The organism is Curtobacterium sp. MCBD17_008, assembly GCF_003234475.1.
Taxonomy (GTDB): domain Bacteria; phylum Actinomycetota; class Actinomycetes; order Actinomycetales; family Microbacteriaceae; genus Curtobacterium.
Map to the genome: position 1 here is coordinate 113,643 of NZ_QKTK01000005.1, position 56,438 is coordinate 170,080.

General features: G+C 72.1%; 57 protein-coding genes (2 of these 57 cut by a window edge). 44 read left to right on the forward strand and 13 right to left on the reverse strand.

Features of this window, described 5'->3' with window-relative positions:
* Window positions 1–165 carry the beginning of an MFS transporter gene (locus DEI95_RS06845; RefSeq protein WP_110890551.1) on the reverse strand. 1,155 nt of this gene lie to the left of the window's left edge, so the window shows 165 of its 1,320 coding nt (coding positions 1–165); it begins with the start codon at window positions 163–165; its stop codon lies beyond the left edge, outside the window.
* A 69-nt stretch (window positions 166–234) separates the two neighbouring features.
* On the opposite strand from DEI95_RS06845, the gene DEI95_RS06850 reads away from it, so the two are divergent.
* From DEI95_RS06850 to DEI95_RS06860, 3 genes are all read left to right on the forward strand, one after another.
* Window positions 235–606, forward strand: coding sequence for an FKBP-type peptidyl-prolyl cis-trans isomerase (locus DEI95_RS06850; RefSeq protein WP_110823860.1), 372 nt, complete (start codon window positions 235–237; stop codon window positions 604–606).
* Complete coding sequence (locus tag DEI95_RS06855) at window positions 606–1,448, forward strand: aldo/keto reductase (RefSeq protein ID WP_111059774.1); 843 nt, start codon at window positions 606–608, stop codon at window positions 1,446–1,448. The genes DEI95_RS06850 and DEI95_RS06855 overlap by 1 nt, the downstream gene beginning before the upstream one ends.
* A gap of 71 nt (window positions 1,449–1,519) precedes the next feature.
* A complete protein-coding gene (locus DEI95_RS06860; protein WP_111059775.1) occupies window positions 1,520–3,778 on the forward strand; it encodes an ATP-binding domain-containing protein in 2,259 nt (752 codons plus the stop codon).
* A gap of 70 nt (window positions 3,779–3,848) precedes the next feature.
* On the opposite strand, the gene DEI95_RS06865 is transcribed toward DEI95_RS06860, so the two are convergent.
* From DEI95_RS06865 to DEI95_RS06875, 3 genes are all read right to left on the reverse strand, one after another.
* Complete coding sequence (locus DEI95_RS06865) at window positions 3,849–4,181, reverse strand: protealysin inhibitor emfourin (protein WP_110890553.1); 333 nt, start codon at window positions 4,179–4,181, stop codon at window positions 3,849–3,851.
* A 63-nt stretch (window positions 4,182–4,244) separates the two neighbouring features.
* Window positions 4,245–5,297, reverse strand: a complete 1,053-nt coding sequence (locus tag DEI95_RS06870) for a M4 family metallopeptidase (RefSeq protein WP_111059776.1) — start codon at window positions 5,295–5,297, stop codon at window positions 4,245–4,247.
* A 68-nt stretch (window positions 5,298–5,365) separates the two neighbouring features.
* Window positions 5,366–6,388, reverse strand: a complete 1,023-nt coding sequence (locus tag DEI95_RS06875) for a glycoside hydrolase family 6 protein (protein ID WP_111059777.1) — start codon at window positions 6,386–6,388, stop codon at window positions 5,366–5,368.
* Window positions 6,389–6,518: 130 nt separating this feature from the next.
* Between DEI95_RS06875 and DEI95_RS06880 the strand changes: the two genes are divergently transcribed.
* From DEI95_RS06880 to DEI95_RS06890, 3 genes are all read left to right on the forward strand, one after another.
* Window positions 6,519–6,968 carry a VanZ family protein gene (locus DEI95_RS06880; protein WP_181436223.1) on the forward strand — a complete coding sequence of 150 codons (450 nt, stop codon included), beginning with the start codon at window positions 6,519–6,521 and terminating at the stop codon, window positions 6,966–6,968.
* A 141-nt stretch (window positions 6,969–7,109) separates the two neighbouring features.
* Complete coding sequence (gene rpsO / locus DEI95_RS06885; protein ID WP_110823867.1) at window positions 7,110–7,379, forward strand: 30S ribosomal protein S15; 270 nt, start codon at window positions 7,110–7,112, stop codon at window positions 7,377–7,379.
* Between the two features lie 184 nt (window positions 7,380–7,563).
* Window positions 7,564–8,184 carry a CE1759 family FMN reductase gene (locus DEI95_RS06890; RefSeq protein WP_111059779.1) on the forward strand — a complete coding sequence of 207 codons (621 nt, stop codon included), beginning with the start codon at window positions 7,564–7,566 and terminating at the stop codon, window positions 8,182–8,184.
* 22 nt (window positions 8,185–8,206) lie between these two features.
* Here DEI95_RS06890 and DEI95_RS06895 read toward each other — a convergent pair whose 3' ends face one another.
* Window positions 8,207–9,460, reverse strand: coding sequence for a hypothetical protein (locus tag DEI95_RS06895; protein ID WP_146243610.1), 1,254 nt, complete (start codon window positions 9,458–9,460; stop codon window positions 8,207–8,209).
* Window positions 9,461–9,738: 278 nt separating this feature from the next.
* On the opposite strand from DEI95_RS06895, the gene DEI95_RS06900 reads away from it, so the two are divergent.
* Window positions 9,739–12,027 (forward strand): polyribonucleotide nucleotidyltransferase, encoded by a 2,289-nt coding sequence (locus DEI95_RS06900; RefSeq protein WP_110823870.1) that lies wholly within the window; start codon window positions 9,739–9,741, stop codon window positions 12,025–12,027.
* Between the two features lie 115 nt (window positions 12,028–12,142).
* On the opposite strand, the gene DEI95_RS06905 is transcribed toward DEI95_RS06900, so the two are convergent.
* Together DEI95_RS06905 and DEI95_RS06910 are read right to left on the reverse strand one after the other, a co-directional pair.
* Entirely contained in the window at window positions 12,143–12,670 is a 528-nt protein-coding gene (locus DEI95_RS06905) for a YbhB/YbcL family Raf kinase inhibitor-like protein (protein WP_110890559.1), read from the reverse strand.
* Window positions 12,671–12,725: 55 nt separating this feature from the next.
* Window positions 12,726–13,397, reverse strand: coding sequence for a TetR/AcrR family transcriptional regulator (locus DEI95_RS06910; protein ID WP_110823872.1), 672 nt, complete (start codon window positions 13,395–13,397; stop codon window positions 12,726–12,728).
* A 246-nt stretch (window positions 13,398–13,643) separates the two neighbouring features.
* Here DEI95_RS06910 and DEI95_RS06915 point away from each other — a divergent pair, with 246 nt between their 5' ends.
* Both DEI95_RS06915 and DEI95_RS06920 read left to right on the forward strand, forming a co-directional pair.
* A complete protein-coding gene (locus DEI95_RS06915) occupies window positions 13,644–14,978 on the forward strand; it encodes a pitrilysin family protein (protein WP_110890607.1) in 1,335 nt (444 codons plus the stop codon).
* Between the two features lie 8 nt (window positions 14,979–14,986).
* Window positions 14,987–15,589, forward strand: coding sequence for a histidine phosphatase family protein (locus DEI95_RS06920; RefSeq protein WP_110823873.1), 603 nt, complete (start codon window positions 14,987–14,989; stop codon window positions 15,587–15,589).
* Here DEI95_RS06920 and DEI95_RS06925 read toward each other — a convergent pair.
* The gene (locus DEI95_RS06925; RefSeq protein WP_111059781.1) at window positions 15,586–16,083 is read right to left on the reverse strand and encodes a GNAT family N-acetyltransferase; all 498 of its coding nucleotides are present in this window, start codon (window positions 16,081–16,083) and stop codon (window positions 15,586–15,588) included. The genes DEI95_RS06920 and DEI95_RS06925 overlap by 4 nt on opposite strands.
* A gap of 22 nt (window positions 16,084–16,105) precedes the next feature.
* Here DEI95_RS06925 and DEI95_RS06930 point away from each other — a divergent pair, with 22 nt between their 5' ends.
* Together DEI95_RS06930 and DEI95_RS06935 are read left to right on the forward strand one after the other, a co-directional pair.
* Window positions 16,106–16,852, forward strand: a complete 747-nt coding sequence (locus tag DEI95_RS06930; protein WP_110823875.1) for a 4-hydroxy-tetrahydrodipicolinate reductase — start codon at window positions 16,106–16,108, stop codon at window positions 16,850–16,852.
* 9 nt (window positions 16,853–16,861) lie between these two features.
* Entirely contained in the window at window positions 16,862–17,308 is a 447-nt protein-coding gene (locus DEI95_RS06935) for a tetratricopeptide repeat protein (RefSeq protein ID WP_375342342.1), read from the forward strand.
* 16 nt (window positions 17,309–17,324) lie between these two features.
* On the opposite strand, the gene DEI95_RS06940 is transcribed toward DEI95_RS06935, so the two are convergent.
* Window positions 17,325–18,227 carry a TIGR01777 family oxidoreductase gene (locus DEI95_RS06940; protein WP_111059783.1) on the reverse strand — a complete coding sequence of 301 codons (903 nt, stop codon included), beginning with the start codon at window positions 18,225–18,227 and terminating at the stop codon, window positions 17,325–17,327.
* Window positions 18,228–18,339: 112 nt separating this feature from the next.
* On the opposite strand from DEI95_RS06940, the gene DEI95_RS06945 reads away from it, so the two are divergent.
* The 14 genes from DEI95_RS06945 to dapF all read left to right on the forward strand — a co-directional run bounded on the left by DEI95_RS06945 (window position 18,340) and on the right by dapF (window position 33,249).
* Window positions 18,340–19,143, forward strand: coding sequence for a thymidylate synthase (locus tag DEI95_RS06945; protein WP_220032700.1), 804 nt, complete (start codon window positions 18,340–18,342; stop codon window positions 19,141–19,143).
* A gap of 95 nt (window positions 19,144–19,238) precedes the next feature.
* Window positions 19,239–19,727: a dihydrofolate reductase gene (locus DEI95_RS06950; RefSeq protein WP_111059812.1), complete on the forward strand. Its 489-nt coding sequence runs from the start codon at window positions 19,239–19,241 to the stop codon at window positions 19,725–19,727.
* 91 nt (window positions 19,728–19,818) lie between these two features.
* The gene (gene dapA / locus DEI95_RS06955; RefSeq protein ID WP_110823877.1) at window positions 19,819–20,796 is read left to right on the forward strand and encodes a 4-hydroxy-tetrahydrodipicolinate synthase; all 978 of its coding nucleotides are present in this window, start codon (window positions 19,819–19,821) and stop codon (window positions 20,794–20,796) included.
* Window positions 20,797–20,844: 48 nt separating this feature from the next.
* Entirely contained in the window at window positions 20,845–22,521 is a 1,677-nt protein-coding gene (locus DEI95_RS06960; protein ID WP_110823878.1) for a ribonuclease J, read from the forward strand.
* 100 nt (window positions 22,522–22,621) lie between these two features.
* The gene (locus DEI95_RS06965) at window positions 22,622–25,573 is read left to right on the forward strand and encodes a DNA translocase FtsK (protein ID WP_110823879.1); all 2,952 of its coding nucleotides are present in this window, start codon (window positions 22,622–22,624) and stop codon (window positions 25,571–25,573) included.
* 4 nt (window positions 25,574–25,577) lie between these two features.
* Window positions 25,578–26,210, forward strand: a complete 633-nt coding sequence (pgsA, locus tag DEI95_RS06970; protein WP_111059784.1) for a CDP-diacylglycerol--glycerol-3-phosphate 3-phosphatidyltransferase — start codon at window positions 25,578–25,580, stop codon at window positions 26,208–26,210.
* On the forward strand, window positions 26,207–26,713 hold the full coding sequence (locus tag DEI95_RS06975; RefSeq protein ID WP_110890567.1) for a CinA family protein: 507 nt from the start codon (window positions 26,207–26,209) through the stop codon (window positions 26,711–26,713). The genes pgsA and DEI95_RS06975 overlap by 4 nt, the downstream gene beginning before the upstream one ends.
* Before the next feature lie 154 nt (window positions 26,714–26,867).
* Window positions 26,868–27,176, forward strand: a complete 309-nt coding sequence (locus DEI95_RS06980; RefSeq protein ID WP_110823882.1) for a helix-turn-helix domain-containing protein — start codon at window positions 26,868–26,870, stop codon at window positions 27,174–27,176.
* 66 nt (window positions 27,177–27,242) lie between these two features.
* Window positions 27,243–27,467, forward strand: a complete 225-nt coding sequence (locus DEI95_RS06985) for a DUF3046 domain-containing protein (RefSeq protein WP_110823883.1) — start codon at window positions 27,243–27,245, stop codon at window positions 27,465–27,467.
* Between the two features lie 261 nt (window positions 27,468–27,728).
* The gene (gene recA, locus DEI95_RS06990; protein ID WP_110823884.1) at window positions 27,729–28,787 is read left to right on the forward strand and encodes a recombinase RecA; all 1,059 of its coding nucleotides are present in this window, start codon (window positions 27,729–27,731) and stop codon (window positions 28,785–28,787) included.
* Complete coding sequence (locus DEI95_RS06995; RefSeq protein ID WP_111059785.1) at window positions 28,784–29,755, forward strand: regulatory protein RecX; 972 nt, start codon at window positions 28,784–28,786, stop codon at window positions 29,753–29,755. The genes recA and DEI95_RS06995 overlap by 4 nt, the downstream gene beginning before the upstream one ends.
* A gap of 62 nt (window positions 29,756–29,817) precedes the next feature.
* A complete protein-coding gene (gene miaB, locus DEI95_RS07000; protein ID WP_111059786.1) occupies window positions 29,818–31,311 on the forward strand; it encodes a tRNA (N6-isopentenyl adenosine(37)-C2)-methylthiotransferase MiaB in 1,494 nt (497 codons plus the stop codon).
* Window positions 31,312–31,417: 106 nt separating this feature from the next.
* Window positions 31,418–32,362 carry a tRNA (adenosine(37)-N6)-dimethylallyltransferase MiaA gene (gene miaA / locus DEI95_RS07005; RefSeq protein WP_111059813.1) on the forward strand — a complete coding sequence of 315 codons (945 nt, stop codon included), beginning with the start codon at window positions 31,418–31,420 and terminating at the stop codon, window positions 32,360–32,362.
* The gene (dapF, locus tag DEI95_RS07010; protein WP_111059787.1) at window positions 32,359–33,249 is read left to right on the forward strand and encodes a diaminopimelate epimerase; all 891 of its coding nucleotides are present in this window, start codon (window positions 32,359–32,361) and stop codon (window positions 33,247–33,249) included. The genes miaA and dapF overlap by 4 nt, the downstream gene beginning before the upstream one ends.
* A 121-nt stretch (window positions 33,250–33,370) precedes the next feature.
* Here the strand turns inward: dapF and DEI95_RS07015 are convergent, their stop codons facing one another.
* Entirely contained in the window at window positions 33,371–33,982 is a 612-nt protein-coding gene (locus tag DEI95_RS07015; protein WP_111059788.1) for a class I SAM-dependent methyltransferase, read from the reverse strand.
* 61 nt (window positions 33,983–34,043) lie between these two features.
* On the opposite strand from DEI95_RS07015, the gene hflX reads away from it, so the two are divergent.
* Complete coding sequence (hflX, locus tag DEI95_RS07020) at window positions 34,044–35,588, forward strand: GTPase HflX (RefSeq protein WP_111059814.1); 1,545 nt, start codon at window positions 34,044–34,046, stop codon at window positions 35,586–35,588.
* 142 nt (window positions 35,589–35,730) lie between these two features.
* Here hflX and lexA read toward each other — a convergent pair whose 3' ends face one another.
* Window positions 35,731–36,375 (reverse strand): transcriptional repressor LexA, encoded by a 645-nt coding sequence (gene lexA, locus DEI95_RS07025; RefSeq protein ID WP_110823889.1) that lies wholly within the window; start codon window positions 36,373–36,375, stop codon window positions 35,731–35,733.
* A 256-nt stretch (window positions 36,376–36,631) separates the two neighbouring features.
* On the opposite strand from lexA, the gene DEI95_RS07030 reads away from it, so the two are divergent.
* The 17 genes from DEI95_RS07030 to DEI95_RS07105 all read left to right on the forward strand — a co-directional run bounded on the left by DEI95_RS07030 (window position 36,632) and on the right by DEI95_RS07105 (window position 51,929).
* Window positions 36,632–36,994, forward strand: a complete 363-nt coding sequence (locus DEI95_RS07030) for a LysM peptidoglycan-binding domain-containing protein (protein ID WP_110900770.1) — start codon at window positions 36,632–36,634, stop codon at window positions 36,992–36,994.
* Window positions 36,995–37,089: 95 nt separating this feature from the next.
* Window positions 37,090–38,196, forward strand: coding sequence for a histidinol-phosphate transaminase (locus DEI95_RS07035; RefSeq protein WP_111059789.1), 1,107 nt, complete (start codon window positions 37,090–37,092; stop codon window positions 38,194–38,196).
* Window positions 38,193–38,795, forward strand: a complete 603-nt coding sequence (gene hisB, locus DEI95_RS07040; protein WP_110823891.1) for an imidazoleglycerol-phosphate dehydratase HisB — start codon at window positions 38,193–38,195, stop codon at window positions 38,793–38,795. Before DEI95_RS07035 ends, hisB begins: the two co-directional genes overlap by 4 nt.
* Complete coding sequence (gene hisH / locus DEI95_RS07045) at window positions 38,792–39,430, forward strand: imidazole glycerol phosphate synthase subunit HisH (protein ID WP_110823892.1); 639 nt, start codon at window positions 38,792–38,794, stop codon at window positions 39,428–39,430. Before hisB ends, hisH begins: the two co-directional genes overlap by 4 nt.
* A gap of 20 nt (window positions 39,431–39,450) precedes the next feature.
* The gene (priA, locus tag DEI95_RS07050) at window positions 39,451–40,197 is read left to right on the forward strand and encodes a bifunctional 1-(5-phosphoribosyl)-5-((5-phosphoribosylamino)methylideneamino)imidazole-4-carboxamide isomerase/phosphoribosylanthranilate isomerase PriA (protein ID WP_110890576.1); all 747 of its coding nucleotides are present in this window, start codon (window positions 39,451–39,453) and stop codon (window positions 40,195–40,197) included.
* A gap of 3 nt (window positions 40,198–40,200) precedes the next feature.
* Entirely contained in the window at window positions 40,201–41,031 is an 831-nt protein-coding gene (locus DEI95_RS07055) for an SseB family protein (protein ID WP_111059790.1), read from the forward strand.
* A gap of 106 nt (window positions 41,032–41,137) precedes the next feature.
* The gene (locus DEI95_RS07060) at window positions 41,138–42,016 is read left to right on the forward strand and encodes a ParA family protein (RefSeq protein ID WP_110824029.1); all 879 of its coding nucleotides are present in this window, start codon (window positions 41,138–41,140) and stop codon (window positions 42,014–42,016) included.
* On the forward strand, window positions 42,000–42,893 hold the full coding sequence (locus DEI95_RS07065; RefSeq protein ID WP_375342343.1) for a segregation and condensation protein A: 894 nt from the start codon (window positions 42,000–42,002) through the stop codon (window positions 42,891–42,893). The genes DEI95_RS07060 and DEI95_RS07065 overlap by 17 nt, the downstream gene beginning before the upstream one ends.
* The gene (gene scpB / locus DEI95_RS07070; protein WP_111059791.1) at window positions 42,883–43,617 is read left to right on the forward strand and encodes an SMC-Scp complex subunit ScpB; all 735 of its coding nucleotides are present in this window, start codon (window positions 42,883–42,885) and stop codon (window positions 43,615–43,617) included. Before DEI95_RS07065 ends, scpB begins: the two co-directional genes overlap by 11 nt.
* Complete coding sequence (locus tag DEI95_RS16935) at window positions 43,614–44,582, forward strand: hypothetical protein (RefSeq protein WP_258367511.1); 969 nt, start codon at window positions 43,614–43,616, stop codon at window positions 44,580–44,582. The genes scpB and DEI95_RS16935 overlap by 4 nt, the downstream gene beginning before the upstream one ends.
* 518 nt (window positions 44,583–45,100) lie before the next feature.
* Window positions 45,101–45,853 (forward strand): pseudouridine synthase, encoded by a 753-nt coding sequence (locus tag DEI95_RS16940; protein WP_258365797.1) that lies wholly within the window; start codon window positions 45,101–45,103, stop codon window positions 45,851–45,853.
* Window positions 45,854–45,947: 94 nt separating this feature from the next.
* Window positions 45,948–47,087, forward strand: coding sequence for a prephenate dehydrogenase (locus DEI95_RS07080; RefSeq protein WP_375342344.1), 1,140 nt, complete (start codon window positions 45,948–45,950; stop codon window positions 47,085–47,087).
* Between the two features lie 164 nt (window positions 47,088–47,251).
* Window positions 47,252–47,947, forward strand: coding sequence for a (d)CMP kinase (gene cmk, locus DEI95_RS07085; protein WP_111059816.1), 696 nt, complete (start codon window positions 47,252–47,254; stop codon window positions 47,945–47,947).
* A 72-nt stretch (window positions 47,948–48,019) separates the two neighbouring features.
* A complete protein-coding gene (gene der / locus DEI95_RS07090) occupies window positions 48,020–49,540 on the forward strand; it encodes a ribosome biogenesis GTPase Der (protein WP_110823898.1) in 1,521 nt (506 codons plus the stop codon).
* A 177-nt stretch (window positions 49,541–49,717) separates the two neighbouring features.
* Window positions 49,718–50,269, forward strand: coding sequence for a hypothetical protein (locus DEI95_RS07095; RefSeq protein ID WP_181436225.1), 552 nt, complete (start codon window positions 49,718–49,720; stop codon window positions 50,267–50,269).
* A gap of 175 nt (window positions 50,270–50,444) precedes the next feature.
* Window positions 50,445–50,975, forward strand: coding sequence for a hypothetical protein (locus DEI95_RS07100; RefSeq protein ID WP_181436226.1), 531 nt, complete (start codon window positions 50,445–50,447; stop codon window positions 50,973–50,975).
* A 78-nt stretch (window positions 50,976–51,053) separates the two neighbouring features.
* Window positions 51,054–51,929 carry an oxidoreductase gene (locus DEI95_RS07105; protein WP_110890583.1) on the forward strand — a complete coding sequence of 292 codons (876 nt, stop codon included), beginning with the start codon at window positions 51,054–51,056 and terminating at the stop codon, window positions 51,927–51,929.
* A gap of 85 nt (window positions 51,930–52,014) precedes the next feature.
* Here DEI95_RS07105 and DEI95_RS07110 read toward each other — a convergent pair whose 3' ends face one another.
* A complete protein-coding gene (locus tag DEI95_RS07110) occupies window positions 52,015–54,210 on the reverse strand; it encodes an ATP-dependent DNA helicase RecQ (RefSeq protein ID WP_258367512.1) in 2,196 nt (731 codons plus the stop codon).
* A 71-nt stretch (window positions 54,211–54,281) separates the two neighbouring features.
* A complete protein-coding gene (locus DEI95_RS16630) occupies window positions 54,282–55,745 on the reverse strand; it encodes a hypothetical protein (protein WP_181436227.1) in 1,464 nt (487 codons plus the stop codon).
* Window positions 55,746–55,814: 69 nt separating this feature from the next.
* Between DEI95_RS16630 and DEI95_RS07120 the strand changes: the two genes are divergently transcribed.
* On the forward strand, window positions 55,815–56,438 hold the 5' portion of the coding sequence (locus tag DEI95_RS07120) for an endonuclease/exonuclease/phosphatase family protein (RefSeq protein ID WP_111059794.1). 213 nt of this gene lie beyond the right edge of the window; 624 of the gene's 837 nt are visible here — the first part of the coding sequence; its start codon is at window positions 55,815–55,817; its stop codon lies beyond the right edge, outside the window.

Sequence of the window (56,438 nt, forward strand, 5' to 3'; positions counted from 1 at the left end):
CGTGATCTCGTACACCTCGAGCCCGACCGTGACGCTCGTCATCATGGTGCCGATGCCCGCGATCGAGCTGCCGATCCAGAGCCGCGCGAACGCGGGGGAGCGGCGGAGCGGGGTGAGGTCGGCGAGCAGGGAGCGGCGGGGCTTCGCGGGGGCGTCTGGTGTCACAGTGGAACCATTCTGTGGCCTGGAGGGCTCCTGCGGGGCACGTGCACGTCCTCTGGTTGACTGTCGGGCATGACTGACCTGAACAGCAAGCCCGAGTTCGACGCCCCCGAGGGCCCCGCCCCCACCGACCTCGTGGTCACCGACATCGTCGTGGGCGACGGCGACGTCGCCGAGGCGAGCTCGACCGTCAAGGTCCACTACGCCGGCGTCGAGTACGAGTCCGGCGAGGAGTTCGACAGCTCCTGGGGTCGTGGCGAGCCGATCGACTTCCCGCTCGCGGCGCTCGTCCGCGGCTGGCAGGAGGGCATCCCCGGCATGAAGGTCGGCGGTCGCCGCAAGCTCGTCGTCCCGCCGGAGCTCGCCTACGGCCCGGCCGGCGGCGGACACTTCCTCTCCGGCAAGACGCTCATCTTCGTCATCGACCTGCTCGGCGTCCGCTGATGGCGGGCGTCCCGGAGGTCCCGACCCTCGAACTGAACGACGGACACCGCATCCCGGCGCTCGGCCTCGGCACGTACTCGCTCGACGGGGACGAAGGGGTCGCGGCGGTCGGTGCGGCGATCACGAGCGGGTACCGCCTGCTCGACACCGCGTTGAACTACGGCAACGAGGACGCGGTGGGCCGTGCGGTCCGCGAGTCCGACGTGCCGCGCGACGAGTTCGTCGTGACGTCGAAGCTCCCGGGACGCCACCACGGCTACGACGAGGCACACCGCTCGGTGGACGAGACCCTGGCGAACCTGGGGCTCGACCACCTCGACCTGTACCTCATCCACTGGCCGAACCCGTCCGTCGGGAAGTTCGTCGAGACCTGGAAGGCGTTCGTCGACCTCCGGGACAGCGGCAAGGTCCGCTCGATCGGTGTCTCGAACTTCACCCCCGAGCACCTCGACCGCATCCTCGACGCCACCGGGGTCGCCCCGGCGGTGAACCAGGTCGAGCTGCACCCGTACTTCCCGCAGGCCGACCTCCGCGCCGTGCACCAGCGTCTCGGCATCGTCACCGAGAGCTGGAGCCCGCTGGCGAAGCAGTCCGAGCTCCTCACCGAGGGACCCGTGACCGCCGCGGCCGCAGCGCACGGTGTCTCGGCCGGCCAGGTCGTGCTGCGCTGGCACGTCCAGCTCGGCGCCGTGCCGGTCCCGAAGTCGGGCGACCCGGACCGCCAGCGCGAGAACCTCGACGTGTTCGGCTTCGCGCTGACCGACGACGAGGTCCGGGCCATCTCCGCGCTCGAGCGCGGGCGGCTCTGGGACGGCGACCCGGACACGCACGAGGAGATGTAGGCGGGCGCTCGCGTTCGGACCCGACCGGGGCAGGGGGATATCATCGGTACCCCTGTCCCGAAGGGTTGCGAGTGTCCGAACCGCGTGTTTCCGAACCGACCGAGATCGACCGTGAACGCGGCTACGTCGACGGTCTGTTCCACCGACTCGACGAACTGACCACCGAGGCCGAGCAGCGGCTCGTCGAGACCCGCCGGCAGGCAGTCGGTGGCAACCACCAGAGCCGGACCGAGCGCGACGCCTTCGCCCGGCTCTACGAGGACACCGTCGCCACCCTGCGGCGCGTGGGCGACCGCCTGGTGTTCGGGCGGCTCGAGGTCCAGGACCCGCCCGCCGATGAGGACGCCTTCCGGTACATCGGGCGCGTCGGGCTGCGGGACGCCGACCACCGGCCGCTGCTGCTCGACTGGCGTGTACCGGGTGCGAGCGCGTTCTACCAGGCCACCGCGGCGCATCCCATGGGCATGCGGGCCCGACGTCACCTGACGCTCGAGGGCCGCACGGTCGTCGGCGTCGAGGACGAGGTGTTCGACGCCACGCTCTACGACGACGAGCGCACGCACCTGCAGGGCGAGGGAGCCCTTCTCGCGGCCGTCACCGCCGAGCGCACCGGGCGGATGACCGACATCGTCGCGACGATCCAGGGCGAGCAGGACCGGATCATCCGCTCCCCGCTCGAGGGCGTCCTCATCGTGCAGGGCGGGCCGGGCACCGGCAAGACGGCCGTCGCACTGCACCGCGCGGCGTACCTGCTCTACTCCTACCGGGAGCGTCTTCGCGGCTCCGGCGTGCTCGTCGTCGGGCCGTCCCCGGCGTTCCTGACGTACATCGAGCAGGTGCTGCCGTCCCTCGGTGAGACCGGTGTCGTGATGGCGTCCCTCGGGTCGCTCCACCCGGGGCTCCACACCACCGTGCACGACCGTCGGGACGTCGCCGCCGTGAAGGGGTCCGGCGAGATGGCCGACCTGCTCCGCCGCGCGGTCCGGTCGCGGCAGGTCGTCCCGACCGAGTCCGTCACGCTCGACGTCGAGGGCGAACGGCTCGTCGTCCCGCCGCAGCTGGTCGCCGACGCCATGCGCCGTGCCCAGGACCGCGGCAAGCCGCACAACGTCGCCCGCGTCACGTTCAACAAGAACGCACTCGACGCCATGACGCGACTGCTCGCCGACCAGCTGCGGCACCGCGGGACGACGGTGGACGAGGCCGACGAGAAGGTGCTGCGCGAGGACATCCGCAGCTCGTACGACGCCCGGGTCCTGCTCAACACGGCGTGGCTGCCGCTGCCGGCCGAGAAGCTCCTCGAGGACCTGTACGCCCGGCCGAACTGGCTCGCGTCCCTCACACCGAACTGGTCGCCCGAGCGCCGTGCCCTGTTGCGGCGCGAGCGCGGGGCCGGCTTCACGGTCGAGGACGTGCCGCTCTTGGACGAGGCGGCCGAGCTGCTCGGGGTGTTCGACCCGACCGGTGGTGCGGCGAAGCGGCAGGCGAAGGCCACCCGGAACCGGGACATCGAGAACGCCCGGCAGGCCATCGAGAACATGGGCGTCGAGGGCATCGTCAGCGCCGAGCAGGTCGCCGGTGCCTTCGCGGAGGGCGGGGACCCGCGCTCCACCGCCGAGCGTGCCGCCGAGGACCGCGAGTGGACCTACGGGCACATCGTGGTCGACGAGGCGCAGGAGCTCTCACCGATGCAGTGGCGGGTCCTGGCACGTCGCAACCCGCTGCGGTCCTTCACGATCGTCGGTGACATGGCGCAGGGCTCGTCGCCGGGTGCCGCCCGCACGTGGGACGACGTCCGCGGTGCGCTCGCCCGTCGTCGTCGTGGTCGTGCCCCGCAGGTACCGCTGGACTCGCGCCTCGAGGAGCTCACCGTCAACTACCGCACCCCGCGCTCGATCGTCCAGGCGGCCGGGGCCTTCGCCGCGGCGGCCGGTCTCACGGTGACCGCGAACGAGGCGGTCCGTGACGGCGACCCCGTCGAGCGCTTGCGCGTCGACCGGGCGGACCTGCTCGACACGGTCGCGGACCGGGTCGACGGCGAGCGCGACCTGATCGGCTCTGGGACGATCGGCGTCATCGTGCCGGAGGCCGACGTGGCCGCCGTCCGCGAGCGCCTGGCCCGGACCGAGGCCGACGTCCGCGGGCTCGGGTCACCCCGGCCGGGGTCGGTCACGGTGCTCACCGGCGCGGACGCGAAGGGCCTGGAGTTCGACGGCGTGCTGCTCGTCGACCCGGACCGGGTCGGCTCCGACGCCGCTCGGGCCGCCGCGGCCGTCTACGTCGCGATGACCCGTCCCACCCGCCGGCTCACGGTCATCGAGGTCGCCTGACCGTCCCGCCGGTCGGGCCGGTGCCTCCTGCGGTGCGTCCGAACCGCCGGGAGGCTCGGGAGCGACCCCGTCAGGCCGGCTCGCCCTGGTCGCGTACCTGTTCCACGAGGGCCGCCCACGGGCCGTCCAGGCGACGACCCGGGATCGTCACCGTGGTCCGGGCGACGGTCACCGTCCACACGTAGTCGTCGCGGACGGCGCTGTCGTCACGATCGGCACCCTCCCCACCCACACCCTCCCCACCCGCACCGTCCGGAGCCGCCCCGGGTGCCACGGACCCGTCGCCGGGGAGTGCCCCGACGAGTTCCGTCCACCGGTCGGCGTCCGGACGGGCATCGGTGTCGACCCGCCATGCCCGCGGGAGGCCGGCGAACCCACCACTGCGGCGCACGACGATCTGCATGCCCCGGAACCTACGCCCTCCGCATCCGCTCCGGAGTGCCCGGTCGAGCAGCGCTGCTGCGGCTCAGACCGTCACCCCGACGCGCTGCCAGGCACCGGCGACGGCGGTGTGCTCGCGCGAGCCCGCTCCGAACCGCGCCGCCGCTGCTCGGACCGTGACGGCCGCGAAGCCGGCGAAGTCGATGGACGCCGACACCTCGGCCGAGGTGAGGGCGTCCCACCACACCTGTCCCGCGCCGACCCAGGCCGGTCCGCCGACCGTGGTCGCGGCGAGGAAGAACGCGTGGTTCGGGATGCCGGAGTTCAGGTGCACGCCGCCCTGGTCCTCGGCGGTCTCCACGTAGTCGGCCATGGTCGCGGGCTGTGGGTCCGCCCCGAGCACCGGGTCGTCATAGGCCGTGCCCGGCGCACGCATCGAGCGGAGGGCGACCCCGTGCACGGCGTCCGTGAACAGCCCTTCGCCGATCAGCCAGGACGCCTGTTCCGCGGTCTGCCGGGCGGCGTACTGGGCGACGAGCACGCCGAAGACGTCGCTCATCGACTCGTTGAGCGCTCCGGACTGCCCCTGGTAGACGAGGTCCGCGGTGTACTGCGTGACGCCGTGGGCCAGCTCGTGCCCGATGACGTCGACCGCGACGGTGAACCGCCGGAAGACCTCGCCGTCTCCGTCGCCGAACACCATCCGCTGCCCGTCCCAGTAGGCGTTGTCGTACTCCCGCCCGTAGTGCACGGTGGCGTCGAGGGGGAGTCCGGCGCCGTCGATCGACGCCCGTCCGAACACCTCGAGCCAGAACGCGTGCGTCGCGCCGAGGCCCGCGTACGCCTCGTCGACCGCGGGGTCCCCGGTGTCGCCGTCACGCTCCCGCCGCACCACCCTGCCCGGCAGCGTCGTCGTGCCGGCGGCGTCCGCGATCGTGCGCCGCGGAGCGACGTCCGGCGCCCCGGCGGTCCTGGCCGCGCGGAGGCCGGTCACGTGCTTCGGCTCCTGGACGCGGTCCATCGAGGCGAGGGCGGTCCGGGCTGCGGCGGCAGCGCGCGGGAACCGGTCCTCCGGTGCGTCGGCGACGGCGCGGAGGAGGTACGGCGGGACGACGGAGCGCGGCGAGCGGCTGGTCATGGCGACATGCAACCACCGGGGGCCGACAGCCGGTTCGGCGACCGGCCTCCCGGCTGTCGGTTCCGCCGTCAGTCGCGCTTGCGGTTCGCGACCAGGGCGAGTGCGTACGACTCCCACCACTCGCCGGCGGCCGGTCCGCCGTTGCACGCGCCGTCGCTCAGCCCGGGCGTCTTCACCCACAGCAGCGCGTCGAGCCGGGTGGTGCCGCGCGTGACGTGCGGGGTCTGGCCGAGGCCGGCGCCGTCGGGGTTGCACCAGTCACCCCGCCACCCCTGCCCGTTCCGTGAGACGTCGATGACGAAGTGCGGGTCGCCCCCGATCGCGTCGGCGAGCTCGTCGGCGTAGGCGCGCTCCTGGTCCACGCGGTAGAAGTTCGACACGTTCGTGGCGAAGCCCTGCACGCGGTCGACGCCCGCCCGGCGGAGCCACCCGGCCATCGTGTCCACCGGGACCCGGTTCTCGTTCCCGCCGTCCAGGTACACCGTCAGGCCGTGCCCGGTCAGGGCCCCGACCGCCTTCCGGAGGAGCGGCAGCCGGGTGTCCCGCAGCCGCTCGCACACGGCGATCTGCGCGATCGAGTCCGGCTCGACCAGGACCACCGCGTGCGAGCCCGCGAGCGCACGCACGACCGCGCGGACCCACGGCAGGTAGTCGTCCTCGGCGGTGCCGCCGCGCGACCAGTGGCCGCAGTCACGGTCCGGGATCGCGTAGAGCACGAACACCGGGGTCGCCTGCTGCGACCGGGCCGCGGCGAGGACGCTCCGGACGGTGTCGACGGTCTCCGGGACGGACGGGTCGGTGAGCCACGTCGCGAGGGGCTGGTCGGCGATCACGGCGAGGCGTTCGGCCGTGGTCACCCGGCCCGCGTCCCGCGCCGCGGTCACGTGCCAGCGTGGCTGGTTCGCGCTCGCCGGCTGACGGGCGAGGCCACCCGACCACGCCTCGGCGACGCTCTTGCGATGCACGACCTGGCGGTCGCCGGTGCCCGGGAAGACCACCGTGACCGCGACGACGACGGCCGTGACGAGCGCGGCGACGACCCCGATCCACACCCACTGTCGGCGGGTCGAGGTGCGCTGCGCTCCCGGCATGGGCCGTCCTCCCGCTCGGGCGCCGCCCCCGGTCGGCGTCGCTCTCGCCCGCCATGTTCCCACCCGATCGGCACCGGATGCCAGGGTGCCGCCCAGGGCCCGGCCAGCAGGGGTGCCCCAAACTGGCCCGATGCTCCGGAAACTGCTCCTCCTCGCCCTGACGGCGGGCTACGCCTGGGTGATCTGGCGCATGACGCTCACCCCGCACGTCTTCACCGAGGCCGAGAACTCCCTCGTGCTCCGCGCCGTCGCCTGGGTCCAGCAGCTGCCGCACGGGGCGTGGTTCACCTACGACCGGACCGAGTTCCTGGCGAACGTCGCCATGTTCGTGCCGGTCGGGCTGATCGCGGCGCTGTGGTTGCCCCGGCGCTGGTGGGTCCTCGGTGCCGTGGTGGCCGTCGCGCTCTCGGTCGGCATCGAGTTCGCGCAGGCCGTGTACCTGCCCTACCGGGTCGCCGACCCCCGCGACGTGCTGTCGAACGGCATGGGTGGTCTGCTCGGTGCGACGTTCGTCGGCTTCGTCCGGAGCCTGCTGCCGGAGCGCCGACGGCGGCGTCCCCTGCGGGCCCGGACCGTCTGACCGCCGCTCGTCGAGCGGGACGCGCTCTGGTATGCTCGTTCGGTTGCCGTCGAACGGCCGCGGATCAAGAGCGCTCACACAGCAGGTGTGGGCACCGCGCAACGGACACGCTCTCACGCAGAGCAGGAAAGGGGATCCTCCATGGCACTTGACGCGAAGATCAAGCAGGAGATCATCGAAGAGTACGCGACCCACCCGGGCGACACCGGATCCCCCGAGGTCCAGGTCGCCGTTCTGACGCGTCGTATCAACGACCTGAACGAGCACCTCAAGGAGCACAAGCACGACCACCACTCGCGTCGTGGTCTGCTGCTCATGGTCGGTCAGCGTCGCCGTCTCCTCGGCTACCTCTCCGACGTCGACATCGCCCGCTACCGTGCGCTCATCGAGCGCCTCGGCCTGCGCCGCTAGTCATCGTCAGGGTGCTGCCTCGTCGCAGCCCTGCTGGTCCGGAGCCCCGTCCCTCCTCGTGAGGGACGGGGCTCCTGTCGTTCCCCGGTGGGTGCGTCGGCTTCCGGCGCGGACGGGAATGCCTCCCCGTCCGCCGCGGTTCCGTGTACTGTTCATGCAAACGCATTGAAAGTCGGGAGTCTCCATGACCACCATCGCCGTCGTCTCCGCCGGGCTCTCCGAGCCCAGCTCGACTCGCCTCCTCGCCGACCGACTCGCAGCCGCAGCCGGTGCCGCGCTCGCGGGGGAGTCAGCGGGCCCGGTCGAGGTCCGGAACGTCGACCTCCGCCCGCTCGCCCACGAGATCACCGACGCGATGCTGACCCGCTTCTCCGCTCCGGCACTCGCGGCGGCGACGGCCACGGTCGTCGAGGCGGACGCGGTCGTGTTCGTCACGCCGGTCTTCACGGCGGGCATGAGCGGCCTGGCGAAGTCCTTCCTCGACGTGCTGGACAAGGACGCCCTCACCGACATGCCGGTGCTGCTCGGCGCGACGGGCGGGACCGCACGGCACTCGCTCGCCCTCGAGCACGGCATCCGACCGGTGTTCGCCTACCTCCGGGCCGCCGTCGTCCCCACCGCGGTCTTCGCCGCCACGGACGACTGGGGGAGCGACGACGCGGGCGTGCTCGACGCGCGCATCCGCCGCGGTGGAGCCGACCTGGCCTGGGCGGTCCGGGCCTCCCGGCGGCAGCCGCAGCAGGCGGACGCGCTCCCGGCGGTCACCGACTTCGCGTTGTTGCTCGGCGGTCTGCAGCACCGGTGACACCGGTGTCGCGCCCGCCGGGTCAGTACCAGTGCGGGTCGACGCTCATCTCGTGGTCCCACGCGCCGCACGGCGATCCGTAGCGGTCCGCGATGTACGCCAGACCCCAGTCGATCTGCGTCTCGGCGTTCGTCCGCCAGTCCGCGCCCGCGGCGGCGAGCTTCGACGCCGGCAGGGCCTGCGGGATGCCGTACGCGCCACTCGACGCGTTGAGCGCGTTCGCCCGCCACCCGGACTCCTGCGTCCAGAGCGAGACGAGGCAGCCGAACTGGTCGTCGCCCCAGCCGTGGGCACCCATGGCGCTGCGCGCGTAGGCCTGCGCGGCCGCCGGGTCGACGGTGACGCCCTCGGTGCTCGGGTAGGCGTTGTCCGCCGAGCTGGCAGCGCCGCCGGCGGCACGCGCGGTCTCGGCCGCGGCCCGTGCGGCGGCCGCCTGCGCCGCCGCCTGCGCAGCGACGGCCTGGCCCACCTCGTAGCGACGCTGCGTCTCGGCGGTGGAGTCCCGGAGCGCGGCGAGCTGCGCGTACAGCTCGTCGCTGTGCGACTCGGTCTCCGCGACCGCCGCGTCCGCCCGTCGCTGTGCCGCGCGGGCGGCGGTGGCGGTCGCCTCGGCCTGGTCCGCCAGCGACGCCCGCTCGTCCTCGGCCCGCTCCGCCTGGTCGTGCAGCGACGCCGCCGTCCTGGCGGCGACCGCGGCCTCGTCCATGACGCCGTCCCACGTCGTCGACAGCTGGTCGAGCGCGCCGAGCTGGTAGAGCAGCTGGTCGGGGTCGTCCGCCGTCGCGATCCGGGTGGTCATCTGGTCGGTCGAGCCGTCCCGGTACAGGTCGGCCGCGAGGCGCCCGGCCCGGGTCCGCGCGCGCTCGGCCGTCGCGGACGCCTCGTCGGCGTGGGCCTGGAGGCTCGTGGCGGTACGGGTGGCCTCGGCCAGGTCCGCCTCGGCGGCGGCTGCCGCGGCGGCGGTGTCGAGGGCGACCTGCGACTTCTCCGCGGCCTCGGCCTGCACCGACCGGAGCGCGGCCCGGACCTCCGCCACCTCGGCCTGCTTCGCCTGTTCGTCGCCCTCCGCCCGCTGGACGTCCTGCCACGTCGGGTAGTCGGTCGCCGAGGACGGGGCCGCCGAGGACGGGGCCGCCGTCACCGCGGGGACCACGAGGGCGCCGACCAGCACCCCGACGGTGAGGAGGGTGCTCCGGGCACGACCCAGCCGAGGTGCCCGCCGTGGTGCTGCTGCGACCCGTGGTCCGGCCGTCCGTCGTGCTGCTTCCCCGCGCATGGGAGCAGGCTACCGAGGACACGCCCGTTCGCCAGGGGCACCGCCGTCGGTCCACCTCGGAATGCTAAGGTCGGCTGGTCTGGGGACCGTTCCCCGCGACGACACACAACACCGCACGCAGACCGGCACGAAGCTGGTCATCGGTGGTGGCATCCGGGCCGAACCGCGTCCCGAGTGCTCCCACTGCTGGCCAGACATGCGTTCCGCGTCGTGGAGCGCACGTGCACGCGTGTGCCCGAGGCCGGGTCTGCTGCTCACACACGCAAGGAGGCATCCTCTTGGAGGGTCCCGAGATCAAGTTCGCTGAAGCGACCATCGACAACGGTCGCTTCGGCACCAGGACGGTCCGGTTCGAGACCGGTCGTCTCGCGCAGCAGGCACAGGGTGCCGTCGCCGCGTACCTGGACGAAGAGACCATGCTGCTGTCGGCCACCAGCGCCGGCAAGCACCCGCGCGAGGGCTTCGACTTCTTCCCCCTGACGGTCGACGTCGAGGAGCGCTCGTACGCCGCCGGCAAGATCCCCGGCTCGTTCTTCCGTCGTGAGGGCCGCCCCTCGACCGAGGCGATCCTGGTCTGCCGCCTCATCGACCGGCCGCTGCGCCCGTCGTTCGTCGACGGCCTCCGCAACGAGGTCCAGATCGTCATCACCGTCCTGAGCATCGCGCCGGACGAGTTCTACGACGCGCTGGCCATCAACGCCGCGTCCGCGTCGACGCAGATCTCCGGTCTGCCGTTCTCCGGCCCGATCGCCGGTGTGCGCCTGGCGCTCATCCCCGGCGCGAACGGCACCGACCAGTGGGTCGCGTTCCCGAAGGCGTCGCAGCTCGCCGACGCCGTCTTCGACCTCACCGTCGCCGGCCGCGTCGTCACCGACGAGGCGGGCAACGAGGACGTCGCGATCATGATGGTCGAGGCCGAGGCCACCGAGCACGCCTGGAACCTCATCGAGGGCGGCGCGACCAAGCCCGACGAGGCCATCGTCGCGCAGGGCCTCGAGGCGGCCAAGCCGTTCCTCAAGTCCCTCGTCGAGGCGCAGGCGAAGCTCGCCGCGCAGTCGGCCAAGGAGATCCAGGACTACCCGGTCTTCCCGCCGTACGCCGACGAGGTCTACGCCGCCGTCGAGTCCCTCGCCCTCTCCGAGCTCGGGGACGTGTACCAGATCGCCGGCAAGGCGGAGCGTCAGGACGCCGACGACGCGCTCAAGTCGCGCGTCAAGGCGGCCATCGCCGAGCAGGTCGCCGCGGGCACGCTGCCCGAGGTCGCCACCAGCCAGGTCAGCGCCGCGTACAAGTCGGTCACGAAGAAGGTCGTCCGCGGCCGCATCCTGACCGAGCAGGTCCGCATGGATGGTCGCGGCCTCGCCGACATCCGTCCGCTCGACGCCGAGGTCGCCGTGATCCCGCGTGTCCACGGCTCCGCGGTCTTCCAGCGCGGCGAGACGCAGATCCTCGGCGTCACCACGCTGAACATGCTCAAGATGGAGCAGCAGATCGACTCGCTGTCGCCCGTCACCAAGAAGCGCTACCTGCACCACTACAACTTCCCGCCGTACTCGACCGGTGAGACCGGCCGCGTGGGGTCGCCGAAGCGTCGCGAGATCGGGCACGGCTTCCTCGCCGAGCGCGCCCTCGTGCCGGTGCTGCCGTCGCGCGAGGAGTTCCCGTACGCCATCCGTCAGGTCTCCGAGGCGCTGAGCTCCAACGGCTCGACCTCGATGGGCTCGGTCTGCGCGTCGACCCTGTCGCTCCTCAACGCCGGTGTGCCGCTGCGCGCCCCGGTCGCGGGCATCGCGATGGGCCTCGTCTCCGACACCGTCGACGGCCAGACCCGCTACGCGGCGCTGACCGACATCCTCGGTGCCGAGGACGCCCTCGGCGACATGGACTTCAAGGTCGCCGGTACCTCGGACTTCGTCACGGCCATCCAGCTCGACACGAAGCTCGACGGCATCCCGTCGTCCGTCCTCGACGCCGCGCTGAAGCAGGCCAAGGAGGCCCGCTCGGCCATCCTCGGTGTGTTGAACGAGGCCATCGACGGTCCGGACGAGATGGCCGACACCGCGCCGCGCGTGATCTCGGTGAACATCCCGGTCGACAAGATCGGCGAGCTGATCGGCCCGAAGGGCAAGACGATCAACGGGATCCAGGACGAGACCGGCGCCGACATCTCCATCGAGGACGACGGCACGGTCTACATCGGCGCCGTCGACGGTCCGTCCGCCGAGGCCGCGCGTGCGCAGGTCAACGCGATCGCGAACCCGACGAACCCGGAGATCGGGGACCAGTTCCTCGGTACCGTCGTGAAGATCGCCACGTTCGGCGCCTTCGTGTCGCTGCTCCCGGGCCGTGACGGTCTGCTGCACGTCTCCGAGGTGCGCAAGCTCGCCGGTGGCAAGCGCGTGGAGAACGTCGAGGACGTCCTCGGCGTCGGTCAGAAGATCCTGGTCGAGGTCACCAAGGTGGACGACCGCGGCAAGCTGTCGCTCGCGCCGGTCGTGGCCGACGACGTGGACACCGAGGGTCGCGACGACCACGGCACCCACGCCGAGATGCCCGCCGAGGGCTGATCGACCCGCGTCCCGACGCACGGACGGCCGCCGACCCCGATGGGGTCGGCGGCCGTCCGCCGTCGCGGGCAACGCCGTCCGTCGGGACCGGGCTCGACGCGCGGTCCTGCCCGGGTCAGGAGGCGGGCGTCTCCTGGATGCCGACGAGCTGCGCGCGACCGAGCAGGTGCTCGCGGAGCATGAAACCGACGACGGCCGGCGTCGCGCCGGCGGGGACGTCGAGCGTCGGGACGTCGAGCGCGCTCACGGTGAAGAAGTACCGGTGCGGACCGTGGCCCGCGGGCGGAGCGGCCCCGAGGAACGTGTCGGTGCCGAACTCGTTGCGGCGGCGGGTGGCGCCGTCGGGCAGGAGCGAGTCGTCCGTGCCGGCGCCCTGCGGCAGCGACGTCACCGATGCCGGGATGTCCGAGACGGCCCAGTGCCAGAAGCCGGAACCGGTGGGGGCGTCCGGGTCGTAGGCCGTGAGCACGTAGCTCTGCGTGCCCTCGGGGGCACCGGACCATGCCAGGGCCGGGGAACGGTCCTCGCCACCGGCGTCGGAGCCGCGGGCCCAGTCGGGCAGCTGGCCGCCGTCCGTGAAGTCGGGGCTGGACAGGTCGAAGGAGGGGACGTCGGGCAGGTTCCAGTTCGGGTGGTTCGTCATGCTCCGAGCCAACACCCGTGCGCCCGGTGGATCCCGGGAGCGCTCCGGTCGGCGCTCAGGCGGCGAGGACCCGCTCGGCGACCCGGTTGAGTGCTGCCGTCGCCGCGATCGCGTCACCGGCGTAGGCACCGGACATCGCGCCGTCGCGGGCGAGCATGAGTTCGTCGGCACCGTCCCCGGGGAGCGGGTGTCCAGCGGCCTGCAGCAGGTCACCGAGGCGTTCCGTGTACCAGTCGCGGTGCACGGCGACGACCTGGCGCACCGGGTCCCGCGGGTCGTGGTACTCGGCGGCCGCGTTGAGGAACGCGCAGCCGCGGAAGTCCGGACGGTTCACGTCGGCGGCGAGGGCGTCGACCCACGCGCGGACGGCGGCCTGTGGGGACTCGGCGTCGCCGACGACGGACTCCATCCAGGCCTGCACGCGGGTGTGCTGCTCACGCACGTAAGCGAGGATCAGGTTGTCCTTCGAGCCGTAGTGCTTGTAGAACGTCGCCTTCGTGACGCTCGCCTCGGAGATCAGGCGGTCGACGCCGACACCGTGGATGCCCTCTTCGTAGAACAGGCGAGTGGCCGTCTCGAGGATGCGGACCTTCGCGCCGCCGGAGCGGGGAGCCGGGGGGACGCTCGACCCGTCCGGCGACGCGAGGTTCTGGTTGCTCGGGGCCCGTCCTTGCAGACGCTGACCCAGGAGACGCTGGACGGTCGGTTGGGGGGAATCGACCGTCACAGCGTGGCTCTCCTTGGGTCATCGGCTCCGCGGCGGAGCGGGGGGACTCGTGCCGCGCAGGACTGATGTCCCGAGCCACCGGATCGAGATCTAGGGGGGCTCCCGATCCGGTGACACCACTGTAGCACGATGAGGACAGACAGACGAGTCCGTCTGTCCTTCTTTTTTGTACCCCTCTTCGGGTGTCCTCTCCCGACGGCGGTCTGCCTGGGCGATCCCGGCCCGGCCTTCAGTAGAGTCATGACGATGAACCGCCCAGTGCCGCTGCCGCTCGAGGCTCCGGAAACGTCCTTCGTGACGTCCGGTGGAGCCCTCGTCCGGCGCACCGTTCTCGCCTCGGGCGTCCGTGTGCTCACCGAGTCCGTCCCCTCCGTCCACTCCACGAGCATCGGGTTCTGGGTGGGGGTCGGCTCCCGCGACGAACGTGCCGGGCAGTACGGCTCCACGCACTTCCTCGAGCACCTCCTGTTCAAGGGCACCGCGGAGCGCACCGCGCTCGACATCGCGGTCGCGTTCGACTCCGTCGGCGGTGAGCACAACGCCGCGACCGCGAAGGAGTACACCTGCTACTACGCCCGCGTCCGGGACACCGACGTCCCGATGGCGGTCGGCGTGATCGGCGACATGGTGACGAACTCCACCCTCGAGCCGGCCGCGTTCGACGTCGAGCGCGGGGTCATCCTCGAGGAACTCGCGATGGCGGCCGACGACCCGGCGGACGTGGCGGGGGAGGCGTTCTTCGCCGCGACCTTCGACGGGCACGCCCTCGGCCGCCCGATCGGTGGGACCCCGGAGTCCATCCGCGAGGTCCAGCGGGACGAGGTGATGGCGCACTACGCCGAGCACTACGAGCCGAACGGCATCGTCGTCACCGCTGCGGGCGCCGTCGACCACGACCGGTTCTGTGCGCTCGTCGAGGCCGTCTTCGCGGACGCCGGAGCCGCCGTGCCGCTCGCCCGTCGCACCGCGCAGCCCGTCGCCGACCCCGTCGAGTCCACCGTGCGGGTCGTGCACCGTCCGACCGAGCAGGTCAGCATGCTCCGCGGGTCCCAGGGGCTCGACCTCCGCGACGACCGCCGCCCGGTGCTGAGCATCCTCAACGCCGTGCTCGGCGGGGGCATGAGCTCCCGGCTCTTCCAGGAGGTCCGCGAACGCCGGGGCCTCGCGTACGCCGTGTCCTCGTTCGCACCCGCCTACCTCGACAACGGGGCGTTCGGTGTCTACGCCGGCTGCGCTCCCGACAACGTCGCCGGGGTCGTCGACATCATCGACGGGGAGTTCCGCCGCATGGTCGACCACGGCATCACCGAGGACGAGCTCCGTCGCGCCAAGGGGCAGATCGAGGGCGCGCTGACGCTCTCGCTCGAGGACTCCGACGCCCGGATGACCCGCCTCGGCCGTGCCGAGCTCGGGACCGGCGAGTTCACCGACCTCGCGACCGCCCTCGAGCGTGTCGACCGCGTCACCGCCGCCGACGTGCTCGACCTGTCCCGCGACCTCCTGACCCGACCGACGGTGACCGCCGTGGTCGGGGACGTGCAGCGCGACCGGCTGGCGGCCGCCCTCGGGATCGACGGTTGACCTCCACGATGTCGCACTACCTCTACCTCGTCCGGCACGGCGAACACCAGGACGCCGAGCACGGTCTGCGGGACGGCAAGCTCTCGGAACGCGGCAAGCGCCAGGCGATGCTCATCGCCGACCGTCTGGGCGGCGTGCCGTTCGACGGCGTGTGGCACTCCCCGCTCGACGCCCCGAGCGAGACCGCGTCCTTCCTGCAGCAGCGCCTCCCGGCCATCCAGCCCGAGCCGTCGACCCTGCTCTTCGACTGCATCCCCTCCGGACCGACACCCGACATGCCGCACGCCTACAAGGGCTGGTACGGGGGCGTCACGGAAGAGGAGATCGTCGCGGGACAGGCGCAGATGGAGGACGCCGTCGCGGAGTGGTTCACGCCCGCGATGGAGGACCGCCACGACCTGCTCATCACGCACAACGCCGTCATCGGCTGGTTCGTCCGCGAGGTCTTCCAGGCCCCGGAGTGGCGCTGGATGGGGACGAACGTGGCGCACAGTTCGCTGACGATCATCCGGATCCGGTCCGCGAAGCCCGCCGAGCTCGTCACGCTGAACGACCTCGCGCACCTGCCGGTCGAGCTCCGCACCGGGCTGCCCGTCCCGCAGCCGCTCTAGGGCCGGCGCACGGGCTTGCGGTACCAGGCGGTCGCGTTCGGGTTGTCGTTGAAGGCCGGCACCCGCTCGTAGCCCCGACCGCGGTACATCGCGCCCGCGGCGACGAGCGAGTCGTTCGTGTCGAGGACGATGCTCGTCGCGCCGAAGTCCGCGGCGGCGGTCTCGAGGACGTCCATCATCGCGGTCGCGACGCCGCGGCCCCGACCCTCCGGCGTCACGAACACGTGCTTGACCTCGAAGCGCACGTCGTCGCCGTCGTCGGCGATGCGGCGCAGCCCGCCACAGCCGACCGCGACGGGTCCGTCGGTCGCGACCACGAAGACGCCGTTCGGCGGCACGAACTCGGCGGCCGGTGTCCGCTTCCGCGAGTAGTTGCCCTGCGCGCTCGGGAACGTGGCCTCGCGCTCGTCCAGGTACCGGTCGAGCAGGGCGTCGACCTCGGGGAGGTCGGCGGGGACGACGCGGACGCTGACCTGGCTGCGATCGTCGGACATGCTCCGATCCTAGGATGGGGACATGGTCACTCCCGTCGCCGTCGTCGGCGCCTCCGGTCGGCTCGGGGGCCTCGTGGCCGCCGTCGTCGAGGAACTGCCCGAGTTCGAGCTCGTCGCGCGGTTGTCCTCGCGGGACAGCGCGCACGACGCCCCCGGCTCGGTGTTCGCGGGTGCGGAGCTCGTCGTCGACGTCACGGTGCCCGCGCTCAGCCCCGCCATCGTCGAGAACGCCCTGGCCAGCGGCGCGAACGTCCTGGTCGGTACCTCGGGGTGGTCGGGGGAGCGACTCGGGAGACTGCGGGCGTCGCTCGTCGACCGGCCCGAGCAGGGCGCCTTCGTCGTGCCGAACTTCTCGATCGGGTCGGTGATCGGCACGCACCTCGCGACGATCGCGGCCCCGTGGTTCCCCTCCGTCGAGATCGTCGAGAGCCACCACGCCGGCAAGATCGACTCGCCGTCCGGGACCGCCGTCCGCACCGCCGAGCTCATCGCCGAGGCCCGGCGCGACGTCGGGCCGGTCGAGGCCCCGCACGTCGACCAGCGTGCGCGCGGGCAGCAGGTCGCGAGCGTGCCGATCCACTCGCTCCGGCTTCCCGGGGTGAAGGCCGTGCAGGACGTCGTGCTGAGCGGTCCCGGCGAGACCCTGACCATCCGCCACGACACCGGGGACGACGCCGCCTACCTGCCGGGCATCCGCGCCGCGCTGCAGGCGGTCGGGTCGATGCGCGGGTTGACGGTCGGCCTCGGGTCCGTGCTCGGCATCGGGTAGGCGACGCTCGTGCGAGGCCTGCGGTCACCGCTCTGGGGCGTCCTGCTCATGACCGTCCTGCTCGTGGTGTACATCGTGCTCGTCGGGCAGCGGGCGGTGGCGTTCATCGCGACCGGCCTCCCGGTCGGCGTCGGCATCGGTGTCGCGCTGGTCGTCGTGGCCCTGGTGGGGGCACTGCTCCTCGTGCTGGAACTCCGGTTCGGACTGCGCATCACGCGCCTCGGCGCCCGGCTCGAACGGGACGGCGGCGCACCGTCGGACGTCGTCCCGGTGCGCCCCTCCAGGCGTCCGGACCGGGGCGCCGCCGACGAGCTGTTCCCGCGCTACCGCGCCGCGGTCGAGGCCGCCCCGGACGACTGGCGTGCCTGGTACCGCCTCGGGGTCGTCTACGACGCGGCGGGGGACCGGAAGCGCGCCCGCGCCGCGATGCGGACCGCCCTCGCGCACGCACGCTGACGGTGTGGGGCCCGGGTCAGAACGCCGCGTCGACCGCGTCCTCGGCCCGCGTGTACCGGAACGTGTAGCCCGAGTGGAGCAGCTTCGCCGGGACCATCCGCTGGTTGGACAGGAGCATCTCGTCCGCCGCGTCCCCGAGCAGCCTGCGGAGTGCGAAGGCCGGGACCCGGAACAGGTACGGGCGGTGCAGGTCCTCGGCGACGCGCTTGGTGATGCGGTCGGCCACGGCCGGCTCCGGGCCCGACAGGTTGACCGGACCGGACACGTCGTCGGCGGTCACGAGGTGCACGATCGCACCGACCTGGTCCTCGAGGGCGATCCACGGCCACCACTGGCCACCGGTGCCGAGACGACCGCCGCCACCCGCCTTCGTCAGCGGGACGAGCGGGGCGAGCGCGCCACCGCCCTGGCCGATGACGATGCCGGTGCGCAGCAGCACGACGCGCACGCCGTCGGGCGCGCGGCGGGCCGCTGCCTCCCACGCGGTGCAGATGTCGGCGAGGAACCCGCTGCCGGACGCCGCGTCGTCGTCGAGGACGTCCGCCGGCCGGTCGCCGTACACGCCCGAGGCGGACCCGGACAGGAAGACGCGGGGCGGTGTCGTCGCGGCACGCATCGCCTCGACCAGGGTCGTCGTGGCGTCGACCCGGGAGGACCGGATCGCGTGTCGGTAGGAGTCCGTCCAGGGCAGCTTGCCGAGGTTCGCGCCGGACAGGTTGACGACGACGTCGGCGCCGTCCAGGACGGCCGGGTCGAGCGGACGCTCCCCGGGTGCCCACCGGAACTCGGTCGGCGTCCGCGGCTCGCGCCGCACCAGCGTCGAGACGTGGTGCCCCGCCTCGCGCAGGGCACGGACGAGTGGCGTGCCGATGAAGCCGGATGCGCCGGCCACCAGGACCGAGAGGGGCTGTGACGTCATGCCGCCACGGTACTCACGCACCTGACGGCCCGCCGCGGCGCTGCCGGGAGGCCCGACACCCCACCGGTCGCCCGGCTCGCCTCCACCGCGGTGCACGCTTAGGCTCGACGTCGTGACCGAGATCCCCACGCCGTACGAAGACCTGCTGCGCCGAGTGCTCGAGGAGGGCTCCCCGAAGGGCGACCGGACCGGCACCGGTACCCGCAGCCTGTTCGGTGCGCAGCTGCGCTACGACCTGTCGCAGGGGTTCCCGCTCGTCACCACGAAGCGCGTGCACATGAAGTCGATCGCGTACGAGCTGCTGTGGTTCCTCCGCGGGGACTCGAACGTCGGCTGGCTGCAGGAGCACGGCGTCCGGATCTGGAACGAGTGGGCGGGCGAGGACGGCGACCTCGGGCCGGTGTACGGCGTGCAGTGGCGCTCCTGGCCGACCCCGTCCGGCGAGCACGTCGACCAGATCGCCCAGGTCATCGAGCAGATCCGGTCGAACCCCGATTCGCGTCGGCTCATCGTGTCGGCGTGGAACGTGGCGGACATCCCGAGCATGGCGCTCGCCCCGTGCCACGCGTTCTTCCAGTTCCACGTCAACGACGGCAAGCTCTCGTGCCAGCTGTACCAGCGGAGCGCGGACATGTTCCTCGGCGTCCCCTTCAACATCGCCTCGTACGCCCTGCTGACGCACATGGTCGCGGCACAGACCGGACTCGAGGTCGGCGACTTCATCTGGACGGGTGGCGACTGCCACGTCTACGACAACCACGTCGAGCAGGTGCAGGAGCAGCTGACCCGGACGCCGTACCCGCTGCCGACGCTCGAGCTCGCCCCGCGCGACTCGATCGACGACTACGAGTACGAGGACATCACCGTCGTCGGCTACGAGCACCACCCGGCGATCTCCGGCAAGGTCGCGGTCTGATGACGGACGACCGGGCGGGGTCCTGGACGGAGCCCGGGCCCACGCCGCCGGTTCCGGATCGACGCGCCAGCGGCGAGCCGGCCGTGCCGGTGGGGATCACCGGCGTCGGGCTCGTCTGGGCCCGGTCGTCGAACGGCGTCATCGGCGCGGACGGGGGCATCCCCTGGCACGTGCCGGAGGACCTCGCGCACTTCCGCGAGGTCACCGGCAGCGCGACCGTCGTGATGGGGCGTCGCACCTGGGACTCCCTGCCCGAGCGCTTCCGCCCGCTGCCCGGTCGCCGGAACGTCGTGCTGACGCGGGACACCGCGTGGTCCGCCGAGGGTGCCGTGGTCGTGCACGACCTGGCCAGCGCGCTCGACACCGACGACGACGTCTGGGTGATCGGCGGCGGCGCGGTCTACGCGGACGCCCTGTCCTCGGCCGACCGCGTCGCGGAGACCGTCGTCGACGTCGAGGTGGACGGGGACACCTCGGCACCGACGCTCGGCGAGGACTGGACCCTCGTCGACGAGGGCCCCTGGCAGGTGTCCCGCGTCGACGGCTCGCGCTACCGCTTCCTCGACTGGCGCCGCCGCGCCTGAACCCACCTGTCGGAGGTGATCCGGGCCTCCCGGCGGGGCACCGTCCGGGCGGACGGACGCCCGGTCCGTCGCGCCCGGTACGCTGGACTCCGTGTCCACGCGTGAGAATCCCTTCGGCCAGGTCCTCGTCGCGCTCGTGACCCCGTTCACCGCCGACGGCGAGGTGGACTGGCCGGGCGTCGAGCAGCACATCGACGACTGCATCACGGCGGGTGCCGACGGCATCGTCGTGACCGGCACCACCGGCGAGACGTCGACCCTCACCGACCCGGAGAAACTCCGGCTGGTCGAGGTCGGCAAGTCCGTCGCCGCGGGTCGCGCGAAGATCATCACCGGCGGTGGCTCCAACGAGACCGCGCACGCCATGCAGCTCTACAAGCAGAGCGAGCGCGCCGGTGCCGACGGGGTCATGATCGTCACGCCGTACTACAACAAGCCGACCCAGGCCGGTGTCCTCACGCACTTCCGGATGATCGCCGACGCGACCGACCTGCCGGTGATCCTGTACGACATCCCGGGCCGCACCGGCATCCCGATCACGTACGACACCATCCTGCGCGCGTCGAAGCACCCGAACATCCTCGCGGTGAAGGACGCCAAGGGCGACTTCGCCGAGGTCTCGCGGGTGCTCAACAACACGGACCTCATGTACTTCTCGGGCGACGACACGAACGTGCTCCCGCACCTGTCGATCGGTGCCACGGGCCTCATCGGTGTCACGGCGAACATCACGAGCACGCCGTACCGCACGATCGTCGACGCCGTGAACCGCGGCGACCTGGCCACCGCGACGGCCGAGCACAAGCGCCTCGAGCCCCTCGTCCGCGCGGTCATGACCCACGTGCCCGGCACCGTCGCCGCGAAGTACGTCCTGCACGGGCTCGGCCGTATCGGCAGCCCGCGTGTCCGCCTGCCCCTCGTCGGGCCCGAGGACTCCGAGGCGTACGCCATCGAGACCTCGCTCGAGGCCGTCCGGGACGTCCCCGGCGCCGACTTCTCCAACTTCCGCCCCGACCGCAACGCAGCGGCCGGCGGCGCACTACCGAAGGTGCCAGGCACCACCCGCTAGACGAACACCGCGACGCACGACGTGCGTCGCCCGAATCCGTAGGACCGAATGCCCACACAGATCTCCACACCGCAGCCGCTCGAACCCGGAACGCTCCGAGTCATCCCCGTCGGGGGACTCGGCGAGATCGGTCGCAACATGACCGTCTACGAGTTCGAGGGCAAGATCCTCATCGTCGACGCCGGCGTCCTCTTCCCGGAGGAGCACCAGCCCGGGGTCGACCTGATCCTGCCGGACTTCTCGCCGATCCGGGACCGCCTCGACGACGTCCTCGGTGTCGTGCTCACGCACGGGCACGAGGACCACATCGGCGCCGTCCCGTACCTGCTGAAGCTCCGCGGCGACATCCCGCTCATCGGCTCCACGCTGACCCTCGCACTCGTCGAGGCGAAGCTCAAGGAACACCGGATCAAGCCGTACACGCTCAACGTCGCCGAGGACCAGACCGAGCAGCTCGGTCCGTTCCACCTCGAGTTCGTCGCCGTGAACCACTCGATCCCGGACGCCCTCGCCGTCGCCATCACCACCCCGGCCGGCCGCGTGCTGCACACCGGTGACTTCAAGATGGACCAGCTGCCGCTCGACGACCGGATCACCGACCTCCGTGCGTTCGCGCGTCTCGGCGAGCAGGGCGTCGACCTGTTCCTGCCGGACTCCACGAACGCCGACGTGCCGGGCTTCACCGCCCCGGAGCGCGACATCGGCCCCGTGCTCGAGAACATCATCACGCGCGCCCGCAAGAAGGTCGTCGTCGCGAGCTTCTCGTCCCACGTGCACCGCGTGCAGCAGGTCCTCGACGCCGCCGCAGCCGCGAACCGCAAGGTCGCGTTCATGGGCCGCTCGATGATCCGCAACATGACGATCGCCGCCGAGCTCGGGTACCTGCGGGTGCCGGAGAACGTGCTCATCGACACGAAGAAGGCGAAGAACGTCCCCGACGACCAGATCGTCTACATGTCGACCGGGTCCCAGGGCGAGCCGATGGCCGTCCTCGCCCGCATGGCGAACCTCGAGCACCAGATCGAGATCGGCGAGGGCGACACCGTCATCCTCGCGTCGTCGCTCATCCCGGGCAACGAGAACGCCGTCTACCGCGTGATCGACGGGCTGACCAAGCTCGGCGCGAAGGTCGTGCACAAGGGCAACGCGAAGGTGCACGTCTCCGGGCACGCGTCCGCCGGCGAGCTGCTCTACTGCTACAACATCCTCCGGCCGCGCAACGTCATGCCCGTGCACGGCGAGCACCGTCACCTGTACGCGAACGCCGACCTGGCGATCCAGACCGGCGTCCCGCCGCGCAACGTGGTCCTGGGGGAGGACGGCACGGTCGTCGACCTCAAGGACGGCGTCGTGACCATCGCCGGTCAGCTCGACATCGGGTACGTCTACGTGGACGGGTCCACCGTCGGTGAGATCACCGACGCCGACCTGAAGGACCGCCGCGTGCTGGCCGAGGAGGGTTTCATCTCGGTCTTCTGCGCCGTCGACTTCACCACGGGCCAGTGCGTCATCGGTCCGGAGATCCAGTCCCGCGGATTCGCCGAGGACGACTCCGTCTTCGACGACGTCCGTCCGCAGATCGCGAAGGCCCTGGCGGACGCCGCCGGCAACGGCACGCGCGACCAGCACGCGTTCACGCAGGTCGTCCGGCGCACGGTCGGCCGCTGGGTGAACACGAAGCACCGCCGTCGCCCGATGATCGTGCCGGTCGTCATCGAGGCATAGGGGCTCCGCCCCACCGCACCGGGAGGCCCGCTGCACGTCCGCTCCGGACGTTGCGGCGGGCCTCCCGTCGTTGTCCCCGGGAACGATTAGGGTTCTGCCCATGGCCGGAGGCACCAAGTCGACCACGCGCTCGCGCGCGTCCTCGTCGTCGACCCGTGGAAGCGGGGCGCGCGGGACGACGCGCACCCAGGCGACGACGAAGAAGCTGCCGCAGGCTGCACCCACGCCGGTGTTCCGTGAGCAGAACCCGCTCGTGACCGCGTGGATGGGCGTGGCGCACGGCGTCGGGGCCGGTTTCCGGCTGCTTGGCAAGGAGTCGCTCGAGAAGGACCAGCGGCGCGACGGGTTCCCGTTCCTGTTGTTCGTCCTCGCGGTCCTCGGCGCCGTGGTGGAGTGGCTCAACCCCACGAACCCGGTGTCGATCGGGCTCGACGCCTACACGTTCGGTGGCCTGTTCGGGCGCCTGGCGTTCGCGCTGCCCGTCATCATGGTCGTGTTCGCCGGCTGGCTGTTCCGGCACCCGGCCTCCGTGCACGACAACACCCGGATCGGGATCGGACTCGGGCTGATGCTCGTGTCGATCGCCTCGCTCTGCCACGTGTTCGGCGGACAGCCGAGTGCCGCGGACGGCATGCCCGCCCTGGCCGCGGCCGGCGGCGTGCTCGGGTGGGTCGTCATCGGCTGGCTCGTCGCCGTCGCGACCGCGTGGGTCGCGGTCCCCGTGGCGGTGGTCCTGCTCGCGCTCTCGCTCTTCATCATCACCAAGACCCCGCCGAACAAGCTCGGCCGGCGGCTGCACGAGCTGTACGCGTACCTGTTCGGCGCTCCCGGCCCGGCCGCCGAGGCACCCGTCGCCGAGGACGACACCGCGCCGGCGACGAAGCCGACCCGCAAGCGGAGCCCGAAGGGACAGTCGCAGGACTTCCCGCTGTTCGAGGACCTCGGGTTCGATGAGGACGGCACCCCCGTCGAGGACGGCGCCGACGGGCACCTGCCGTGGTGGCGCCGCAACAAGTCCGGACGCGAAGAGGACCCGGCGTACGACAGCCCCGTCATCCCGCCGACCGGTGTCGCGCCCGCAGCCGTCCCGGCCCCGGGTGCCGCGGCCGGTCTCCGCGACCTGACGCCCGCCGAGCCGGTCTCGGTCAACCTGAACGACTCGGTCGAGCAGGACGTCGCCGACGACCTCGACCGCGCAGAGCAGGCACTGCGCGACTTCGGGTCGCCGGCGCCGGCGTCCCCGACGGAGGCGTTCCGTCCGGACCGTGACGTGGCAGCTGCCGTCGCCACGGGCCTCCCGACCGGACCGGCGCCCGTCGCTCCGGCGAGCGTCCCCGTCGTGTCGGCGGAGTCGGACCTCGGCGACGTCGGCGTGGACGACGAGCCCGAGGGTCTGCCGCCGGTCGCGACCGAGGAGGACCCGGCGCACCCGTACCGGCTGCCGGCGGCGACGACACTGAGCCCCGGCACCCCCTCGGTCGCCCGCAGCCAGGCGAACGACGAGATCGTCGCCGCCATCACCGGCGTCCTGACCGAGTTCAAGGTCGACGCGAAGGTCACCGGGTTCTCCCGCGGTCCGACGGTCACGCGGTACGAGATCGAGCTCGGCCCGGGCGTCAAGGTGGAGCGCGTCACGGCCCTGTCGAAGAACCTGTCCTACGCGGTCGCCTCGAACGAGGTCCGCATCCTCTCGCCGATCCCGGGCAAGAGCGCGATCGGCGTCGAGATCCCGAACACCGACCGCGAGATCGTCTCCCTCGGTGACGTCCTCCGGTCGAGCGCGGCCACGAAGTCGAAGCACCCGATGACCATCGGTGTCGGCAAGGACGTCGAAGGCGGCTTCGTCGTGGCGAACCTGGCGAAGATGCCGCACCTGCTCGTCGCGGGCTCCACGGGCTCCGGCAAGTCGGTCTTCATCAACTCGATGATCACGTCGCTGCTCATGCGCGCGAAGCCGTCCGAGGTCCGCATGGTCCTCGTCGACCCGAAGCGCGTGGAGCTGTCGATCTACGCCGGCGTCCCGCACCTCATCACCCCCATCATCACGAACCCGAAGAAGGCGGCCGAAGCGCTGCAGTGGGTCGTGAAGGAGATGGACATGCGGTACGACGACCTGGCGTCGTTCGGCTTCCGGCACGTCGACGACTTCAACAAGGCCGTCCAGAACGAGGAGATCGTGCTGCCGGCCGGCAGTGAGCGGAAGCTCAAGCCGTACCCGTACCTGCTCGTCGTCGTGGACGAGCTCGCCGACCTCATGCTCGTCGCCCCGCGCGACGTCGAGGAGTCGATCGTCCGCATCACCCAGCTCGCCCGCGCCGCCGGCATCCACCTGGTGCTCGCGACGCAGCGCCCGTCGGTGGACGTCATCACGGGCCTCATCAAGGCGAACGTGCCGTCGCGCATCGCCTTCGCCGTCACGAGCGTCACGGACTCCCGCGTCATCCTCGACCAGCCCGGCGCCGACAAGCTCATCGGCCAGGGCGACGGCCTGTTCCTGCCCATGGGGTCGTCCAAGGCGGTCCGCGTGCAGGGCGCCTGGGTGCAGGAGACCGAGGTCGCCGAGGTCGTCCAGCACGTCACGCGACAGGCCCAGCCCGAGTACCGGCAGGACGTCGCGGCCGTGGTCGAGCGCAAGGAGATCGACGCCGACATCGGCGACGACCTCGAGCTGCTGTTGGCGGCCGTTGAACAGGTCGTCTCGACGCAGTTCGGTTCGACGTCGATGCTGCAGCGCAAGCTCCGGGTCGGCTTCGCGAAGGCCGGGCGGCTCATGGACCTCATGGAGTCCCGCGACATCGTCGGGCCGTCCGAGGGGTCCAAGGCACGTGACGTCCTCGTGACGGGGGACCAGCTGCCCGCGGTGCTCGCGAAGCTCCGGGGCGAGGAGCCGCCGGCAGCGCCCGCCGCCCCCGCCGCGGCTGGGTCCACGCACCCGGCGGAGGGGTCCGACGACCGGTACGGGGACGACCCGGTGGCCGGCATGACACGTGGGTACGATGAGGTGGACGGCGACACCGACGAGGACGCCTGGGGCCTGACGGGCAGGGAGTGAGACCATGACCGCCTCCGACGGTACGACCAACCGGTTCCCGTGGCGCGGCCGGATCCTGCGGAAGGGTCCCGGCCCCGCATCGACCGCGAACGTCGCGAACATCATCACCGTGGTGCGCATCCTCATGGCGCCGCTGTTCTTCGTGCTGCTCCTGGCGGACGCCGGTGCGGACGGGCCGGTGCGCATCTGGGCCGCCGTGCTCTTCGTCGTGGCGATCGTCACCGACAGCGCCGACGGCGTCATCGCGCGGCGCCAGGACCTGGTCACCGACTTCGGGAAGCTCGTCGACCCGATCGCCGACAAGGTCCTCATCGGCGGCGCCCTCGTGGCCCTCTCGATCCTCGGGGAACTGCCCTGGTACGTGACGGTGCTCATCATGGTCCGTGAGATCGGCATCACGGTCTTCCGGTTCGCCGTGCTGTCCGACCGGGTCATCCCGGCCAGCCGCGGCGGCAAGGTCAAGACCGTGCTGCAGGCCGTCGCGCTCACCCTCGCGCTGTTCCCGTGGTGGCACCTGGTCGGCGACCTCGCGCACTGGGTGAACGGCGTCTTCATGACGGCCGCCTTCGTGGCGACCGTGGCGAGCGGTGTCGACTACCTGGTGCAGGCGTGGAAGCACAACCGGACCCCGGCGTGACCGACGCCGACTCCGGCGGTCACGCAGCGCCACTCGTGGCGGCCCTGACCGCACGCGGCGAGACCGTGGCGGTCGCGGAGTCGTTGACCGGCGGACTCGTCGTGTCGGAGCTGGTCGGCGTCCCCGGGGCGTCGGCCGTCGTGCGCGGCGGTGTCGTCGCCTACGCCACGCCCGTGAAGGCGACCGTGCTCGGTGTCGATGCCGACCTGCTCGCCGAGCACGGCGCCGTGGACCCCGAGGTGGCCCGCCAGATGGCCGCGGGTGTCCGGATCGCGCTGGCCGTGGACGGCGTCCCCGCGACCTGGGGGATCAGCACGACCGGCGTCGCCGGACCGGATCCGCAGGACGGCAAACCGGTCGGCACCGTGTTCATCGGGATCGCGAGCGCCGAGCGCGCCGCAGCGGTCGAACTCCACCTGGACGGGGACCGCGGGGCAATCCGCGCGGCGGTCGTCTCCGAACTCCTGGCACGTCTGCGATCCAGACTCCAGGGCGTGGAATAGCGGGCGTGACCGTCAGGTTACATCTCACGCAATCTCCAGCAGGACGGCAGCCGCACTGGCTACCATGCTGCAACCGGCAACCTCAGGGTCGCCGGACCCGAGCTCGGTCATCCGGATCGAGCGGGCGCGGAGATGACAGGAAGGAGGAGTTCTCATGGTTCTCGTTCGTCAGGAGATCGGCGACGTGCTGCGGGACTTCCGCTTGCAGAAGGGCCGGACCCTCCGTCAGGTCGCGTCCAAGGCCAGTGTTGCCCTCGGGTACCTCAGCGAAGTGGAGCGCGGTCAGAAAGAGGCCAGCTCCGAGATCCTCGCTTCTGTGGCGGATGCCCTCGACACCCCGATCTCGACGATCATGCGCGAGGTGGGCGACCGCCTCGCAGTGGTCGAGGGACTCACGCGTGTCCCGGACACGCTCCCGGACGAGCTCGTCGCCGAGTTCGACAACGACCTTGCGGTGCGCTGACCCGTACCGCTCGAACGCCCCCGTCGGTCCGCCGACGGGGGCGTTCCCCGTTGTTACGCTGGTCCGATGCGGGTGAGTGAGTTCTGGCGAGCCGTCGACCAGGTGTTCGGGGATGCGTACGGAGCGGTCGTGTCCCGGGACGTCGTGCTCGAACAGCTCGGAGGCCGATCGGCCGCCGACGCGCTCGCGGCGGGCGTCGACGCGCGTGCCGTGTGGGACGCCCTCTGCGACTCGCAGGACGTCCCGCTCGAGCGTCGGCACGGCAAGGGACTGCAGGAGCCGCGCGACTGAGTCTGCGGAGGATGGGAACGTGTGTTCGGCGTGTCGCTCGAACACGTGTTCGGTCGGTGCTACGTTCCTCCACAGCGACGTCGACCGGGTGTCCCATCCACGACCTCCGCTCCTGACGGCAGGGATGTCGGTGGGCGGCCGTAGGTTCGAGGACATCGGAACACGTCCGAAGCCTTGTCGCAGAACGAGTGGCCTTGCACCATCGGCCGGTCCGGACGCGACAGCCTACAGGCGGCCGTCATCAGCACGAAGGAGCACCCCATGCCATCACCAGTAGACCGCGAGAAGGCCCTCGAGACCGCACTCGCCCAGATCGACCGTCAGTTCGGCAAGGGTGCCGTGATGCGCCTCGGGACGGATGAGCGTGCCCCGGTGGCCGTCATCCCCACCGGTTCCGTCGCGCTGGACGTCGCGCTCGGGATCGGTGGGCTCCCGCGCGGACGCATCATCGAGATCTACGGGCCGGAGTCCTCCGGCAAGACCACGCTGACGATCCACGCCATCGCGAACGCGCAGCGCAACGGCGGCATCGCGGCGTTCATCGACGCCGAGCACGCGCTCGACCCGGAGTACGCCAAGAAGCTCGGGGTCGACATCGACGCGCTGCTCGTCTCGCAGCCGGACACCGCCGAGCAGGCGCTCGAGATCGCGGACATGCTCGTCCGGTCGGGTTCCATCGACCTCATCGTCATCGACTCCGTCGCGGCACTCGTGCCCCGCGCGGAGATCGAGGGTGAAATGGGTGACTCGCACGTCGGTCTGCAGGCCCGCCTCATGTCGCAGGCACTCCGCAAGCTCGCCGGTGGGCTGAACCAGACGCAGACCACGATGATCTTCATCAACCAGCTGCGCGAGAAGATCGGTGTGTTCTTCGGATCGCCCGAGACGACCTCCGGCGGTAAGGCGCTCAAGTTCTACGCGTCGGTCCGCCTCGACATCCGTCGCATCGAGACGCTGAAGAGCGGGACGGACGCCGTCGGCAACCGCACCCGGGTCAAGGTCGTCAAGAACAAGATGGCGCCGCCCTTCAAGCAGGCCGAGTTCGACATCCTGTACGGGGTGGGCATCTCGCGCGAGGGTTCGCTGCTGGACTTCGGCGTCGACCACGGGATCGTGAAGAAGTCCGGTGCTTGGTACACCTACGACGGCGACCAGCTCGGGCAGGGCAAGGAGAACTCGCGCTCCTTCCTCATCCAGAACCCCGAGATCGCCGCTGAGATCGAGGGCAAGATCCTCGCCAAGCTCGGCGTCGGCGGTGCGAAGGAAGCGGCGCCGGTCGACTCGATCGCGCCGAAGCTCGCGGAGCGCAAGGGCGCGTGACCGACCACGACGGCGAGGACCTCGCGCCGGTCACCGACCTGTTCGGTGCGAGGTCCCGCCGGCGCTCCGGCGGTGCCCGGCCCGGTGCCGGCGACGCTGGTGGCGCGGGTGTGGCTCCAGCGGACGCCCCCAGCCGGGCGGATGTCGGCAGCGATGATCCGGGTGCCGGTGCCGGTGCCGGTGCCGGTGCCGGTGCCGGTGCCGGTGCCGGTGCCGGTTCTGGACGGGAGCGTGTGCCTGCGGCTCCGCCGTCCGACGCCGACGCCCCGGTGCCGCTGCCCGTCCGCGGTGCGCAGGCGGCTTGGCTGTCCCCGGTCGTCGGCGACGGCTCGGGCCGGAGTGCTCGCGCTGAGCAGGACGGGTACGGCGACGAGGAAGCCGACGCGCAGACAGCGTCGGTCTTCTCGATCACCGGCGATGAGTTGGACCCGGCGGACGCCCCGCGGCCGCTCGACGAGCAGCGCGCCGACGCCGAGCGCATCAGCATGCGCGCGCTCAGCCGCCGCGGCGTGAGCACGTCCGAGCTCCGGGCGATGCTCAGCAAGCAGGACGCGTTCGACCCCGACGTGATCGAGCAGGAGATCGAACGGCTCACCCGCGTCGGGCTGCTCGACGACGTCGCCCTGGCCACCGACCTGGTGGACCGGATGCACTCGCGCAAGGGCCTGGGCCGGCAGGCGATCGTGGCGGACCTCCGTCGCCGCGGCATCGACCAGGCCGCGATCGACGCAGCACTCGACGCGGCCGCGGACGACGAGGACGACGAGTTCATCCGGGCGATCGAACTCGCCACGAAGCGTGCGGGCCAGATGCGTGGTCTCGACCGTGCGACGGCCGAGCGGCGGCTGTCCGGGTTCCTCATGCGCAAGGGCTACAACGGCGGTGTCGTGCGGATCGCGGTCGAGCGTGCGCTCGACGGACCGCGGCGTCCGCCGACCGGAGGCCGCGGCACCGTCCGGTTCGAGTAGAGCGGCTCCGGTCCGGATCCGGCCTCTTTCCGGGGTGCGCCCGGTTCTACACTGGGACGATCATGGAGACCGTCGCCGCGCGCCCGCGTACCTACGAAGTGCGCACCTACGGGTGCCAGATGAACGTGCACGACTCCGAGCGGCTCAGCGGGTCGCTCCGAGCCGCCGGGTACGTCGCCGCGGAGGACGAGCAGGCCGACGTCGTCGTCATCAACACCTGCGCCGTGCGTGAGAACGCGGACAAGCGCCTGTACGGCAACCTCGGCCGGCTCGCGTCCGTCAAGCGCGAGCGCCCCGGCATGCAGATCGCCGTCGGCGGCTGCCTGGCGCAGAAGGACAAGGACGTCATCCTCGAGAAGGCGCCGTGGGTGGACGTCGTGTTCGGCACGCACAACATGGGCTCCCTGCCGACCCTGCTCGAGCGGGCCCGGCACAACGACGAGGCACAACTCGAGATCCTCGAGTCCCTCGACGTCTTCCCCTCGACACTGCCGACCAAGCGGGAGTCGACCTCGAGCGGCTGGGTGTCGATCTCCGTCGGCTGCAACAACACGTGCACGTTCTGCATCGTGCCGTCCCTCCGCGGCAAGGAGCGGGACCGCCGACCGGGCGACGTGCTCGCCGAGATCCAGGCCCTCGTCGACGACGGTGCGATCGAGGTCACGCTGCTCGGGCAGAACGTCAACTCCTACGGCGTCGAGTTCGGCGACCGTCAGGCGTTCGGCAAGCTCCTCCGCGCCACCGGGCAGATCGACGGCCTGGAACGCGTGCGCTTCACCAGTCCGCACCCCGCAGCGTTCACCGACGACGTCATCAGCGCGATGGCGGAGACGCCGAACGTCATGCCGCAGCTGCACATGCCGCTGCAGTCCGGCTCGGACCGGGTGCTCAAGGCCATGCGGCGCAGCTACCGGAGCGAACGCTTCCTCGGCATCCTCGACCGGGTGCGCGCCGCGATCCCGCACGCTGCGATCTCGACCGACATCATCGTCGGCTTCCCGGGCGAGACGGACGAGGACTTCGCGGACACCATGCGCGTCGTCGAGCAGGCCCGGTTCGCCACGGCCTTCACGTTCCAGTACTCGATCCGCCCCGGTACCCCGGCTGCGACGATGGACGGCCAACTGCCGAAGGAGGTCGTGCAGGAGCGGTACGAGCGACTCATCGCCCTGCAGGAGCGGATCACCGCAGAGGAGAACAGCGCACAGCTCGGGCGCACCGTCGAGGTCCTCGTGGCCTCGGGGGAGGGCAAGAAGGACGACAGCACGCACCGCCTCTCCGGCCGCGCCGAGGACTCCCGCCTCGTGCACTTCGCGGTGCCGGCCGGGTCCGACGTGCCACGACCCGGCGACGTCGTCTCCGTCGAGGTGACCCGGGCCGCGCCGCACTTCCTCATCGCGGATTCGGACGCCCCCCTCCGCATCCGCCGCACCCGAGCGGGCGACGCGTGGGACCGCGCGCAGGCCGAGTCGTGCGGCGTCCCCACCCCTGCCGTCCCCGGTGCCGGACCACGTCCGGTGTCACTCGGTCTCCCCACGCTCCGTGTCGGACGCTGACGGGCGCTCGGCGGACCCCGGGTCCCGGAGCGGTGCGGCGATCGACGGACCCGCCGGGCCGGGCGTCGGTCCGGGTGTCGGGAGCAACCAGGGCGCACCACTCGACCTGGTCGTCGGCGCGGACGTCGTCGCGGTGGTCGGGGCGACCGGCACCGGCAAGTCCGAGCTCGCCCTGGCCCTCGCCGAACGGCACCGTGCGCATGGCCGACGGGCGGAGATCGTCAACGCCGATGCCATGCAGCTCTATCGCGGTATGGACATCGGCACCGCGAAGGTCCCGGAGTCCGGACGTCGCGAGATCCCGCACCACCAGCTCGACGTGCTCGACGTCACGGACGAGGCGAGCGTCGCGGCGTACCAGCGTGACGCCCGCGCGGCGATCACGGAGATCACGGCGGACGGCGGTGTCGCCGTGCTCGTCGGCGGCAGCGGTCTCTACGTGTCCGCCGTGCTGTTCGACCTCGACTTCCCGGGGACCGATCCCGTGCTCCGCGAGCAGCTCGAGCGGGAGCACCGGGAGCTCGGGCCGACCGTCCTGCTCGACCGACTGCGAGCGCTCGACCCGGCAGCGGCGGCCGTGATCGACGCCCGCAACCCGCGGCGGTTGATCCGGGCCGTCGAGGTCGCGAGCCGGTCGAACCGCGTCACCCCGAGCCTCCCGTCCGCGCCGCGCCCGTGGCGACCGGCGCACGTCCTGCACCTGCGGCGCGACCGCGAGCAGCTCGTGGCGGGCCTCCGCACCCGGGCCGAGCGCATGTTCGCCACCGGGCTCGTGGACGAGGTCGCGACCCTGCGGGACCGGGGACTCGAACAGGGCCGCACGGCGCGTGCCGCCATCGGGTACGCGCAGGCACTCCAGGTCCTCCGCGGGGAGGCGACGGTCGACCAGGCCGTGGAGGCGACGAGCATCGCGACGCGCAAGTACGCGCGACGACAGGTCTCGTGGTTCAAGCGGTACGCCGACGCCGGGACGACCCGGGTGAGCGCGGTGGACGTCACCGGCGCCGGGGCCGCGGAGCTGTCGGGACTGGCCCGTAGGATCGTCCCGTGACCGAGCTGCACTTCACCAAGGGCCACGGAACCGGCAACGACTTCGTCCTGTTCGCCGACCCCGACGCGACGGTCGACCTGACCCCGGACCGGATCCGTGCGATCGCGGACCGGCGGTTCGGCGTCGGCGCCGACGGCGTCATCCGGGCGGTGCGGTCCGACGCGATCCCCGAGGGCCGAGCGGTCCTCGCCGAAGACCCGGACGCCACCTGGTTCATGGACTACCACAACGCCGACGGCTCGGCGGCCGAGATGTGTGGCAACGGGATCCGCGTCTTCGCCCGGTACCTGACCGAGGCGGGACTCGTCGACCTCGCCCCGGGACAGACCCTGACCGTGGGCAGCCGGAAGGGCGTCGTCGACATCCAACGGTCGTCGACGGGCTTCGCTGCCGACCTCGGCCGGTGGCGTCTCGGCATCGACGGTGGCGGATCGGACGACGTCCTCGTCCGCGCGAAGGAGCTCGACCGCGCACGGCCCGGCCTCGGCATCGACGTGGGCAACCCGCACGTCGTCGTGGCGGTCGCCAGCGAGGAGGAGCTCGCCGGCATCGACCTGACCTACGTGCCGGTGCTCGACCCGGCTCCCGCTTCGGGCGCGAACGTCGAGTTCGTGCTCCCCGGCGACCCGCTCGTCACGGACGGGGTCGGCGAGATCACGATGCGCGTGCACGAGCGCGGGAGTGGCGAGACGCTGTCGTGCGGGACGGGTGCGATCGCCGCGGCCCTCGCGACCCGGTACTGGGCGGGCTCGGCAGCGCCCGACACCTGGCGCGTCCGCGTTCCGGGCGGCGTGCTCACGGTGCGCATGTTCGCCGCGGAGGACGGCGAGCACGTCTCGCTCGCCGGCCCGGCGGAACTCGTCTTCTCGGGGGACCTCACGGTCTGAGGCGGCCTGAGCCCGTCTGGGTCTGTCCCAGCTGGTCTGGGTCTGTCCAAGCTGGTCTGGGCCCGCCCGAGCTGGTCTGGGCCCGCCCGAGCTGGGCCGGGCTGGCCTCAGCCGGTCCCGGTCACGCCGTCCGGTGCACCCGGATGACGCGGAAGCCCTTGTCTGTCGTCGCCCGCGTGACGGTGAAGCCCTCCATCAGCGTCTGCTGCAACCAGCGCTGCAGGGAGTCCCCGCCGAGGTCCTTCGACACCACGAGCCAGGCGTCCCCGCCGACGGCGAGCCGGGGGATCCACGTGCGGAGGATGTCGTGCAGTTCGTCCTTGCCGACCCGGATCGGCGGGTTCGACCAGATCGTCCGGAACGTCGCGTCGGACGGGATGTCGGCGGGCAGACCCACCGTCACGTTGTCCGCTCCGGCAGTGGCGGCGTTGGTGCGCGCCAGGTCGAGGACGCGCTCGTTGACGTCGACGCCCCACACGTGGGCGTCGGGGGACTGCAGCGCCATGGTGATCGCCAACGGACCCCACCCGCATCCGACGTCGAGCAGGTCCCCGGTGGGCGCGGGCGCGGGGACGGTGCGCAGCAGCACGCTCGTGCCGCGGTCGATGCCGTCCGGGCTGAAGACGCCGGCGGCGGTGGTGAGGTCGAGCGTCCGACCGGCGAGCGTCACGCGGATCTGCCGCGGCCGCGCCGGGCTCTCCGGAGTGGCAGAGAAGTAGTGGTCGTTCGCCATGGAAGAACCGTACCGGGAACCCCGTGTGTCCAGAGGGCTCCGGAGGTACCCTGTGGACAGCATGACGGAATCCCATCAGCAGGACGAACAGACCATCCACGACGACAGCGCAGACGGTGTCGTCGAGCGGGTGCTGCGCAACGCCGACCGGCGCGCAGCATCCTCCATCTTCGCGCCGGCGCAGGCGATCCAGACCCGCTCGGTGGACGAGCAGGGCTGGGACGGCGACGGCGAACAGTACGACCGTGAGGACCGTGCGGCGCTGCGCCGCGTCGGCGGCCTCTCCACCGAGCTCGAGGACGTCACCGAGGTCGAGTACCGGCAGCTCCGGCTCGAGCGGGTCGTCCTCATCGGCGTGTACGCGCAGGGCGACGCCTCCGACGCCGAGAACTCCCTCCGCGAACTGGCGGCCCTCGCCGAGACCGCCGGTGCCGTGGTGCTCGACGGCCTCCTGCAGCGCCGACCGAACCCGGACCCGGCGACGTACCTCGGCAAGGGCAAGGCCCAGGAACTCGCGATGGTGGTCAAGGCCACCGGTGCCGACACGGTCATCGCCGACACCGAACTCGCACCCTCGCAGCGGCGCGCGCTCGAGGACGTCGTGAAGGTCAAGGTGATCGACCGGACGGCCGTGATCCTGGACATCTTCAGTCAGCACGCCACCACCCGCGAGGGCAAGGCGCAGGTCGAGCTCGCACAGCTCGAGTACCTGCTGCCGCGTCTGCGCGGTTGGGGTGAATCGATGTCCCGACAGGCCGGTGGTCAGGTCTCCGGCGGTGCAGGTATGGGCTCCCGTGGTCCCGGTGAGACGAAGATCGAGCTCGACCGACGCCGCATCCACACCCGGATGGCGAAGTTGCGCCGTCAGATCGCGTCCTTCACACCCGCCCGCGAGGCCAAGCGCGCCGACCGCGACCGCAACGACGTCCCGAGCGTCGCGATCGCCGGGTACACGAACGCCGGCAAGTCCTCGCTGCTCAACCGACTGACGAGCGCAGGCGTCCTGGTGCAGAACCAGCTGTTCGCCACCCTCGACTCGACGGTCCGGCGCACGGAGACGTCGAAGGGTCGCGAGTTCACCTTCACGGACACCGTGGGCTTCGTCCGGAACCTCCCGCACCAGTTGGTCGAGGCGTTCCGTTCGACGCTCGAGGAGGTCGGGAACGCGGATGTCATCGTGCACGTCGTGGACGGCTCCCACCCGGACCCGGCGGCGCAGCTCGCGACCGTCCGCGACGTGATCGGCGACGTCGGCGCGCGCGACATCCCGGAGGTCGTCGTGTTCAACAAGGCCGACCTGATCGACGACACCCAGCGCATGGCCCTCGTGGCGCTCGCGCCGGACGCCGTCTTCGTGTCGGCGCGGACCGGTGCCGGCATCCCGGACCTGCTCGCGGCGATCGAGGCTCGCCTGCCGGAGCCCGACGTCGAACTGACCGTCGTCCTGCCGTTCTCCCGCGGCGACCTGGTCTCGCAGCTGCACGACGCCGGCGCGGTCGAGTCCCTCGACTACGTGGCGGAGGGGACGCGCCTCCGGGTGCGGGTCTTCCAGCGGGAGGTCGCCGAACTCGACCCGTACGTGGTCGCGCCGGTCGCGTCCGTCTGACGCTGGTCCGCCGGACGGGAGGCGCGGTGCACGCTCGCACCGCGCCTCCCGTCCGGCGTCCCGCGGGACCGGGACGAGGGCGGCTGCCCGCACCGCCTTCGCGATGCGTGCGGCCGCCCTCGTCGTGTGTCGGGGAGTGGTGTCAGAGGGAGCGGAGGACCGCGACGACCTTGCCGAGGACCGTCGCGGCGTCGCCGAGGATCGGCTCGAACGCGGAGTTGCGGGGCAGCAGCCACGTGTGCCCGTCGCGCTGACGGAAGACCTTGACGGTCGCTTCCTCGTCGAGCATGGCGGCGACGACGTCACCGTTCTCGGCGGTCTGCTGTGCACGGACGACCACCCAGTCGCCGTCGCAGATCGCGGCGTCGATCATCGACTCGCCCACGACCTTGAGCATGAAGAGGTCGCCCGTCCCGACCAGCTGACGGGGGAGCGGGATGATCTCGTCGACGTGCTGCTCCGCGGTGATCGGGACACCGGCCGCGATGCGCCCGACCAGCGGCACGAGGGTGGTGGCGTCCACGTCCGGCCCGTCGGTGCCGGGCGCCGGCTCGTCGACGAGGACCTCGAGCGCGCGCGGGCGGTTCGGGTCACGACGGATCCACCCGCCGAGCTCGAGCTGTCCGAGCTGGTGCGAGACGCTCGAGAGTGACGAGAGGCCGGCGGCGTCGCCGATCTCGCGCATGCTCGGCGGGTAGCCCCGGCTGGCGATCGACGCGCGGATGGCGTCGAGGATCGACTGCTGCTTCGCGGTCAGCGGTTTCTGTCCGCGCAGTTCGTCCGTCACGTCTCGCCCTTCGTCGCGGTGGAACGGTGTCCGCGGGAATGTCGGTGGTGGCCGCGAGACTCGTTCCAGTCGCTCGAAACAGTATCCGGTCGGCGCACCCGGGCCAAACACCTGTTCGAGCGTGTCGCAGGAAATCCCCCCACAGATCCCTCCACGGGACTTGTGCATCCACCCGATCGAACGTATGTTCGGTACACGGCTTCGGTCGGCCCATCCGGACCGGTCGGACTCCGACGGCAAGCAGGAAGGCAACGACATGAGCACCAACGCCATCGTGGACACGCAGCACACCGCAGCACCCGCAGTGCGGACGCGTCTCCGTCTCACCCGCCGCGGGCGGGTCGTCTTCACGACCCTCGCCGCCCTTCCCGTGCTGTTCTGCGTCGGGATCGCGATGCTCAACGGTGGTCAGGCATCTGCCGGTGACCGGGCGGCCGACGTGCACTTCGACACCGTCACGGTCCAGCCGGGCGAGACCCTGTGGCAGCTGGCCGAGCAGACCGCGCCCGACTCCGACCCGCGCGACTTCGTCCAGGACGTCGTGAGCCTCAACGCACTCGACGGCTCGGGTGTGCAGGCCGGCCAGGAGATCGCCATCCCGGCCCAGTACGGCAACTGACCGTCCGACCGCTGGGCGCCCGGCGCGACCACCGATCACGCGGCACCGTCCGGACGGGCGGCGAGCCCCGAGGCGACGCGGCCTACGATGGATCGGTGGCAACCACGCTCGAAGACCTCCCCATCCGAGACGACCTGCGCGGGCAGAGCCCCTACGGCGCCCCGCAGAAGCACGTCCGCGTGCAGCTCAACGTCAACGAGAACACGCATCCCGTCCCGGAGGACGTCGCGGAGGACATCGTCGCCTCGATCCGCCGAGCGCTGACGACCGTCAACCGCTACCCGGACCGCGAGTTCACCGAGCTGCGGGAGTCGCTCGCCGGGTACCTCGGGCACGGACTCGGACCGGAGTCGATCTGGGCGGCGAACGGCTCGAACGAGGTCATCCAGCAGCTCCTCCAGGCCTTCGGCGGACCCGGGCGGAGCGTGCTCGGGTTCCCGCCCACCTACTCGATGCACTCGATCATCGCGTCGGGGACCGGCACCGCGTGGATCCCCGCCGAGCGTGACGATGCGTTCCGGATCTCGCCGGAGACGGCCGTGGCCGCGGTCACCGCCCACCGGCCGGACCTCGTCTTCCTCTGCGGGCCGAACAACCCGACCGGGACGCCGCTCGACCTCGCCACGATCGAGGCCGTCTACGACGCGACCGACGGCATCGTGATGGTCGACGAGGCGTACGCCGAGTTCATGCCGGTCGGGCAGCCGACCGCGCTCACCCTCCTGCCCGGTCGGGAGCGCCTGGTCGTGTCCCGCACCATGAGCAAGGCCTTCGCCTTCGCTGGCGCCCGGGTCGGCTACCTCGCCGCGGACCCCGCCGTCATCGACGCGCTCCGCCTCGTGCGCCTGCCGTACCACCTGTCCGCCCTCACCCAGGCCGCGGCCGTCGCCGCCCTCCGGCACGCCCCGGAGATGCTGCGCATGGTCGACGACATCCGCGGGCAGCGCGACCGCATGGTGACGGAACTGCGCGCGATGGGGTACCAGCCGCACGAGACGTGGTCGAACTTCGTGCTGTTCGGGGGGGTCGCCGACCCGCGTGCAGCGTTCGAGTCGCTGCTCGAGCGCGACGTGATCGTGCGCGACCTCGGCATCCCGAACCACCTCCGCGTGAGCGCTGGGACGGCGGAGGAGACGACCGCCTTCCTCGACGCCATGCGCGCGGTCGCCGCCGAGCAGCCGCCCGTTAGGGTTGCAGCATGACCGCGCGCACCGCCGAGATCACCCGCTCGACGAGCGAGTCGACCGTGTCCCTGTCGCTCGACCTCGACGGCACCGGGAAGTCCGAGATCGCGACGAGCGTGCCGTTCTTCGACCACATGCTGACGGCGTTCAGCAAGCACTCCCTGATCGACCTGCGCGTGCAGAGCTCCGGTGACACGGACATCGACGTGCACCACACGGTCGAGGACACCGGCATCGTGCTGGGGCAGGCGCTCCGGCAGGCGCTCGGCGACCGCGCGGGCATCGGCCGCTACGGCGATGCCCTCGTCCCGCTCGACGAAGCCCTGGCGCAGGCGGTCGTCGACGTGTCCGGTCGTCCGTACCTCGTCCACACCGGAGAGCCCGCCGGCTTCGAGTTCCACCGGATCGGCGGACACTTCACCGGGTCCATGGTCCGGCACGTGTTCGAGGCGATCACGATGAACGCCGGCATCACGGTCCACGTCCGCGTCCTCGACGGCCGCGACCCCCACCACATCGCGGAGGCCGAGTTCAAGGCCTTCGCTCGGGCCATGCGCCGCGCCGTCGAACTCGACCCGCGCGTCGACGGCATCCCGTCCACGAAGGGCACGCTGTGAGCACCACCCGGCCGAACGTCGTCGTCCTGGACTACGGCTCCGGCAACGTCCACTCCGCCGCGAAGGCGCTCGAGCGCGCGGGCGCCGACGTGACGCTCTCGAACGACAAGCAGGCCGCGCTCAAGGCCGACGGACTCCTGGTCCCCGGTGTCGGTGCGTTCGCCGCGGTCGTCGACCAGCTCGAGGGGGTGCGCGGCGGCGAGATCGTCGACCACCGCCTGGCTGGTGGGCGCCCCGTGCTCGGCATCTGCGTCGGCATGCAGGTCCTGTTCGAGCGCGGCGTCGAGCGCGGTGCCGACGTCGAGGGCCTCGGGCAGTGGCCCGGCGTCGTCGAACCGATCGAGGCCGAGGTCCTGCCGCACATGGGCTGGAACACGGTCGAGGCCCCCGAGGACTCCGTGCTGTTCGACGGCCTCCGTGACGAGCGCTTCTACTTCGTGCACTCCTACGGCGTCACCGACTTCCCGCTCGAGGCGTACGGGCCGTTCCGTGCGCCGAAGCTCACCTGGGCCGAGCACGGGGAACGGTTCATCGCCGCGGTCGAGAACGGCCCGCTGAGCGCCACGCAGTTCCACCCGGAGAAGTCCGGCGAGCCGGGCATCCGCCTCCTCCGCAACTGGGTCTCGTCACTGTGACCCCCGATCCCGACGGGACCATGACCGAGCTCTCCACCACCCAGCCCCTCGTCCTGCTGCCGGCCGTCGACGTCGTCGACGGTCAGGCCGTGCGCCTCACCCAGGGCGAAGCCGGCAGCGAGACCGGGTACGGCGACCCCGTCGTCGCGGCCCGCACCTGGCGTGACCAGGGGGCGGAGTGGATCCACCTCGTGGACCTCGACGCGGCGTTCGGTCGTGGCGACAACCGCAGGGTGATCGCGCACGCCGTCCGCGAGGTCGAGGGCGTCTCCGTCGAGCTCTCCGGCGGCATCCGCGACGACGCCTCGCTCGAGGCCGCCCTCGCCACCGGTGCCGCCCGGGTCAACCTCGGCACGGCCGCGCTCGAGAACCCCGACTGGGCCGCGCGGGTCATCGGGCAGTACGGCGAGCAGATCGCCGTGGGGCTCGATGTCCGCGGCACCACCCTCGCAAGCCGGGGATGGACCGAGGATGCGGGCGACCTCTGGGAGGTGCTCGACCGGCTCGAGGAAGCCGGCTGCGCCCGGTACGTCGTCACCGACGTCACGAAGGACGGCACGCTGCAGGGCCCGAACGTCGACCTGCTGCGTCAGGTGTGCGACCGGACCGACCAGCCGGTGGTGGCCTCGGGCGGCATCTCGACGCTCGACGACCTGCGTGCGCTCCGCGAACTCGTGCCGCACGGTCTCGAGGGCGCGATCATCGGCAAGGCGCTGTACTCGGGGGCGTTCACGCTCCCGGCCGCGCTCGACATCGCCTCGGAGTAGTCCGTGGCGGGGATCTCGAACGGCCGCGGCACGGGTCCGGAACCCGACGACCGGACCGCCGAGGAGCACGCGGCGCACGACCACACCGCCGACTCCGCGGGGAACCCCTGGGCCGGTCGGACGTTCGACGCACACGACACGACGTTCGCCGAGGACGACGGGCTGGCCGACCCGGACCTCGTCGCCGCGATCACCGCGGTCGCCTCGGGAGGCCCGCACGGCGCCGTCGTCGACGCCCTCCGCTCGGCACGTCTGCTCATCCCGCTCGTCGCCGAAGCGGGCGACGTCGGGGAGACCCCGGACGGGCGCACCGTCGACAAGACGCAGGAACTGTCGATCGTGACCGTGGCCGGCCCGGACGGCCGCGCCGTCATGCCCGCCTTCACCTCGGTCGAGGCGATGCGCGCCTGGGACGCCGATGCCCGTCCGATCCCGGTCGAGTCCCGCCGGGTGGCGATGGCCGCGGCGAGCGAGGACACGCAACTCGTCGTGCTCGACCCCACGGCAGCGACCGAGTTCGTCCTGCGGCGGCCCGCGGTGTGGGCGCTCGGGCAGGACCTGCCCTGGACGCCGTGCTCCGAGGACCCCGAGGTCGCGCGGGCCTTCGCCGGCACGATCGAGACCGAACCGGCCGTGGTCCGGGTCGAGCTGTCACCGGGGGACCCGCTCTCCCGGTTCGCCGGGCCCGAGCTCACGGTCGGCCTGCGACTCATCGCCGGGCTCGACCGCGAGCAGGTGACGGAACTGGTCGGGCGCCTGCAGCAGCGGTGGGCCACCGACCCGGTGATCGCGGAACGCGTCGACAGCATGCGCGTCGCCCTCCGCGCCGCGTGATCACCGCCCTCCGACGACCGGGAGGCCCGTGTCCGGTCCGCCCCGCGGGTCCGCCCGCTCGGCGGTGCGGCCCGATCAGCCGCGGGTGCGCCGGTACGATGGCCAGGTGAGCAGCATCCCGACGACAGCCTCCGGTACCGGCGACATCGTCACGGGTCCGACCGGTCGGCCCGTGCGGGCGTTCCCCGTGCCGGACGAGCTGGACGGCCACGGTCCGGCGCGCATCATCTCCCTGTGCAACCAGAAGGGCGGGGTCGGCAAGACCACCACCGCCATCAACCTCGGTGCCGCGCTGGCCGAGTACGGGCGGAAGGTCCTGGCGGTCGACTTCGACCCGCAGGGCGCCCTTTCCGCCGGCCTGGGCGTGCGGACGCACGACATCCCCACCGTCTACGACCTGCTCATGGGCGCCGTGAAGGACCCGAACCAGGTCATCCAGCCGACGAACGTGCCGTTGCTCGACGTCATCCCGGCGAACATCGACCTGTCCGCGGCTGAGGTGCACCTGGTCAACGAGGTCGCCCGCGAGCAGATCCTCGCGAGCGTGCTGCGGAAGGTCTCGAATGACTACGACGTCATCCTCATCGACTGCCAGCCCTCGCTCGGCCTCCTGACCGTGAACGCCCTGACGGCCGCGCACGGTGTGCTCATCCCGCTCGAGTGCGAGTTCTTCGCCCTCCGCGGTGTCGCGCTGCTCATCGAGACCATCGACAAGGTGCGCGACCGGCTCAACCCGGCCCTGACGCTCGACGGCATCCTCCCGACCATGTACGACGCACGGACGCTGCACTCGCGGGAGGTCATGGAGCGGGTCGTCGAGACCTTCGGTGACCGGGTCCTCGACACGGTCATCGGCCGCACGATCAAGTTCCCCGACGCCACCGTCTCCGCGCGTCCGATCACACAGACGGCTCCGGACCACGCCGCGGCGCACGCCTACCGGTCGCTGGCACGAGAGCTCGTCCAGCGTGGCGCCGTCGCCTGAGGAACCGGCCACGAGCCTCCCGTCCGGCGCGCCCGGACCCGTCGACGACGAGCGCGACGCGCCGGTCGGCACCACGACGGCACCCGGGTTCCGGGTGCGTCTCAGCAACTTCGACGGACCGTTCGACCTGCTGCTCTCGCTCATCACGAAGCACGAGCTCGACATCACCGAGGTCGCTCTCAGCGCGGTCACAGGGGAGTTCATCGCGTACGTGCGACAGGCCGAGTCGAGCGACGAACTCGACGAGGCGAGCGAGTTCCTCGTCGTCGCTGCGACGCTCCTCGACCTGAAGATCGTCGGACTGCTCCCGCAGGGTGAACTCGTGGACGCCGAGGACGTGGCGCTCCTCGAGGCCCGCGACCTGCTCTTCGCACGACTGCTGCAGTACCGGGCGTTCAAGCAGGCCGCGGACTGGTTCGGCGACCGCTGGGCGACCGAGTCCCGACGGCACGTCCGGAGCGTCCGGCTCGAGGAACGGTTCCGCGCCCGGACCCCGGAGCTGGTGTGGACGCTCTCCGTGCAGGACTTCGCGGCGCTGGCGGCACTGGCGTTCGCCCCGCGGGAGATCCCGACCGTCGGGCTCGACCACCTGCACGCCCCCGCCGTGAGCATCCGCGAGCAGGCCGCCATCGTCGTGTCCCTCCTGCGCACCCGCGCCGACGAGGGGTCGCCGGACGTGACGTTCCGCGAGGTGATCGCGGGCGTCGACCAGGCGGGTATCGTGGTGGCTCGTTTCCTCGCGATCCTGGAGCTGTACCGGAACGCCTCCATCTCGTTCGAGCAACTCGAACCACTCGGGGAACTGATCCTCCGGTGGACCGCGCTCGACTGGACGGACGAGAGCCTCGCGAACCTGGGAGCCGACTATGACGGATGACGTGCACGCTCGCGGTGCGCGCGCCCGCGCCGGTGGGTCCGCCGAGCCGGGTGGCTCGGACGAGATCGAGGACGCCCGAGCCCTGGAAGCCGAGCTCCGTGCTGCCGCAGCGGCACGAGCCGACGCGCCCGCTGACGCCGCGTCTGCCGTCGAGGCGTCGATCGACCGTCAACTCGAAGCGATCCTGATGATCGCGGACCAGCCGCAGTCGCTCGTGGCACTCGCCGCCGCCGTCGGGGAACCGGTGGCCGACGTCCGGCAGGCGGTCGACCGCCTGGTGGCCGACTTCGACGGCGTCGACGGCACGGTCCGCCGCGGGTTCGAGCTCCGCGAGGTCGGCGGGGGCTGGCGCTTCTACGTCCGCTCGGAACTCGACGCCGTCGTCGAGCAGTTCGTCGAGGCCGAGCGTCCGGCACGGCTGTCCCAGGCAGCCCTCGAGACGCTGGCCGTGGTCGCCTACAAGCAGCCGATCACCCGTTCCCAGATCGCCGCGATCCGGGCCGTCAACGTCGACGGCGTGGTCCGGACCCTCGTCGCGCGCGGCCTCATCGAGGAGTCGTTCACCGACTCCGAGACCGGCGCCATCAACTACGTCACCTCCGAGTTGCTGCTCCAGCAGCTCGGCATCAACTCGCTCGACGAGCTTCCGCTCATCTCGCCCCTCCTGGAGGACGGCGCGGACGGCTTCGGGCAAACCGAAGGGATCCCCGATGGCCGGGTTTGACCAGAACGACAGACCACGACGAGACGACGACCGCCGCGGCGGCCCCGGACGCACGGGCGGTGGCCGGCCGGGAGGCGCGGGCCGCCGTGACGACGCACCCCGCGGACGCGACGGGGCCGGCTCCGGCGGGTACCGCGGGCGGGACGTCCGTGGTGCGGGTGCGGGTGCCGGTGACCGCGGTGGGTACCGCGGGCGCGACGACCGTGGTGCGGGTGCCGGTGACCGCGGTGGCTACCGCGGGCGCGACGACCGCGCTGGTGGCGACCGTGGTGGGTACCGCGGCGGCGAGGACCGGGGTGCCGGTGGGTACCGCGGGCGCGACGACCGTGCTGGTGGCGACCGTGGTGGGTACCGCGGCGGCGAGGACCGGGGTGCCGGTGGGTACCGCGGGCGCGACGACCGTGCTGGTGGCGACCGTGGTGGGTACCGCGGCGGCGACGACCGGAGTGCCGGTGGATACCGCGGGCGCGACGACCGTGCCGGTGGGGACCGCTCGACGGGTGGGTACCGCGGGCGCGACGACCGCGGCTCCTCGGACCGCGGTGCGTACCGCGGTCGCGACGAGCGTGGTGCCGGCGACCGGGGCGGGTACCGCGGGAGCGACGACCGCGGGGCCGGTGGGTACCGTGGGCGGGACGACCGTGGCGGCGACCGCGGGGCCGGTGGGTTCCGTGGGCGGGATGACCGCGGCTCCTCGGACCGCGGTGGGTACCGCGGGCGCGACGACCGGGGCGGCGACCGGCCGACCGGTGGGTACCGCGGCGGTGACGACCGGTCCTCCGGTGGCTTCCGAGGGCGTGACGACCGTGGCGGCGACCGTCCGACGGGTGGCTTCCGAGGGCGTGACGACCGTTCCGGTGGGTACCGCGGCGGTGACGACCGGTCTTCCGGTGGCTTCCGCGGACGTCCGGACCGCGACGCGCGCAGCTCCGACCGTCGCTCGGACGACCGTGGCGGCTTCGTGAGCCGGGACGACGATCGCGGCCGCTTCGTGCGCCGCGACGACTCCGACCGTCGGCCCGGCGCTGGCGCCCGTGACGACCAGCGCGGCGGCTACCGCGGTGGTGACCGGCCGCGCGACGACCGTGGCGCGGAGCGTGGCGGACACCAGGGACGTGACTCCCGTGGTGGCCGCGACGACCAGCGCGGTGGGTACCGCGGCCGTGACGACCGCGGGGCCACCCGTCGGTCGGACGACCGGGGTGCCGAGCGTGGCGGCGACCCGCGCCGCGACGACCGCCGGAGCCCGGACGGTGCCCCGAGCAGCGTCTGGCACAACGGCCGCCGCTACGTCGGTGGCACGACCAGCCCGCGCAACGACCCCGCACGCAAGCGCACGACGCCCCTGCCCGCCGGGGAACGCGACGACGAGGGTCGTCCCGCCGAGGGCACACCCGAACGCCCGATCATCCCGGACTGGGAACCGGCGGACGGGACGGCGACCGACGGAGGCGAGCCGGACCTCCAGGAGGGCGGTGAGCGTCTGCAGAAGGTGATCGCCGCTGCCGGCGTCGCCAGCCGTCGTGTCGCGGAGAACCTCATCGCCGAAGGGCGCGTGACGGTGAACGGCGAGGTGGCGGACATGCTCGGACGCCGCGTCGACCCGGACACCGACGAGGTCGCCGTCGACGGTGTGCCGGTGCAGACCGACACCTCGCGGCGGTACGTCGTCCTCAACAAGCCGACCGGCGTGGTCTCGAGCATGCAGGACGAGCACGACCGCCCGGACCTGTCCCAGTTCGTCGACCGGTTCGAGGAGCGCCTGTTCAACGTCGGCCGCCTCGACTACGACACGGCCGGCCTGATCATCCTGACGAACGACGGAGCCCTCGCGCACGTGCTGGCCCACCCGTCGTTCGGCGTGACGAAGACCTACGTCGCGAAGGTCGACGGCACGATGACGCCCTCCACGCTGCAGTTGCTGCTCGACGGCATCGACCTGGAGGACGGGCCGATCGCCGCCGACAAGGCGCGCCTGCTCGAGTCGTCACGCGGGGAGTCCCTGGTCGAGATCACCCTGCACTCCGGCCGCAACCGCATCGTCCGGCGGATGCTCGAGGCGATCGGGCACCCGGTCCTCGAACTCGTCCGACGGTCCTTCGGACCGCTCCAGCTCGGCAGCCTCGCGCCGGGCCAGGTGCGGGAACTCACCACCGTCGAGCTCGGCAAGCTGCTGGGCATCGCGCGGACCGCGGGGACCCGCACGGGTGACGACGAGGCGGAGAGCACGGACTGACCGGCTCACGGACGGCGCCGGCGCAGGTGGGGGAGTTCCCCACAGGCCCGGCGCCGTCCCGTTCCCGGGCCGCACCGCTCGCTAGGCTTGCGGCGTGACCGAAGCCACTCCGCCCGCCCTCCCCGACGACCGGGTGTCGTCGGGGATCGACCGGCGACTCCGCGGACCGGTACGGATCGTCGGGACCGGCCTGCTGGGCGCGTCGATCGGCCTCGCCCTGCGGGACAAGGGAGTGGACGTCATCCTGGACGACGTGTCCCCGGCCGCGTTGGCGCTCGCCGTGGACTACGGCGCCGGACGCCGTCCTGCACCGGGTGACGCGCCGGAGCTCGTCGTCGTCGCGGTGCCGCCGGACGTCACGGCCAGCGTCGTGGAACGCGAACTCGCCGCCTTCCCGGACGCCGTCGTGACCGACGTCGCGAGCGTGAAGTCCGGGCCACTCGAACGACTCCGTGCCGCCAGCGCCGACGTCTCGCGCTACATCGGTTCGCACCCGATGGCCGGCCGCGAACGCAGCGGGCCGACCGCCGCCCGGGCCGACCTGTTCATCGGCCGTCCGTGGGTGATCGCCGGACACGACGACATCACCCATCAGCGAGCCGCCGCGGTGGAGCACCTGGCGCTCGACCTCGGCGCGACCGTCGTCCCGATGGACCCCGCAGCCCACGACCAGGCGGTCGCCGTCGTCTCCCACGTCCCGCAACTGGTGTCGACGCTCATGGCCTCCCGACTCCGGGACGCTCCGGGCGAGGCCCTCGGGCTCGCCGGCGGCGGGGTGCGCGACGTCACGCGCATCGCCGCGAGCGACCCGGGTCTGTGGGTGCAGATCATCGGCGCGAACGCCGCCCACATCCGACCGGTGCTGACCGACCTGCGGGACGAGCTCGACCGGGTGATCGACGCGCTCGCCGACCCGACGGCCCCCGGGTCGCCCCGCAGCCTGGCGGAGACCATCGCGTCCGGCAACCGGGGTGTCGAGCGGTTGCCCGGCAAGCACGGCTCCACCGCCCGGTTCGCCCGTGTCGTCGTCCTCATCGACGACCGTCCCGGACAGTTCGCCGCGCTCCTCACCACCATCGGGGAGCTCGGCATCAACCTCGAGGACCTGCACCTCGAACACTCGCCACGGGCGCAGATCGGCATCGTCGAGGTGTCGGTCGTCCCCGAGCACGAACAGCGACTCGTCGAGGAACTCGAGGGTCGCGGATGGAGGATCGCAGCAGCATGGGCCTGAACGAGCACGACACCGCACTCGAGTCCGGTGTGACCGGGGGCCCGGACGGCCCCGACGCCGGACTGCCGACCCCTGTCGACAAGCCCGGACCCCTCGGCGGCGGCGACGTCACCGGTGGTCCGGACGGCCAGGGTGCCGGTGAACTCGGCTCCACGCGTGACCCGATGCCCGCCGGGCTCCCGGCCGGCGCGTTCGTCGCGAAGTTCGTCATCGCCGTGGATGGCCCCGCAGGCAGCGGCAAGTCGAGCGTGTCCCGCGCCGCTGCCCGCGCACTCGGCTTCGGCTACCAGGACACCGGCGCCGCCTACCGTGCGCTCGCGTGGCACGCCCTGCAGCTCGGCGTCGACCTCGACGACCCGGCCGCGGTCCTCGCCAGCTGGGACCACTTCGACTACGAGATCGGCACCGACCCCGACCACTACTTCGTGCGCGTCGGCGGTGTCGACGTCACGGACGCGATCCGGACGCCCGAGGTCACGGCGGCGGTCGCCCACATCGCGAAGCTGCCCGACGTGCGCGCGAAGCTCGTCGCGCTCTTCCGCCAGGTCATGCGGAAGGCGGACGGACAGGGCATCATCACCGAGGGTCGGGACATCACGACGGTCGTCGCACCGGACGCCGAAGTCCGCATCCTGTTGACCGCCGACGAATCCGTTAGAATGGCACGTCGGTCGGCAGAGGTCACGACCCAGTCGGCCGAAGAGACGTCGGCCGCCCTCGCCCGTCGGGACGCTGCCGATGCGAAGGTCGTCGACTTCATGAACGCCGCCGACGGCGTCACCACCCTCGACTCCACCGACCTCGACTTCGACCAGACCGTGCAGGCGGTGGTCGACCTGGCCCGCTCGGCCACGAACTGACGACGAGGCGGCCACACGGCCGCACGTGAACCACGAACACGCGGCCGACCGGCCGCCGGCAAGGAAACCACCATGGCGCAGCTGGACGACCGAAGCGACGACGACTTCCCCGAGTACGACGACTCCCTCGGCGAGCGGCTCGCCGACATCGACGAGGCCGAAGCGGACCAGCGTGCGAGCGCGCTCCGTGCCGGGCTCGAGGACTACGACCTCGACGAGGAGGACATCGCACTCCTCGAAGCCGGCAAGCTCGGCGTCGACGGCGTCGCGTACCTGCCGGCGCTGCCGGTGCTCGCGATCGTCGGGCGTCCGAACGTCGGCAAGTCGCAGCTCGTGAACCGCATCCTCGGGCGGCGGGAAGCCGTCGTGCAGGACACCCCGGGTGTCACGCGTGACCGCGTCAGCTACAAGGCCGAGTGGAACGACAAGCGGTTCACCATCGTCGACACCGGCGGGTGGGAGCCCGACGCGAAGGGCATCAACGCCTCCGTCGCCGCCCAGGCCGAGGTCGCGATCGACCTCGCCGACGCGGTGCTCTTCGTCGTGGACGTCACGGTCGGCATCACCGCGACCGACGAGCACGTCGTGAAGATGCTGCGCGGCACCGACCGTCCGGTCATCGTCGTCGCGAACAAGTCCGACGACGAGCGCCGCGACCTCGAGGCCCACGCGCTGTGGAACCTCGGCCTCGGCGAGCCGCACCCGGTCTCGGCCCTGCACGGTCGCGGTGTCGCGGACCTCCTCGACCTCATCATCGCGACGCTGCCCGACGTGTCCGCGGTCGCGAAGCAGGAGATCGGTGGCCCGCGTCGCGTGGCGATCCTCGGCCGCCCGAACGTCGGCAAGAGCTCGCTGCTCAACAAGGCCGCCGGCGAGGAGCGCGTGGTCGTCAACGAGCTCGCGGGGACGACCCGTGACCCGGTGGACGAGCAGGTCGAACTCGGTGGCAAGACCTGGCGCTTCGTCGACACCGCCGGCATCCGGAAGCGCGTGCACATGCAGCAGGGTGCCGACTTCTACGCCTCGCTCCGCACGACCGCCGCCCTCGAGAAGGCCGAGGTCGCCGTCGTCGTCCTCGACGTGACCGAACCGGTGTCGGTGCAGGACCTCCGCATCATCGACCTGGTGCTCGAGTCCGGCCGCGCACTCGTCCTGGCCTACAACAAGTGGGACCTGCTCGACGACGAGCGCCGCCGTTACCTGGAGCGCGAGATCGAGCAGGACCTGGCGCACGTCACCTGGGCGCCGCGCGTGAACATCTCCGCCCGCACCGGACGCCACCTCGAGAAGCTCGTGCCGGCGCTCGAGACCGCACTCGAGTCGTGGGACACCCGCATCCCGACCGGCAAGGTCAACGCCTTCGTCGCCGAACTCGTCCAGGAGCACCCGCACCCGGTCCGCGGTGGCAAGCAGCCGCGCATCCTGTTCGCCACGCAGGCGTCGACCCAGCCGCCGACCTTCGTGCTGTTCACGTCGGCGTTCCTCGACCCGCAGTACCGCCGGTTCATCACACGGCGCCTCCGCGAGGTCTGGGGCTTCGACGGCACCCCGATCATCGTCAACATGCGCGTCCGCGAGCGCCGGAAGCGCTGACCGGTCATGGCCGCGCCGCGAGGGGAGCGATCGACGTCACCGCGTCGGTCGCCCCTCGTGGCGGGGCTGGTCCTGCTCGTCGCGGTCGGCGTCGGCGCGGTCGCGCTGCGGTCCGCTCCGGATGACCGGACGTCGGCGTCCACGCCGTCGCCGTCCCCGAGCACGGACGGACCCCGGATGGCCATCGGCCACGGCTTCATCCCGGACGAGCCGACGTCCGACGCGACGGTCGTCCCGTCCGGCGCTGGCGCGGGCGCCGGTGCTGCTCCCAGCGGTGACACGACCGTGGTCGACGCCGCGACCGGACTGCCCGTCGACGACGGGCAGGCGTCGGCTCCCTGGTGGCGACGGGCTCTGCCGATCGCGGGCGACCTCGTTCCGATCCGAGGTGACGTCCGGGGCACCGTCCGCCTCGAGGTCGTCGGGGAACAGGTCGTCCAGATCACCCTCACCGGTGTCCGGGTCGATGCGGGGTCCGGGGCGACCGGGTCGCACGTCGGTGCCGTGCGGGTCCAGCTGTCCTCGGGTGACGTCGTGGGGACCGACCGAGCACGGTGGACCGGTGACGACGTTCCGGCCGACGTCGGCTCGTTCACGCCGGACGGCGAACACCCCGTGCTGGTCATCGTCGACCCGCAGGACCTGCCGTCGGTGGTGCACTCCGTCCTGCTCGTCGACGCTGGCACCGGTGCCGTGCTCGGCGGAGCGGAATTGCTGCCCGTCTCCTGACCGGGGCAGCCGTGCGCGCTGTGGTGCGTGCGGGATGGATGGCAGCGCCCGACCGCTCGTCCGAGGGAGGGTCGGTGACCGCGGCGCGGACCCCGCGTGGCTACGCCACAGATCCCGGGGCCCCGCCATCGATCCGGTGGCCCCGCGATGTGGCCGGATGGGGCACCATGGGACGGTGACGCCGCACCCGCCCGCCCTCTCCGCGCGGGCGGACCGTGCGTGGACACGACTCCGGCTCGACCGCCTGGCAGGCGGACGGCAGGGCGGCTACGTCATCCGGGAGGACATGCTCGCCCACCCGGACACCGTCCGGTCGTTCCGCTGGATCCGCTGGCTGCTCGTCGCCGAGACCGTCGTCGGACTGACCGCGGTCCTCGTCGCCGTGCTCCTGACCCGAGCCGGCCAGGACGTCCCGTGGGCGGTCTGGTTCCGCGCGACGGTCGTGCTGCTCATCACCCTGACGCTGTACGTGTTCGCGTGGCGGGCGCAGCTCGGGTACTACTGGGCGTACCAGCGACTGCGGTTGTTCAGCCGGGTCTTCCCGATCGTGACGCTGGTGATCGCGGCGATCCCCGGGTTGTACCCGTTCTGGATGGTCATCGAGCAGATCGTCTTCTCGGTCCTCATGGTCGGGATCGGGGACGTGCTGACGAGCGACCACATGCGGAGCACCTTCCCGAGGCCGGCCCGCCGCGAGGCACGGTAGCCGGGGCGGACCCGACCGCGTACCCCAGGACCACCGAGGATGCGTGTCGCTCGGACCACGAGGAGCATCGTGGGTCGTATGACCACGACCTCCCTCCCCGGCGGCACCTACCGCATCGCTGACGACCTCGACCTGACCCGCGTCGGGTACGGCGCCATGCAGTTGGCCGGGCCGCACGTGTTCGGACCGCCCGCCGACCACGACGAGGCCGTCCGGGTGCTCCGGACCGTCGTCGACCTCGGCATCACGCACATCGACACCGCCGAGTTCTACGGCCCGCACGTCACGAACGAGCTCATCCGCGAAGCACTCGCGCCGTACCCGGAGGACGTCCACATCGTGACGAAGGTCGGGTCGGTCCGAGACGCGAAGGGCAACTGGGTGCCGACCCGAGAGCCCGACGACCTCGTCGCTCAGGTGCACGAGAACCTCCGCACCCTCGGACTCGACCGGCTCGACGTCGTGAACATCCGCATGGGCGGGTTCGACGCCCCGGAGCCGGGTTCGATCGCCCCGCAGGTCGAGGCACTCGCCCGCCTGCAGGAGGAGGGGCTCGTCCGGCACATCGGTCTGTCGACCGTCAGCGCGGAGCAGCTCGCGGAGGCGCAGAGCTACGTGCCGATCGTCTGCGTGCAGAACATGTACAACGTGGCCCGCCGACAGGACGACGCCCTCGTCGACCTCACCGCGTCGCAGGGCATCGCGTACGTGCCGTACTTCCCGCTCGGTGGGTTCTCGCCGATCCAGTCCGGAGCACTCGACCGGGTCGCGGCGCGCCTGGAGGTGTCGCGGCTCACGGTCGCCCTGTCATGGCTGCTCCAGCGGTCGCCGAACATGCTGCTCATCCCGGGGACGTCGTCGGTCGCGCACCTCCGGGACAACGTCGCGTCCGCCGGGTTCGTGCTGCCGGACGACGCCGTGGCGGAACTCGACGCGATCGGGACGGCCGCGTAGCGGCCGGGGCGGACGGGAGGCGCGTGACGACCCCGCCACGCCCCTCCCGGCCACCCGTCGGTCGGTGGCGGTCGGTGGCGGCCGGTCAGGCGACGGTGGCGAGCGCGAACGGCAGCACGGCGGACGCTCCGGCCCGGCGGAGTTCGCGACCCGCGACCGTCATCGTCCACCGGCTGTCGACCAGGTCGTCCACGAGCAGCACCGGCCCCTCGTGTGCCTGCAGTGCGGCGGCCAGCTCCGGGCCGACGACGAAGGTGTCCCAGACGCCGGACAACCGGTAGGCGCTGTTCGTCGCACCGTCGCCGCGCGGGACGCCGCCGTCGCGGTCCAGGGTGCCGAGGTGCTGCAGCCGCCCGATCGAGGACAGGGCCTGCGCGAGCGAGCCGACGAGCTGCGGGCGGGAGCGCGAGGACAGCGCCACCACGCCGGTCGGTCGGACCTCCCAGGGCCAGTCCTTCAGCGCTCGGACGCAGCCGTCGACGAGTTCGCGGGACACCGGCCCGTCCGGGGTCCCGGTCGCGAACAGCGCCCGGAGCGGCCCGCCCCACCCGAGGTCGGTGAGTCGCGCGACCGCACGGCCCGGGGCCACGAGTTCCCCGGCCGGGATCTTGCCCTTCACCGCGACCCCGAGGGACGCCATGCCCGAGGGCCACTGCGCACGCGGGGCGATCTCGACGCCGACCTGGTCGAGCGCGGTGGCCGCACCGGAGCGGTCCGCGTCGGAGACGTCCGTCGGGTACCAGGCGCCGGCGCAGTTGTCGCACCGGCCGCACGGCTCGGCCGTTGGGTCGTCGAGGTCCTGCTGGAGCAGCTGCATCCGGCACGCGCTGGTCGACTCGTACGCCAGCATCGACGCGGCCTCGGCGGCACGGGCAGCGGCGACGCGCTCGTAGCGGGCGGCGTCGTACTCCCACGGGCGCCCGGTCGTGACCCAGCCGCCGCCGACACGACGGACGGCGCCGTCGACGTCGAGCACCTTGAGCAGGAGTTCGAGCGTCGACCGCTTGATGTCGACGAGCCCTTCGAGTGCGACGGTCGACATGGCGCTGTCGGGGGAGAGTGCACCGAGCACGGCCGAGGCGCGCGACTCGGTCGGCATGGACGCGCTCGCGAAGTACTGCCAGATCTCCTGGTCCTCGCGTCCGGGCAGCAGCAGCACGTCGGCGTTGTCCGTCGCGCGGCCCGCACGACCGATCTGCTGGTAGTAGGCGACCGGCGAGGACGGCGCGCCGATGTGCACGACGAAACCGAGGTCGGGCTTGTCGAACCCCATGCCGAGCGCACTCGTCGCGACCAGGGCCTTCAGCTCGTTGCCCTTCAACTGCCCTTCGAGCTGTTCGCGTTCCTCGTTGTCGGTCCGGCCGGTGTACGCGCGGACGGCGTACCCGGACTCGCGCAGCAGGCGGGCGATGTCCTCGGCCGCCGAGACCGTGAGCGTGTAGATGATGCCGCTGCCGGGCAGGTCGCCGAGGTGCGCGAGCAACCAGCCGAGCCGGGCGCGGGCGTCGGGCAGTGTGAGCACGCCGAGCCGCAGCGAGGCCCGGGCGAGCGATCCACGGATGGTGAACACCGGGTCCTCGGGGCCGGCGGTGAGTTGCTCGGCGACGTCCTCGACCACGCGCTCGTTCGCGGTCGCCGTCGTCGCGAGCACCGGCACGCCGTGCGGCAGGGAGCGGATGAGCTCGGCCAGGCGCCGGTAGTCGGGTCGGAAGTCGTGCCCCCAGTCGGAGATGCAGTGCGCTTCGTCGACGACGAGCATCCCCATCCGCCCGATGAGCGCGGGCAGCTGTTCGTCGCGGAACTTCGGGTTGTTGAGCCGCTCGGGGGAGACGAGGAGCACGTCGACCTCGTCACGGGCGAGGGCGGCCTGCGTCTCGGTCCACTCGTGCGCGTTCGCCGAGTTGATGGACACCGCTCGCACCCCGGCCCGCGCGGCCGCTGCGACCTGGTCCCGCATGAGTGCGAGCAGCGGCGACACGAGCACGGTCGGCCCGCCGCCCCGGCGCCGCAGCAGCAGGGTGGCGAGGAAGTAGACCGCCGACTTGCCCCACCCGGTGCGCTGCACGACGAGGGCGCGCTGCCGGTGCTCGACGAGCGCGGAGATCGCCTCGAGTTGCCCCGGGTGGAAGACGGCGTCGACCCGACCGGTCAGGGCCTGCAGGGCCTCCTGCGCCTCGGCGGCGATCGCAGCGGATGGTGCCGGACCGGCCGACGGTGCCGGGCCGGCCGACGACGCGACCCCCGCAGCAGGCGGGACGGAGGAGGCAGCAGGTGAACGCATGCCCCCATGCTGTCAGGACCGACCGACGAACCCGGCCACGAGCCACAAGGCTGTGGAGGACCCGCGACCACTCACTGGTAGGTGACCAGCGACGGGGTCGGCTTCACCTCGGCCATCGTCTGCTCCGGCGTCAGCATCGGCGAGTCCTCGTCGTGGAAGTTCTTCCACCCCCAGTGCAGCCCCTCCGGACCGCCCTCGTGCAGTGCCTTCCACGTCGCCTGCTTGTCCGGCTGCGCCCCCTGCCCGTCGACGTGCACGAGCAGGTCGAGCTCCGGGTGCGACGTGAGCGAGCCCCGGTCGGCGATCATCGACGACCGGAACTGGTGCAGCACGAGCGCCTTCGGTGGCAGCCCCTCACGCCGGACGAGCTCCGCAAGCCACGCCGACACCTGGTCGACCTCTCGCGCCCCGACCGAGCCGATCTGCTCGAGCGGAACCTGGTCCGGGCCGAGCCGCCACTCCGGGTCGAGCGCCAACCACACGTCCGGCCGCCGGAGCAGCGACTCGTACCGTTGCGCCTGGGAGAGGAAGTCGCTCCGCCCGGGCTGCAGGTCGATGATCGTCGGCATGCCGGCCTCGTGCGCGGCGTCGACGTACGGCTCGAGGGTGGACACGGGCAGCTCGCGCGAGTAGTCGCCGTCGTCCCCGGCCTCGCCGGCAGCGACGGTCGCGATCACCTCGAACGCGGGCGTCACGGGCACGTCCGAGATCCCGCGGTACTCCCGCTCGAGGGCCTTCGCCCGCCGCACGCTCGCCGCCGGGTCCTGTTCGCCGAGCACCCCGAGCACCGGCGCGCCCGGAGCGCCGTACAGAGCCGTGTACCGGTGTCCGTCGAAGGGCCGCTGACCGCCGTCACCGATCCGGTACCCGGTCTGCGCCGCCCGGACGACCCACTCCGGGTCGCCGAGGTCCGCGAAGGCGGCACCGAGCAGCAGGGTCGGCCGACCCTGTGCACCGTGCAGCGCCCGTACGACGTCACCCGACGCGGCGGGGTCCGACACGCCCGAGGGCATCTCCACCAGCTGAGCACCGGCAGCCCGTGCGGTCGCCACCGCCGCAGCGTCCGCCGCCCGGTCCGCCACGAGCACCGTCTGCCGGGAGGCCCGTCCCCCCTCCGCCGACTGGCCCGCCTCCGGTGCGTCCCGTTCCACGACGTCCGTGTCGAGCGAGACGTCGCCGACCGCCTGGTACCAGGACGCGTCGAGCCGATCGAGTTCGGCGTCGACCTGCTCCGGTCCCGTGCCCACGAGGAGCGCGGGCACGTGCGCGCGCACCGCGGCGCTCGCGGCCCGTCGCACCGCGTCGGCGTCGTCCGCCGGCGCCACGACCGCACCGGGAGCCGACCGGAACAACCCCCGACTCGTCCGGACCGACCGCTCGGCGGCGGAGTCCTGCGCGACGACCGTGACAGCGTCGGACGCCGCACGGGCCAGGGTCGGCCGCGGGTCCGGCGCGGCACCGGAACAGGCGGTGACACCGAGGACGAGGCCGGTCACCGCGAGCGCGAGCAGAGGACGAACGGGTCGGGAACGCATCGAGCCACCATAGGAGCCGGACGGCGGTCAGCCTGGGAACCGGGTCAGTCCGGTCGGTAGAACGGGAGCATGCTCCGACAGGCCGACGACCGACCGACCATCGGGCCGGCGTCGCCTCCCGATCTGCACTGCATGACCCTCAACCTTCGCCGCCAGGTCCCTCGCCCTGCCGGGCACCCGGACGCGTGGGAGCACCGCCGGGACGCCGTCGTCGCGCTCGTCGCCTCCGAGCAGCCGACCGTGCTCGCCGTCCAGGAGGCCCTGCGCCCGCAGGCGGTGGACCTCGCCACCGGCATCGGCGAACGATGGGAAGCCGTCCTCCTCGGGCGGGACCGCCACGGCGACGGCGAGGCCGTCGGGGTCCTCGTCGACACCGAGCGCTGCACCGTCGTCGAACGCCGCTCGTGGGCGCTCTCCCGCCGACCGCTCCGCCCCGGCAGCCGCGCCTGGGCCACCGCCTTCCCCCGCCACGCGGTCGGCGTGGTCCTCGACGACCACGCCACCGGCGGACGCTTCCTCGCCCTGGCGACGCACCTCGACGTCGTCTCGCCGTGGGCGCGGCTCCGGTCTGCGCAACTCCTCGGCAGGATCGTGGCCGAGTCCGCGCTGCCGGCCGTCGTGATGGCCGACTTCAACAGTGCGGCAGGATCCGCGCCGTGGCGTGTGCTGGCGGACGCAGGTGTTCCCGACACC

What these genes read in the sequence shown, in the direction of transcription:
- DEI95_RS06850 (WP_110823860.1), top strand. Translation starts at nt 235, where the DNA reads ATGACTGACCTGAACAGCAAGCCCGAGTTCGACGCCCCCGAGGGCCCC.
- DEI95_RS06855 (WP_111059774.1), top strand. Translation starts at nt 606, where the DNA reads ATGGCGGGCGTCCCGGAGGTCCCGACCCTCGAACTGAACGACGGACAC.
- DEI95_RS06865 (WP_110890553.1), bottom strand. Translation starts at nt 4,181, where the DNA reads ATGCAGATCGTCGTGCGCCGCAGTGGTGGGTTCGCCGGCCTCCCGCGG.
- DEI95_RS06870 (WP_111059776.1), bottom strand. Translation starts at nt 5,297, where the DNA reads ATGACCAGCCGCTCGCCGCGCTCCGTCGTCCCGCCGTACCTCCTCCGC.
- DEI95_RS06875 (WP_111059777.1), bottom strand. Translation starts at nt 6,388, where the DNA reads ATGCCGGGAGCGCAGCGCACCTCGACCCGCCGACAGTGGGTGTGGATC.
- DEI95_RS06880 (WP_181436223.1), top strand. Translation starts at nt 6,519, where the DNA reads ATGCTCCGGAAACTGCTCCTCCTCGCCCTGACGGCGGGCTACGCCTGG.
- rpsO (WP_110823867.1), top strand. Translation starts at nt 7,110, where the DNA reads ATGGCACTTGACGCGAAGATCAAGCAGGAGATCATCGAAGAGTACGCG.
- DEI95_RS06890 (WP_111059779.1), top strand. Translation starts at nt 7,564, where the DNA reads ATGACCACCATCGCCGTCGTCTCCGCCGGGCTCTCCGAGCCCAGCTCG.
- DEI95_RS06895 (WP_146243610.1), bottom strand. Translation starts at nt 9,460, where the DNA reads ATGCGCGGGGAAGCAGCACGACGGACGGCCGGACCACGGGTCGCAGCA.
- DEI95_RS06905 (WP_110890559.1), bottom strand. Translation starts at nt 12,670, where the DNA reads ATGACGAACCACCCGAACTGGAACCTGCCCGACGTCCCCTCCTTCGAC.
- DEI95_RS06915 (WP_110890607.1), top strand. Translation starts at nt 13,644, where the DNA reads ATGAACCGCCCAGTGCCGCTGCCGCTCGAGGCTCCGGAAACGTCCTTC.
- DEI95_RS06920 (WP_110823873.1), top strand. Translation starts at nt 14,987, where the DNA reads ATGTCGCACTACCTCTACCTCGTCCGGCACGGCGAACACCAGGACGCC.
- DEI95_RS06925 (WP_111059781.1), bottom strand. Translation starts at nt 16,083, where the DNA reads ATGTCCGACGATCGCAGCCAGGTCAGCGTCCGCGTCGTCCCCGCCGAC.
- DEI95_RS06930 (WP_110823875.1), top strand. Translation starts at nt 16,106, where the DNA reads ATGGTCACTCCCGTCGCCGTCGTCGGCGCCTCCGGTCGGCTCGGGGGC.
- DEI95_RS06940 (WP_111059783.1), bottom strand. Translation starts at nt 18,227, where the DNA reads ATGACGTCACAGCCCCTCTCGGTCCTGGTGGCCGGCGCATCCGGCTTC.
- DEI95_RS06960 (WP_110823878.1), top strand. Translation starts at nt 20,845, where the DNA reads ATGCCCACACAGATCTCCACACCGCAGCCGCTCGAACCCGGAACGCTC.
- DEI95_RS06965 (WP_110823879.1), top strand. Translation starts at nt 22,622, where the DNA reads ATGGCCGGAGGCACCAAGTCGACCACGCGCTCGCGCGCGTCCTCGTCG.
- pgsA (WP_111059784.1), top strand. Translation starts at nt 25,578, where the DNA reads ATGACCGCCTCCGACGGTACGACCAACCGGTTCCCGTGGCGCGGCCGG.
- DEI95_RS06980 (WP_110823882.1), top strand. Translation starts at nt 26,868, where the DNA reads ATGGTTCTCGTTCGTCAGGAGATCGGCGACGTGCTGCGGGACTTCCGC.
- DEI95_RS06985 (WP_110823883.1), top strand. Translation starts at nt 27,243, where the DNA reads ATGCGGGTGAGTGAGTTCTGGCGAGCCGTCGACCAGGTGTTCGGGGAT.
- recA (WP_110823884.1), top strand. Translation starts at nt 27,729, where the DNA reads ATGCCATCACCAGTAGACCGCGAGAAGGCCCTCGAGACCGCACTCGCC.
- miaB (WP_111059786.1), top strand. Translation starts at nt 29,818, where the DNA reads ATGGAGACCGTCGCCGCGCGCCCGCGTACCTACGAAGTGCGCACCTAC.
- DEI95_RS07015 (WP_111059788.1), bottom strand. Translation starts at nt 33,982, where the DNA reads ATGGCGAACGACCACTACTTCTCTGCCACTCCGGAGAGCCCGGCGCGG.
- hflX (WP_111059814.1), top strand. Translation starts at nt 34,044, where the DNA reads ATGACGGAATCCCATCAGCAGGACGAACAGACCATCCACGACGACAGC.
- DEI95_RS07030 (WP_110900770.1), top strand. Translation starts at nt 36,632, where the DNA reads ATGAGCACCAACGCCATCGTGGACACGCAGCACACCGCAGCACCCGCA.
- hisB (WP_110823891.1), top strand. Translation starts at nt 38,193, where the DNA reads ATGACCGCGCGCACCGCCGAGATCACCCGCTCGACGAGCGAGTCGACC.
- priA (WP_110890576.1), top strand. Translation starts at nt 39,451, where the DNA reads ATGACCGAGCTCTCCACCACCCAGCCCCTCGTCCTGCTGCCGGCCGTC.
- scpB (WP_111059791.1), top strand. Translation starts at nt 42,883, where the DNA reads ATGACGGATGACGTGCACGCTCGCGGTGCGCGCGCCCGCGCCGGTGGG.
- cmk (WP_111059816.1), top strand. Translation starts at nt 47,252, where the DNA reads ATGCCCGCCGGGCTCCCGGCCGGCGCGTTCGTCGCGAAGTTCGTCATC.
- der (WP_110823898.1), top strand. Translation starts at nt 48,020, where the DNA reads ATGGCGCAGCTGGACGACCGAAGCGACGACGACTTCCCCGAGTACGAC.
- DEI95_RS07095 (WP_181436225.1), top strand. Translation starts at nt 49,718, where the DNA reads ATGGCCATCGGCCACGGCTTCATCCCGGACGAGCCGACGTCCGACGCG.
- DEI95_RS07105 (WP_110890583.1), top strand. Translation starts at nt 51,054, where the DNA reads ATGACCACGACCTCCCTCCCCGGCGGCACCTACCGCATCGCTGACGAC.
- DEI95_RS07110 (WP_258367512.1), bottom strand. Translation starts at nt 54,210, where the DNA reads ATGCGTTCACCTGCTGCCTCCTCCGTCCCGCCTGCTGCGGGGGTCGCG.
- DEI95_RS16630 (WP_181436227.1), bottom strand. Translation starts at nt 55,745, where the DNA reads ATGCGTTCCCGACCCGTTCGTCCTCTGCTCGCGCTCGCGGTGACCGGC.